At 67.8% G+C, this 56,279-nt stretch carries 52 protein-coding genes (2 of these 52 cut by a window edge); 35 read left to right on the forward strand and 17 right to left on the reverse strand.

What is annotated here, in order from left to right; translation table 11 throughout:
• On the reverse strand, positions 1-249 hold the beginning of the coding sequence (locus AC07OY_RS13245; protein WP_495043051.1) for a LysR family transcriptional regulator. The gene continues 630 nt to the left of window position 1, outside the view; 249 of the gene's 879 nt are visible here — the first part of the coding sequence; the start codon lies at positions 247-249; its stop codon lies off the left edge, out of view.
• Between the two features lie 81 nt (positions 250-330).
• On the opposite strand from AC07OY_RS13245, the gene AC07OY_RS13250 reads away from it, so the two are divergent.
• Positions 331-1,365, forward strand: a complete 1,035-nt coding sequence (locus AC07OY_RS13250) for an NADP-dependent oxidoreductase (protein WP_495043052.1) — start codon at positions 331-333, stop codon at positions 1,363-1,365.
• Positions 1,362-2,006: a hypothetical protein gene (locus tag AC07OY_RS13255; RefSeq protein ID WP_495043053.1), complete on the forward strand. Its 645-nt coding sequence runs from the start codon at positions 1,362-1,364 to the stop codon at positions 2,004-2,006. Before AC07OY_RS13250 ends, AC07OY_RS13255 begins: the two co-directional genes overlap by 4 nt.
• Before the next feature lie 17 nt (positions 2,007-2,023).
• Here AC07OY_RS13255 and AC07OY_RS13260 read toward each other — a convergent pair whose 3' ends face one another.
• Positions 2,024-2,347 (reverse strand): hypothetical protein, encoded by a 324-nt coding sequence (locus AC07OY_RS13260; protein ID WP_495043054.1) that lies wholly within the window; start codon positions 2,345-2,347, stop codon positions 2,024-2,026.
• Between the two features lie 184 nt (positions 2,348-2,531).
• Here AC07OY_RS13260 and AC07OY_RS13265 point away from each other — a divergent pair, with 184 nt between their 5' ends.
• Positions 2,532-2,975: an OsmC family protein gene (locus tag AC07OY_RS13265; RefSeq protein WP_495043055.1), complete on the forward strand. Its 444-nt coding sequence runs from the start codon at positions 2,532-2,534 to the stop codon at positions 2,973-2,975.
• Here the strand turns inward: AC07OY_RS13265 and AC07OY_RS13270 are convergent.
• The 6 genes from AC07OY_RS13270 to rtcR all read right to left on the reverse strand — a co-directional run bounded on the left by AC07OY_RS13270 (position 2,972) and on the right by rtcR (position 8,452).
• Complete coding sequence (locus AC07OY_RS13270) at positions 2,972-3,739, reverse strand: ABC transporter ATP-binding protein (RefSeq protein WP_495043056.1); 768 nt, start codon at positions 3,737-3,739, stop codon at positions 2,972-2,974. The two genes, AC07OY_RS13265 and AC07OY_RS13270, sit on opposite strands and share 4 nt — an antisense overlap.
• The gene (locus AC07OY_RS13275; RefSeq protein WP_495043057.1) at positions 3,729-4,490 is read right to left on the reverse strand and encodes an ABC transporter permease; all 762 of its coding nucleotides are present in this window, start codon (positions 4,488-4,490) and stop codon (positions 3,729-3,731) included. Before AC07OY_RS13275 ends, AC07OY_RS13270 begins: the two co-directional genes overlap by 11 nt.
• Complete coding sequence (locus AC07OY_RS13280) at positions 4,487-4,918, reverse strand: cupredoxin domain-containing protein (RefSeq protein WP_495043058.1); 432 nt, start codon at positions 4,916-4,918, stop codon at positions 4,487-4,489. Before AC07OY_RS13280 ends, AC07OY_RS13275 begins: the two co-directional genes overlap by 4 nt.
• A gap of 141 nt (positions 4,919-5,059) precedes the next feature.
• Positions 5,060-5,632, reverse strand: a complete 573-nt coding sequence (locus AC07OY_RS13285; RefSeq protein WP_495043059.1) for an SCO family protein — start codon at positions 5,630-5,632, stop codon at positions 5,060-5,062.
• 117 nt (positions 5,633-5,749) lie between these two features.
• On the reverse strand, positions 5,750-6,784 hold the full coding sequence (locus AC07OY_RS13290; RefSeq protein ID WP_495043060.1) for an ABC transporter substrate-binding protein: 1,035 nt from the start codon (positions 6,782-6,784) through the stop codon (positions 5,750-5,752).
• Between the two features lie 72 nt (positions 6,785-6,856).
• Complete coding sequence (gene rtcR, locus AC07OY_RS13295; RefSeq protein WP_495043061.1) at positions 6,857-8,452, reverse strand: RNA repair transcriptional activator RtcR; 1,596 nt, start codon at positions 8,450-8,452, stop codon at positions 6,857-6,859.
• A 197-nt stretch (positions 8,453-8,649) separates the two neighbouring features.
• Between rtcR and AC07OY_RS13300 the strand changes: the two genes are divergently transcribed.
• The 4 genes from AC07OY_RS13300 to rtcA all read left to right on the forward strand — a co-directional run bounded on the left by AC07OY_RS13300 (position 8,650) and on the right by rtcA (position 13,827).
• Positions 8,650-10,221 carry an RNA-binding protein gene (locus AC07OY_RS13300; protein WP_495043062.1) on the forward strand — a complete coding sequence of 524 codons (1,572 nt, stop codon included), beginning with the start codon at positions 8,650-8,652 and terminating at the stop codon, positions 10,219-10,221.
• Positions 10,222-10,722: 501 nt separating this feature from the next.
• Complete coding sequence (locus AC07OY_RS13305; RefSeq protein WP_495043063.1) at positions 10,723-11,946, forward strand: RtcB family protein; 1,224 nt, start codon at positions 10,723-10,725, stop codon at positions 11,944-11,946.
• Positions 11,947-12,002: 56 nt separating this feature from the next.
• A complete protein-coding gene (locus AC07OY_RS13310) occupies positions 12,003-12,653 on the forward strand; it encodes a zinc-ribbon domain containing protein (protein ID WP_495043064.1) in 651 nt (216 codons plus the stop codon).
• Positions 12,654-12,705: 52 nt separating this feature from the next.
• Positions 12,706-13,827, forward strand: coding sequence for an RNA 3'-terminal phosphate cyclase (rtcA, locus tag AC07OY_RS13315; RefSeq protein WP_495043065.1), 1,122 nt, complete (start codon positions 12,706-12,708; stop codon positions 13,825-13,827).
• Between the two features lie 51 nt (positions 13,828-13,878).
• Here the strand turns inward: rtcA and AC07OY_RS13320 are convergent, their stop codons facing one another.
• Entirely contained in the window at positions 13,879-15,150 is a 1,272-nt protein-coding gene (locus AC07OY_RS13320) for a Glu/Leu/Phe/Val family dehydrogenase (protein ID WP_495043066.1), read from the reverse strand.
• 184 nt (positions 15,151-15,334) lie between these two features.
• Between AC07OY_RS13320 and AC07OY_RS13325 the strand changes: the two genes are divergently transcribed.
• Positions 15,335-17,326, forward strand: a complete 1,992-nt coding sequence (locus tag AC07OY_RS13325) for a cation:proton antiporter domain-containing protein (RefSeq protein ID WP_495043067.1) — start codon at positions 15,335-15,337, stop codon at positions 17,324-17,326.
• Here AC07OY_RS13325 and AC07OY_RS13330 read toward each other — a convergent pair.
• Positions 17,323-19,302, reverse strand: coding sequence for an acyltransferase family protein (locus AC07OY_RS13330; RefSeq protein ID WP_495043068.1), 1,980 nt, complete (start codon positions 19,300-19,302; stop codon positions 17,323-17,325). The two genes, AC07OY_RS13325 and AC07OY_RS13330, sit on opposite strands and share 4 nt — an antisense overlap.
• A 95-nt stretch (positions 19,303-19,397) precedes the next feature.
• Between AC07OY_RS13330 and AC07OY_RS13335 the strand changes: the two genes are divergently transcribed.
• Positions 19,398-20,660 carry an acyl-CoA dehydrogenase family protein gene (locus tag AC07OY_RS13335; protein WP_495043069.1) on the forward strand — a complete coding sequence of 421 codons (1,263 nt, stop codon included), beginning with the start codon at positions 19,398-19,400 and terminating at the stop codon, positions 20,658-20,660.
• 101 nt (positions 20,661-20,761) lie between these two features.
• Here AC07OY_RS13335 and AC07OY_RS13340 read toward each other — a convergent pair whose 3' ends face one another.
• Positions 20,762-21,511: an esterase/lipase family protein gene (locus AC07OY_RS13340; RefSeq protein ID WP_495043070.1), complete on the reverse strand. Its 750-nt coding sequence runs from the start codon at positions 21,509-21,511 to the stop codon at positions 20,762-20,764.
• 170 nt (positions 21,512-21,681) lie between these two features.
• On the opposite strand from AC07OY_RS13340, the gene AC07OY_RS13345 reads away from it, so the two are divergent.
• From AC07OY_RS13345 to AC07OY_RS13355, 3 genes are read left to right on the forward strand one after another with little or no spacing between them, the layout of a single operon-like run.
• On the forward strand, positions 21,682-22,077 hold the full coding sequence (locus AC07OY_RS13345) for a DUF2177 family protein (RefSeq protein ID WP_495043071.1): 396 nt from the start codon (positions 21,682-21,684) through the stop codon (positions 22,075-22,077).
• Between the two features lie 12 nt (positions 22,078-22,089).
• A complete protein-coding gene (locus AC07OY_RS13350; protein ID WP_495043072.1) occupies positions 22,090-22,323 on the forward strand; it encodes a DUF2805 domain-containing protein in 234 nt (77 codons plus the stop codon).
• Positions 22,313-23,545: an AGE family epimerase/isomerase gene (locus AC07OY_RS13355; RefSeq protein WP_495043073.1), complete on the forward strand. Its 1,233-nt coding sequence runs from the start codon at positions 22,313-22,315 to the stop codon at positions 23,543-23,545. Before AC07OY_RS13350 ends, AC07OY_RS13355 begins: the two co-directional genes overlap by 11 nt.
• On the opposite strand, the gene AC07OY_RS13360 is transcribed toward AC07OY_RS13355, so the two are convergent.
• Positions 23,529-24,788 (reverse strand): peptide MFS transporter, encoded by a 1,260-nt coding sequence (locus AC07OY_RS13360; RefSeq protein ID WP_495043074.1) that lies wholly within the window; start codon positions 24,786-24,788, stop codon positions 23,529-23,531. The two genes, AC07OY_RS13355 and AC07OY_RS13360, sit on opposite strands and share 17 nt — an antisense overlap.
• A gap of 254 nt (positions 24,789-25,042) precedes the next feature.
• On the opposite strand from AC07OY_RS13360, the gene AC07OY_RS13365 reads away from it, so the two are divergent.
• The 15 genes from AC07OY_RS13365 to AC07OY_RS13435 all read left to right on the forward strand — a co-directional run bounded on the left by AC07OY_RS13365 (position 25,043) and on the right by AC07OY_RS13435 (position 45,226).
• Positions 25,043-27,682 (forward strand): TonB-dependent receptor, encoded by a 2,640-nt coding sequence (locus AC07OY_RS13365; protein WP_495043075.1) that lies wholly within the window; start codon positions 25,043-25,045, stop codon positions 27,680-27,682.
• Between the two features lie 73 nt (positions 27,683-27,755).
• Positions 27,756-28,709 carry a glycoside hydrolase family 43 protein gene (locus AC07OY_RS13370; RefSeq protein ID WP_495043076.1) on the forward strand — a complete coding sequence of 318 codons (954 nt, stop codon included), beginning with the start codon at positions 27,756-27,758 and terminating at the stop codon, positions 28,707-28,709.
• A 116-nt stretch (positions 28,710-28,825) separates the two neighbouring features.
• A complete protein-coding gene (locus AC07OY_RS13375) occupies positions 28,826-30,580 on the forward strand; it encodes an IlvD/Edd family dehydratase (RefSeq protein ID WP_495043077.1) in 1,755 nt (584 codons plus the stop codon).
• 11 nt (positions 30,581-30,591) lie between these two features.
• The gene (locus AC07OY_RS13380) at positions 30,592-32,178 is read left to right on the forward strand and encodes an aldehyde dehydrogenase (NADP(+)) (RefSeq protein ID WP_495043078.1); all 1,587 of its coding nucleotides are present in this window, start codon (positions 30,592-30,594) and stop codon (positions 32,176-32,178) included.
• A gap of 38 nt (positions 32,179-32,216) precedes the next feature.
• Positions 32,217-33,755 carry an alpha-N-arabinofuranosidase gene (locus AC07OY_RS13385; protein ID WP_495043079.1) on the forward strand — a complete coding sequence of 513 codons (1,539 nt, stop codon included), beginning with the start codon at positions 32,217-32,219 and terminating at the stop codon, positions 33,753-33,755.
• Between the two features lie 204 nt (positions 33,756-33,959).
• Entirely contained in the window at positions 33,960-35,519 is a 1,560-nt protein-coding gene (locus tag AC07OY_RS13390) for a glycoside hydrolase family 43 protein (protein ID WP_495043080.1), read from the forward strand.
• A 1-nt stretch (position 35,520) separates the two neighbouring features.
• On the forward strand, positions 35,521-37,869 hold the full coding sequence (locus tag AC07OY_RS13395; RefSeq protein ID WP_495043081.1) for a beta-L-arabinofuranosidase domain-containing protein: 2,349 nt from the start codon (positions 35,521-35,523) through the stop codon (positions 37,867-37,869).
• 36 nt (positions 37,870-37,905) lie between these two features.
• The gene (locus AC07OY_RS13400; RefSeq protein ID WP_495043083.1) at positions 37,906-38,646 is read left to right on the forward strand and encodes a substrate-binding periplasmic protein; all 741 of its coding nucleotides are present in this window, start codon (positions 37,906-37,908) and stop codon (positions 38,644-38,646) included.
• 102 nt (positions 38,647-38,748) lie between these two features.
• Positions 38,749-39,699, forward strand: coding sequence for an ABC transporter substrate-binding protein (locus tag AC07OY_RS13405; protein WP_495043084.1), 951 nt, complete (start codon positions 38,749-38,751; stop codon positions 39,697-39,699).
• Positions 39,700-39,786: 87 nt separating this feature from the next.
• Positions 39,787-41,316: a sugar ABC transporter ATP-binding protein gene (locus AC07OY_RS13410; protein WP_495043085.1), complete on the forward strand. Its 1,530-nt coding sequence runs from the start codon at positions 39,787-39,789 to the stop codon at positions 41,314-41,316.
• Between the two features lie 17 nt (positions 41,317-41,333).
• Positions 41,334-42,320 (forward strand): ABC transporter permease, encoded by a 987-nt coding sequence (locus AC07OY_RS13415; protein WP_495043086.1) that lies wholly within the window; start codon positions 41,334-41,336, stop codon positions 42,318-42,320.
• Entirely contained in the window at positions 42,317-43,285 is a 969-nt protein-coding gene (yjfF, locus tag AC07OY_RS13420) for a galactofuranose ABC transporter, permease protein YjfF (protein WP_495043087.1), read from the forward strand. Before AC07OY_RS13415 ends, yjfF begins: the two co-directional genes overlap by 4 nt.
• Complete coding sequence (locus tag AC07OY_RS13425; protein ID WP_495043088.1) at positions 43,285-44,241, forward strand: glycoside hydrolase family 43 protein; 957 nt, start codon at positions 43,285-43,287, stop codon at positions 44,239-44,241. Before yjfF ends, AC07OY_RS13425 begins: the two co-directional genes overlap by 1 nt.
• A complete protein-coding gene (locus AC07OY_RS13430; protein ID WP_495043089.1) occupies positions 44,241-44,915 on the forward strand; it encodes a DUF6250 domain-containing protein in 675 nt (224 codons plus the stop codon). The genes AC07OY_RS13425 and AC07OY_RS13430 overlap by 1 nt, the downstream gene beginning before the upstream one ends.
• Before the next feature lie 11 nt (positions 44,916-44,926).
• Entirely contained in the window at positions 44,927-45,226 is a 300-nt protein-coding gene (locus tag AC07OY_RS13435) for a hypothetical protein (protein WP_495043090.1), read from the forward strand.
• A 5-nt stretch (positions 45,227-45,231) separates the two neighbouring features.
• On the opposite strand, the gene dnaA is transcribed toward AC07OY_RS13435, so the two are convergent.
• A complete protein-coding gene (gene dnaA / locus AC07OY_RS13440) occupies positions 45,232-46,674 on the reverse strand; it encodes a chromosomal replication initiator protein DnaA (RefSeq protein ID WP_495043091.1) in 1,443 nt (480 codons plus the stop codon).
• Positions 46,675-47,019: 345 nt separating this feature from the next.
• Between dnaA and rpmH the strand changes: the two genes are divergently transcribed.
• The 6 genes from rpmH to AC07OY_RS13470 all read left to right on the forward strand — a co-directional run bounded on the left by rpmH (position 47,020) and on the right by AC07OY_RS13470 (position 51,587).
• Complete coding sequence (rpmH, locus tag AC07OY_RS13445) at positions 47,020-47,154, forward strand: 50S ribosomal protein L34 (protein WP_054021782.1); 135 nt, start codon at positions 47,020-47,022, stop codon at positions 47,152-47,154.
• A 44-nt stretch (positions 47,155-47,198) separates the two neighbouring features.
• Entirely contained in the window at positions 47,199-47,693 is a 495-nt protein-coding gene (locus AC07OY_RS13450; protein ID WP_495043092.1) for a ribonuclease P protein component, read from the forward strand.
• A complete protein-coding gene (yidD, locus tag AC07OY_RS13455; RefSeq protein WP_495043093.1) occupies positions 47,690-48,010 on the forward strand; it encodes a membrane protein insertion efficiency factor YidD in 321 nt (106 codons plus the stop codon). Before AC07OY_RS13450 ends, yidD begins: the two co-directional genes overlap by 4 nt.
• Positions 48,003-49,718 carry a membrane protein insertase YidC gene (gene yidC / locus AC07OY_RS13460; RefSeq protein WP_495043094.1) on the forward strand — a complete coding sequence of 572 codons (1,716 nt, stop codon included), beginning with the start codon at positions 48,003-48,005 and terminating at the stop codon, positions 49,716-49,718. Before yidD ends, yidC begins: the two co-directional genes overlap by 8 nt.
• Positions 49,719-49,998: 280 nt before the next feature.
• Positions 49,999-51,363: a tRNA uridine-5-carboxymethylaminomethyl(34) synthesis GTPase MnmE gene (gene mnmE, locus AC07OY_RS13465; protein WP_495043095.1), complete on the forward strand. Its 1,365-nt coding sequence runs from the start codon at positions 49,999-50,001 to the stop codon at positions 51,361-51,363.
• A 53-nt stretch (positions 51,364-51,416) separates the two neighbouring features.
• The gene (locus tag AC07OY_RS13470) at positions 51,417-51,587 is read left to right on the forward strand and encodes a hypothetical protein (RefSeq protein ID WP_495043096.1); all 171 of its coding nucleotides are present in this window, start codon (positions 51,417-51,419) and stop codon (positions 51,585-51,587) included.
• Here the strand turns inward: AC07OY_RS13470 and AC07OY_RS13475 are convergent.
• The 4 genes from AC07OY_RS13475 to AC07OY_RS13490 are packed head-to-tail and all read right to left on the reverse strand — an operon-like array spanning position 51,574 to position 54,799.
• On the reverse strand, positions 51,574-52,497 hold the full coding sequence (locus tag AC07OY_RS13475; RefSeq protein ID WP_495043097.1) for an SMP-30/gluconolactonase/LRE family protein: 924 nt from the start codon (positions 52,495-52,497) through the stop codon (positions 51,574-51,576). The two genes, AC07OY_RS13470 and AC07OY_RS13475, sit on opposite strands and share 14 nt — an antisense overlap.
• Positions 52,484-52,957 (reverse strand): acyl-CoA thioesterase, encoded by a 474-nt coding sequence (locus tag AC07OY_RS13480; protein ID WP_495043098.1) that lies wholly within the window; start codon positions 52,955-52,957, stop codon positions 52,484-52,486. Before AC07OY_RS13480 ends, AC07OY_RS13475 begins: the two co-directional genes overlap by 14 nt.
• 13 nt (positions 52,958-52,970) lie before the next feature.
• Positions 52,971-54,032, reverse strand: coding sequence for an aldose epimerase family protein (locus AC07OY_RS13485; protein ID WP_495043099.1), 1,062 nt, complete (start codon positions 54,030-54,032; stop codon positions 52,971-52,973).
• Positions 54,033-54,034: 2 nt separating this feature from the next.
• Entirely contained in the window at positions 54,035-54,799 is a 765-nt protein-coding gene (locus tag AC07OY_RS13490) for an SDR family NAD(P)-dependent oxidoreductase (protein WP_495043100.1), read from the reverse strand.
• A 224-nt stretch (positions 54,800-55,023) separates the two neighbouring features.
• On the opposite strand from AC07OY_RS13490, the gene AC07OY_RS13495 reads away from it, so the two are divergent.
• Both AC07OY_RS13495 and AC07OY_RS13500 read left to right on the forward strand, forming a co-directional pair.
• Positions 55,024-55,953, forward strand: coding sequence for a dihydrodipicolinate synthase family protein (locus AC07OY_RS13495; protein WP_495043101.1), 930 nt, complete (start codon positions 55,024-55,026; stop codon positions 55,951-55,953).
• Positions 55,953-56,279, forward strand: the 5' end (the start) of a protein-coding gene (locus tag AC07OY_RS13500; RefSeq protein ID WP_495043102.1) for an arabinan endo-1,5-alpha-L-arabinosidase. It continues 594 nt past the right edge of the window; the window shows 327 of its 921 coding nt (coding positions 1-327); its start codon is at positions 55,953-55,955; the stop codon falls past the right edge of the window. The genes AC07OY_RS13495 and AC07OY_RS13500 overlap by 1 nt, the downstream gene beginning before the upstream one ends.

Below are 56,279 nucleotides of genomic sequence, written 5' to 3' on the forward strand. Positions count from 1 at the left end.
ACGGAACTCGGCCTCGGTCTGCTCGGCCAGCGTGACCAGGGCCAGGGCCCGTTCGCGCAGGCGTTCACCCGCCGCATTGAGGCGGATGGCCTTGCCGATGCGGTCGAAGACGGGGGTGGCCAGCGAGGCCTCCAGCCGCTTGACCGCCTTGGACAGGGCCGAGGGCGTCTGGTGCAGATCGTCCGCCGCGGCGCGCAGATTGGCGTGGCGGGCGATGACGAGAAAGCTGCGCAGGTCGGCGATGTCCATGGCTGTTCGTGTCCTTACAGGCATCGATTGTCGACTTTGTTTTGCTTCACAGGCATTAGCTGCGGCGGGAAGATCGCCGCCATGGACGAATTCATCGACAACCAGCAGTGGCTTTACCGCCGCCATCCCGAGGGCCTGGTCGGCCCCGAGCACTACGAACTCGTCACCACGCCGCTGGCCACCGCGCTGTCGGCCGGCGAGGTGCTGGTGGAGGCGCGCTGGTGGTCGGTGGATCCGTATATGCGCATCAACCAGTCGCTCAAGCCGACCTACAACGAGCTGCCGCATGCCCTGGACACGGTGCAGACGGCCGGCGTCGTCGGCCGCGTGCTGGCCTCTTCGGTGCCGGCGCTGGCGGCGGGCGACTGGGTGGAGGGCCTGCTGGGCTGGCAGACGCATGCGCGCGTCCACCATTCGGTGCTGCGCAAGCTGGACCCGACCCTGGCGCCGCCGTCCACGGCCATCGGCGTGCTGGGCATGCCGGGGCGCACGGCCTGGTTCGGGCTGATGGAATCGGGCCATCCCAAGGCGGGCGAGGTCGTCGTCGTCTCCGGCGCGGCCGGCGCCGTGGGCTCGCTGGTGGCCCAGTTCGCGCTGAAGAACGGCTGCCGGGTTCTCGGCATTGCCGGCGGCGCGGCCAAGTGCGAATGGCTGCGCGACAAGCTCGGCCTGACCTGGGCGGTGGACTACAAGGCTCACGCCGACACGGCATCGCTCGCGAAGCAGATCAAGGCGCTGACGGGAGGCGTGGACGTCTATTTCGACAATGTCGGCGGCTGGATCACCGACGCCGTCATTCCGCTGATCAACCGCCGCGCCCGCATCGTCATCTGCGGCGCCATCAGCCAATACTCGGGCGGCCTGGATGCGCCCGAACTGGGCCCGCGCTTCCTGCATCACATGCTCTACCAGCGCGCCACCATCCAGGGCATGCTGGCGCGCGACTATCTGCACCGCATGGACGAGATGCTGCGCGTCGTCGGGCCCATGGTGCAGCGCGGTGAGATCGTGTTCGAGGAGACGGTGGTGAAAGGGTTTGAGCAACTGCCGGCAACGCTGCAGAGCCTGTTCACGTCGGATCACCGCGGCAAGCTCATCGTGGAGGCTCAGGCATGAAGCGCCGTGCGTTTGCATTCGCCGCGCTGTTGCCGGCCCTGGCTCGCGCCGAGACCGCCATGGGTGGCCACGGCATGGCCGTTTTCGGTGGCCGCGAAGGTCTGTATGCCTCGCACCTGCCGATGTTCCACACGCCGCACGACAGCCAGTTGCTGTTCCGCTTCCATCTCGCCGATGCGGCTGCCGACAAGGCCTTGCGTGAGACGCTGGCGCGTGAGCCCAAGCTGTGGACCTTCGACCCCGAGACCTTCGACCTGCTGCGCTTCTCGCCCGGCCATGCCCAGCCGCTGCGCGAGTTCAAGGCGCGCTTCTTCGAGGGCCATTTCGAGCGCGGCGGCAAGCCGCAGGCCGCGCAGCAGCGCGTGCTTGTCGACGAGGTGCTGCTGTTCCGACGCCTCAGCGCCGCGCCGCGAGAGGCAGCGACGGGACGCTATCGCCTGATCGGCCGCGGCAGTGAATGGTTCGCCTTCAAGACCATCGACCGCCGGCCGGATTTCGATCACATCGTGCGCCTGCAAGCGCCCGAGACGAAGGGTGAGATCGACGTGGCATTGCGCGGCCTCAACCGGCCTGACGTGCAGCGCGCCTTCAAGGCCAGGGCCGTCACCGAGATCTACTTCGAGACCGGGGACCTGCGCTGAGGGCAAGCGTCCCGCCCTCAGAGCCGCGTCCACAGGATCACCGCGATGATGGCCAGGCACATGGCCGAATTGCCGGCGTTGACGGCAATGGCGCGGTTGCAGCGCCGGCCGTTCTGTTCCCACAGCCACAGCGCCATCGTCGTGTTGCCGCCGAGGAAGCACAGCCAGGTCCACAGGGAGTGCTGGCTGGAGTCCCCACTTTCCAGCAGGGCGCCTATGGTCGGCATGTAGGCGAGCACGCGGATGGAGTTGAAGAGGGCGAAAGCGCCGCCGAGGACGGCGAGATAGGCGTCGTGGGCGTGGCGGGCTCGGGCGCTGCGCAGAATGGCGCGGTTGGGCATGTGGATCTCCCCTGGGTTGACCCTGGCTCGGCACGGGATGGTGCCAACCCAACCAGACGCATTTCAGGGGCCGAAGCTGTCATGTCCGCGCCGAAATTCCCCGCCAATGGCAGGATTCACGTCGGCCTATACATTGCGTGCCAGCGTCCGGCCTGTGCAACGCCGGCCTTTTCACGGAGCCCCCATGGACCAACCCAGCGTCACCCTGATCCAGCGCCAGGGCTACCAGTTCGAACACCACTACGCACCCGGCATCGCGGTACTGCTGTCCGACGAGCCCGCGCCCATGGGGACCGGCCTCGGGCCCGACCCCGTCGAGCTGCTGGCTTCAGCCGTCGGCAACTGCCTCAGCGCTTCTCTGTGGTTCGCCTGCCAGAAGTACAAGGACGACCCCTCGCCGCTGCGCACCGAGGTCAAGGCGGCCGTCGGCCGCAATGAGCGCAACCGCAACCGCGTGCAGGGGCTGATCGTCGACCTGCACCTGGGCAAGCCAGCCGCCGAGCTGGCTCACATCCAGCGTGTGCTGGATACCTTCGAGGACTTCTGCACCGTCACGCAGAGCGTGGCGCCGGCCGTGCCGGTGACGCTGCGGGTGCTGGACAGCACGGGCGCCGTGCTGAAGGGCTAGGCGGGCATCTCCAGGCCCAGCTCCTTCAGGATGGCCTCGCGCAGCTGATCCATCTCCGGGCTGATCAGCCGCCGCGGATGCGGCATGTCCAGCTCGAAGCGGGCCTGGATGCGGGTGGGCCGCGCCGACAGCACGAGGATGCGGTCGGCCATGTAGAGGGCCTCGTCGACGTCGTGGGTGATGAGCAGCACGGTGTGCTTCTCCTCGGCCAGGATGCGCAGCAGCTCGTTGCGCATGCGCAGATTCATCAGCGCGTCCAGGGCCGAGAAGGGCTCGTCCAGGTAGAGGATCTCGGGCTTGACGATGAAGGCCCGCGCCAGCTCCACGCGCTTGAGCATGCCGCCCGACAGCTCGTGCGGGTAGGCGTTCTCGAAGCCCTTCAGCCCCACCATGGCGGCGTAGTGGTCGGCCAGCGCGGCCTTGTCGGCGCCATGCTTGTCGCTGAGGCCGAACATCAGGTTCTGCTGCACGGTCAGCCAGGGGAAGACCGAGCCGTATTGCGAAATGACGATGCCTTGCGGGCTGGGCCCCGGATGGGGTTGGCCGTCGATGAGCAGCGCACCGCCGTCGGGCTTCTCGAAGCCGGCCAGGATGTTCATCAGCGTGGACTTGCCGCAGCCCGAGGGGCCGACGATGGCGACGAACTCGCCCTCGGCCACCTCGAAGTCCACGCCGTCGATGACGGGCAGCTTGCCGCCCTTGGCGGCCTTGAAGCTCTTGGTCAGGCCTTTGACAGCGATCTTTGGAGTCTTGTTATCGGACATAGCGCCACCGCACCGTTTTCAGTTTCTCGAGCAGGCGCGTGATGCCGTCGAGCATCAGGCCGATGAAGCCGATGAGGATCATGGCGGCGATGACGAGGTCGTAGCGGTTGCCGGCGTTGCGCGAGTCCATGATGAGATAGCCCAGGCCCGAACGCAGCGCGATCATCTCGGCCGCCACGACGACCAGCCAGGCCACGCCGATGCCGATGCGCATGCCGACGATGATCTCCGGCAGCACGGCCGGGATGACGACGCGGCGGAACATGACGCCGCGCGACACGCCGAAATTGGCCGCCGCGCGCAGATAGCGCCGGTCGATGGTGTTCACGCCCGCGGTCGTCTGCACGATGAGCGGGAACACCGAGGCCATGAAGATCAGGAAGATGGGTGAGGCCTCGCCGACGCCGAACCACAGGATGGCCAGCGGGATCCAGGCGATGGGCGAGATCGGCCTCAGCATCTGGAAGATGGGGTTGAAGGTGCGGTAGGCGCCCGCCACCCAGCCCATCCACAGGCCCAGCGGGATGCCGATCAGCATCGCGAAGCCGAAGCCCACGCCGACGCGGTAGAGCGAGGCCGTGATGTGCTCCCACAGCGTGCCGTCCTCGGCCAGCTCCAGCGTGCCGGTGACGACCTGCCAGGGGGTCGGGAAGATGGGGCTTTCGGTGTGATCGACGATCCACCACCACGCCACGATGACGAGGGCGATGACGGCCAGCGGCGGCAGGATCTTGGCCAGGCGCGAGTTCAAGCGGAGGTCTCCGGTGCGTTGTTCTTGTTGCGGTGCTGCCAGCGCCACTTCAGCCGCTGCCAGCCCGCCTCGGGCGTGGGCGCGACGATGACGGCCATCTGGCCGCTGGCGTGGGCGCTGCAGGCAAAGCTGTAGGTCGAGGCGACCTCGAAGGGCAGGCGAAAACTCTGGCCCGGCATGATGAGAACGGGGCCGAACTGCTGCGGCACTTCGTCCTTGTTGCGCAGCAGCAGCTGGTCGTTGAGCCCGAGCGTCAGGTGGATGGTGTCGGGCAGGATCTCGACCTTGTCGCCGGCCATGCGGCGCGCATAGGTGCCGGCCGGGATCTCGAACAGCTCGTCTCTTGAGGACAGCTCCAAGGGAGCGAAGGCAGCCCAGGCCAATGGCGCCAGCGCCACCACCGGCAGGAGCCAGAGTAGACGTTTCACGTCAGTTGTCCGTCCCGTTTTCGGGCCGAGCGACGGGCCGCTCCCTAGCCGGCCCGCGCTGGCGATGTGCTTGCCGGTCGATCCGGCAAGCATCGCCGTCCCCTCGGGGGACCGGCCAAGGTACTCCTTGGACGAGGGGCTTCATCTCACCAGCAGCAATTGGATGTCGTGCACGAAGTCCTTGGCCTCGTGGCCATAGGGCATCATGGCCCGCAGCTTGCCCGTGCGGTCGATCAGCCAGACCGAGGTCGAGTGGTTCATGCCATAGGCATTGGGCTGCTTGGCGGCGATCTTCTCGGCGACGACGCCATAGCGCTTGCGCATGGCGGCCAGCTTGTCGGGCGTCTCGGTGCCGCCGACAAAGCTCTTGTCGAAGGCTTCAAGGTATTGGCGGATGCGGTTCACGTCGTCGCGCTCGGGGTCGACGGTCACATAGACGACCTGCACATCGGCGGCGGACGCGCCCAGCTGCTTGCGCGCCTGGGCCAGGGTGGCCAAGGTCGTGGGGCAGACCTCGGGGCAGTGGGTGAAGCCGAACACCAGCAGCACCAGCTTGCCCTTGAAGCGAGCCAGGCTGAGCGGCGCGCCGTCGCTGCCCTTGAGCGCGAACTCGGGCGCAGCTTGGGCGGGCTCGAAGACACCGGCCTTCAGACGCGGCGAGTTGGCGAGGACTGGCGCCGGCAGAGCGGCCAGCAGCAGCAAACGGCGCTTCATATCAGTCGCCCGTTTCGCACGTGACACCCAGGCATTGCGGGCCGAGCGCTGGGCCGCTCCCGAGCCGGCCCGTATGGGCGATGTGCAGCGCTGCAGGGCTGGGCGAGGGGCTCACCTTCATATCGTGATGGGCGCCGCCTTGGTCGCCTTGACGAAACTCTCGTCCACGTATTTCTCGTAGGCGATGGGCTGCTTGATGGTGCCGGCCTCGATGGACAGCTGCATCAGCTCGTCGAACTCGGCGCGGATCATGCGCAGGTCGCCATAGGTGACGCGGTCCGTCGGGTTCTCCATCACGAAGCGCAGGATGTTGGGGTCCTGGTTGAAGAACTTGCGGCCGGCGGCGATCTGGATGGCCTTCTCGCGGTTGGCCGGTCCCAGGTCCAGCCAGTTGCCGGCGCCCTGCACGTGGTCGACCAGGTTCTGCACCAGCGGGCGGTTGTCCTTGATGAGTTCCTCGCGCACCGTCAGCACGCAGCAGATGTAGTTGCGCCATTCGTCGCGCGTCATGCGCAAGGGCTTGGCATAGCCGGCGCGCTGGGCGGCCGCGCCGAAGGGCTCGCCGGTGCAGTAGGCATCGACGGCCTTGGCGTAGAGGGCGGCCGGCATGTCGGGCGGCGGCATCTCGACGATCTGGATGTCCTTCGGACTCATGCCCTCCTGGGCCAGCATCTTGCGCAGGAACAAAAAGTCCACCGCGAAGCGGCTGGGGATGGCGATGCGCTTGCCCGTCAGGTCCTTGAACTTCTTGTAGGGCGAGTCGGTGCGCACCATGATGACGGCGCCCGAGCGGTGGCCCAGGGACACGACCTTGACCGGGATCTTCTTGTCCGCCAGGTCCATGACCAGGGGCGCCAGCATGTAGGCGGCCTGGATGTTCCCCGTCATCAGCGATTCCTTGATCTCGGGCCAGCCGTTGTACTTGCTGTACTCGAACTTGAAGGCCTCGTTGCCGGCCGCCTTGTTGTTGGCGGCGCGCGCCGAGCAGGCGATGGGTAAGGTCAGATTGCAGGTCACCGGCAGGCCGCCGACGATCAGCGGACCAGGCGCGGCGGCGGCCGAAAGCGGCAATGCCGCGGCCATGGCGCCTTGCAGCAGGTGGCGGCGGTTCGGTCCGGCCGGCGGCGGGGAAGAGGGCAGTTCGGAATTCATGACAGCGGTTTCGGCAATGTGCCCGCTCGGCGCTCACTGTCCATCCGGGTTGACCGAATTGTGCCTATGTACCTACCTGAGCTGCTCCCAGCCCAGGCCGTGCTTGAGCAGGTATTTGCGCAGCCGGTCGGCGTCGTTGACGACCTGGCGCTTGTCCCGTGAGTGCTGGAAGAGCCGTCTCCCGGCGTCGGACAGGCTGCGGCTCTGGCGGCAGACCTCGGCCACGGCCTGGAGCTGGAGCTGGTCGAACAGGTCCAGGGCCTGCCAGGCCTCCTCGCCCAGGACGCCGGCCAGGTCGACCTTGGCGCCGGTGTCGACGGCGTCGCGCTGCCACATCCAGCGCAGGCGCTGGATTTCGGCGTCCACGAGGGCCGTGTCGATGCGGCCGCCCTCGGCCAGCGTGGCCAGGCGGGTGATGCTGGCGGACAGGTCACGGAAGTTGCCGCTCCAGTGGGCGTCGGCGGACTGGGCAAAGGCCAGATAGCGCGCCCGCGCCTCGGTGTTGAAGCGCACCGCCTGCTTGAGCTCGGCGCCGGCGCGCTGCAGCAGGTGGTCGATATTGGGCGCCAGGTCCTCGGGCCGCTCGGCCAGGCCGGGCAGGGTGTAGGACCACAGGTTGATGCGGGCGAACAGGTCTTCGCGGAAGCGCCCGGCCGCCACCTCCAGGCGCAGATCGCGGTTGGTGCCGGCCACGAGCTGGAAGTCGCTGGCCACTTCGCGGTCGGCGCCGACAGGGAAGAACTTCTTCTCCTCCACCGCCTTCAGCAGCATGGCCTGTTCGTCGGCGCCGAGCTCGCCGATCTCGTCCAGGAAGAGCACGCCGCCGTGCGCCGCGCGCAGCAGCCCGGCACGGTCGGCCGCGGCGCCGGTGAACGAACCCTTCTTGTGGCCGAACAGCGTGGAAGCGGCGCCATCTCCGCGCAGCGTCGCGCAATTCACCTCGACGAAGTCGCCGGCCACCTGGTGGCGGGCCTTCTTCAGCTCGTACATGCGTCGCGCCAGATGCGACTTGCCGGCGCCGGTCGGCCCCGTCAGCAGCACCGGCGCACGCGAGCGCACGGCCACGCGCTCGATCTCCTCGATCAGCGCGTTGAAGGCGGCATTGCGCGTGGCGATGCCGCTCTTCAGGAAGTCCAGCGCATCGGCCTGGGCCTGCTCGAAGCGGCGCGCCAGGTCGTCGTAGCGGGACAGGTCCAGATCGATCAGCGTCCAGGTGCCGGCGTTGCCGCGAGTCTGGCGCTTGGGCGGCGAGGTCTGCAGCAGCACGCCGGGGATGAAGCGCGACTCGACGAGCAGGAAGAGGCAGATCTGGCCGACGTGGGTGCCGGTGGTGATGTGCACCCAGTACTCCTCGGCATCGAGGTCGAAGTCATAGGTGCTCACCCAGTCGTAGAGGGCGCCATAGACCTCGCCGAAGTCCCAGGGGTCGCGCACGCCCATGGGCGCGCGACGCACCTCGGTCTGCGGCGAGACCGAGGCGATGTCGCGGCTGACCTGCTCGGCCAGGCCGATGTGGCCCGGGGCGTGCAGCAGCTCGATGCGGTCCACCAGCAAGTCCTCATGCTGGGCGATGGACACGGTTGGCCGCCACTTCTCCCAACGGCCGGCGCCTTGGCCGCTGTCCAGCTGGCTGCCCAGGAAGCCGATCATGACCTTGCGCTTGGGCATAGACGATGGACTAGTTGGCTAGCTCAAATTCTAGGTCGCGAGGCCGCGCTGAGCACCGCCGCGCCACCAGTCCTGTCTGAACTAGCAGCAATTTCCTTCCAAATCAACGACTTATAAATTTCTTCATCAGCGCTCTCGAAAGCTGGCACAGCCGTTGCAAAAGCTAGCGGCACAAGTTGAATGCAATCGAGACGAACATGGTCAACACCCAACTCTTCCACACCGCCAAGGGCGCCCTGCTGCCCGCCGCGACGGCGCGGAACCAAGCCGGCGCTGCGGCCTATGCGCTGAGCCCGCGCCACCAGCTGGCCCAGCTCGCCGCCACCGGCTGCCTGAACTCCACCTTCTATGCCGACGCCGAAGCCCAGCTCGATCAGATGCTGGCCCTGGCCCAATCCGTCGAGCCCGAATTCGTCGCCAAGACCGCGATCTATGCCCGCCAGGCCCATATGAAGGACATGCCCGTGCTGCTGGCCGCCCAGCTGGCCGTGCGCGACGTGGCCCTGCTGGCCAAGGTGTTCGGCCGCGTGGTCGACAACGGCAAGACGCTGCGCGGCTTCGTGCAGATGCTGCGCAGCGGCCAACTCGGCCGCAAGTCGCTGGGAACGCGGCCCAAGAGGCTGGTGCAGCAATGGCTGCTGTCGGCGACCGAGCAGCAACTGCTGAACGCCGCCGTCGGCACCACGCCGTCGCTGGCGGACGTGGTGAAGATGGTCCACCCCAAGCCTCTGGAGGCCTGGCGCGCTGCCTGGTTCGCCTGGCTGATCGGCCGCCCGTTTGATGCCGCCGCACTGCCTCCGCTGACCGCCGCCTTCGAGCGCTTCAAGCGCGAGCTGGCCGAGGGGAAGACGCCGGCCGAAGTGCCTGCCGTGCCCTTCCAGCTGCTGACTGCATTGCCGCTCAAGACTGAGCACTGGGCCCAGATCGCCCGCGACGGCTCCTGGCAGATGCTGCGCCAGAGCCTGAACACCTTTGCCCGCCAAGGCGTGTTCGGTGTGAAGGGCCTGGAGGCCGTCGTGGCCGACAAGCTGCGCGATCCGGAAGCGGTTCGTCGTGCCCGTGTGCTGCCCTTCCAGCTGCTGTCGGCCTACAAGGCTGCGGCGGATGTCCCGGGGCAAGTGCGCGAAGCGCTGCAGGACGCCCTCGACGTGGCGCTGGCCAATGTGCCGGCTTTCGAGGGCCGCGTGGTCGTCTGCCCGGACGTGTCCGGGTCGATGAGCTCGCCGGTGACGGGCAACCGTGGTTCCGCGACGTCCAGCGTGCGTTGCATCGACGTGGCGGCCCTGGTGGCCGCGGCGATCCGCGCCAAGAACCGGCAGGCCCGCGTGCTGCCCTTCGAGCAGGACGTCGTGAAGCTGCAGCTGAACCCGCGTGACTCGGTGCTGACGCAGGCCCAGGCCCTCGCCGCCATCGGCGGTGGCGGCACGAACTGCAGTGCGCCGCTGGCCTTGCTGAATCGCGAGAAGGCCGAGGTGGATGTGGTGATCCTGGTTTCGGACAACGAATCCTGGGTCGATGCGAACCGCCGCGGCGCGACGCAGACGATGCGCGAGTGGGAAGTGCTGAAGCAGCGCAACCCGCAAGCGCGCCTGATCTGCCTGGACCTGCAGCCCTATGCGACCACGCAGGCCGCGGAGCGCATCGACATCATGAATGTCGGCGGCTTCTCGGACGCCGTGTTCACGATGATGGCGCGCTTTGCCGCAGGGCAGACGGGCGCCGAGCACTGGGTGGGCGAGATCGAAAAGATCCAGCTCGACCCGCAGTAGCAGAAGAAGTTTGAAGGGGTGGCTCGGGCGAATGCCCGCAGGACTACAGCACCATCAGGTCGCGCAGGCCCGCTAGCCTGCAACGGAGAACCCGTAGACCGCGTCTTGCGATCCTGGTCGCTCGAGTCGCCCCTCTTTTGATATTTGCGTCGTCGCGTGGCGAATGCCGATGGGATTACATCGATAAGGATCTCATCACCCGTTGGTCGCCACGCGGGGGCCTTTGTTTTCCGGTGCGAATGCCGGCAGGACTACATCTTGGTACGCCGGGGGTTCGACTCCCCAGCCTCGGGCAACCGGGGCGGCTAACGTCTTGTCCATCTAGTCGCACCTTTTTGATTGTTTTCGGCGTCGCCAGGCGAATGCCGGTGGAACTACAGCCTTCAACGCTCGTGGTCACGGGTTCGCTCAAGGCCGCTTGCGGCCTTGGACCTGCGAAGCAGGGGCCGAAGGCCGAGGGCGACAGCCCGAGCAATCCCGGCGGTCATTTTTGAGAAGAACATGGACAAGAACTACAACCTCTCCCAGCCCGAAGGCGGCGTGCCCATCAAGGCCTGGACCCGTGGCGTGCCCGTGGAGCCCAAGGCGCTGGAACAGCTGGCCAACGCGGCCAAGCTGCCGGTCGTCTTCAAGCATGTGGCCGCCATGCCCGACGTGCACGTCGGCATCGGCGCGACCGTGGGCTCGGTGATCCCGACGCTGAAGGCCATCATCCCGGCGGCCGTCGGCGTGGACATCGGCTGCGGCATGATGGCCTGCAAGACGACGCTGACCGCCGAGGACCTGCCCGACAACCTGGGTCCGCTGCGCAGCGCCATCGAGCGCGCCGTGCCCCACGGCTCCGCGCCCAAGCACCGCGGCCGCGACCCCGGCGCCTGGGAGAACCCGCCCGACCTGGTGGACCAGGCCTGGGCCGGCCTCGTCGATGAGTTCGACGCGCTGTGCGAGCTGCACCCGCGCATCAAGAACACCAACAACCGCAAGCACCTGGGGACGCTGGGAACCGGCAACCACTTCATCGAGGTCTGCCTGGACGAGGCCGGCTCGGTCTGGTTCATGCTGCACTCGGGATCGCGCGGCGTGGGCAATGCCATCGGCACCCATTTCATCGAGCTGGCCAAGAAGGATGCCGAGCAGCACCAGCGCAACCTGCCCGACAAGGACCTGGCCTATTTCGAGGAAGGGGCTCAGTACTTCGGCGACTATGTGCGCGGCGTGGGCTGGGCTCAGCGCTTCGCGGCCAAGAACCGTGAGGTCATGATGGCCAACCTGGTCGCCACCGTGCGCACCGTCATCACCAAGCCTTTCGAGGCCCATGTGGAAGCGGTCAACTGCCACCACAACTATGTGCAGCAGGAGCACCACTTCGGCCATGACGTGTTCGTGACCCGCAAGGGCGCCGTGAGCGCCAAGCGCGGCCAGCTGGGCATCATTCCGGGCAGCATGGGTGCGCGCAGCTTCATCGTGCGCGGCCTGGGCAACCCGGAGAGCTTCGACAGCTGCAGCCACGGCGCCGGCCGCGTGATGAGCCGTACGCAGGCCAAGAAGATGTTCACGCTGGCCGACCAGGTCAAGGCGACCGAAGGCGTCGAGTGCCGCAAGGACGCGGACGTCATCGACGAGATCCCGATGGCCTACAAGGACATCGACGCCGTGATGGCCGCGCAGCGCGACCTGGTGGAAGTGGTCTACACGCTGAAGCAGGTGGTCTGCGTGAAGGGTTGAGTGCCGCGTTCAGGCGATGCGGTGCTGCGGGCAGGCGGCCCCATGGAGGAAGTCCCGTGAAGAGCAACAAACAACGTCGAGCCGAGATCAAGCAGCTTCGCCTGGAGCGTGCGGCGCGCGCTGAGGCGCGCGTTCACGGCGGCGGTGCCATGGACGTGCGCGCCTTGCGGGCGCTGGGCGCAGAGCCTGCCGACCAGGAGCTGCTTGATCGCCACAACGCCCGACGCTGCGTCGCCCCGCCTGCGTTTTACGTGGATAGGCCCTTCCGTTGCCGAGACTGCGGTTCGCAGGAGGTGTGGACGGCCAAGCAGCAAAAGTGGTGGTACGAGACCATCGGTGCCAACCTCGACAGCGGCGCGGCCCGATGCCTGAGCTGTCGGCGCCTGCGTCGCGCAGCCATCGGCAAAGCTCAGGCCGTTCCCGGTGCGGATCTGTTGCGTCAGGAGGTCGCCTGGTTGCGCAGCGTGGGCGCATCGCGTCCCGATGCCGAGACCGAACGCCGTGTGGAGGCGGCGCTGGCCAGCAAGTGGGACGGCGTGCGCAAGGTTGCGATCGAGGTCCTGGGCCGTTGGGGCCGACAGCGGGATATCGAGCGCCTTCGCGCCTGGGCCACGGATGAGCAGCTGCCCTGGTACAGCGGGCCGCGTCGGGCGGCTGCGCAAGCGCTCGAGGTCGCCGAAAAGGGCTGCCTCAGCAACTCGCCCTGACGCGCCGACGGCCCAGCCGCAGCGGCGCGGTCGCAAATGACTTCATACCTTCATGAACAACGAAGAAACGACGACGAATATCACTGAGCGTCAGGAACGCCCAGGCCGTTGCGCGCCTGTCTTCACGACCGGGCGCGCGATTGAACTCGATGGCGCCTCCGGCGAAGGCGGCGGCCAGATTCTGCGCACCGGCCTGGCCCTGGCCATGTGCACCCGCCAGGCGGTGCGCTTCAACCGCATCCGCGCCGGCCGTGCCAAGCCGGGCCTGATGCGCCAGCACCTGGCCTGCGTGCAGGCGGCGGCTGCGGTCAGCCATGGCGCTCGTGTGGAAGGCGCCGAGCTGGGTTCGCAGACCCTGGTCTTCGAGCCCGGCGAGGTGCGTGCTGGCGAGCATCACTTCCATATCGGCTCGGCCGGCAGCTGCACCCTGGTGCTGCAGACCGTGTTGCCGGCCCTGATGACGGCAGCGGGCGAGAGCCAGCTGACGTTGTCGGGCGGTACGCACAACCCGATGGCGCCGCCCTTCCATTTCCTGGAGCGCAGCTTCGCGCCGCTGTTGCAGAAGCTGGGCGTGGGCCTGGAGCTGAAGCTGATGCGGCATGGCTTCTATCCGGCCGGCGGTGGGCGCTTCACGGCGCGCATCACGCCGGCCGCGCAGCTGACGCCGGTGGACGTACTGACCCGTGGCGAGCGTCTGGACGCTTTCGCGGAATGCCTGTCGCCCGGCATCCCTTGTCGCATCGCCTGGCAAGAACTGTCGCTGCTGGGTGAGCGCATGAACTGGCCGCGTGACAAGCTGCTGCAAGGCGGCGCCCGACAGGACGAAGGTCCGGGCAATGCGCTGATGGCGACGCTGGTGTACGGCGAAGTCACCGAGCTGTTCACGAGCTTCGGCGAGAAGGGCCGCCCGGCCGAGCAGGTGGCGCTGGAGGCGGTGCACGCCGTGCAGGACTATCTGCGCAGCGAAGGGGCGCTGGGTGAGCATCTGACCGACCAGTGGATGCTGCCGCTGGCCCTGGCCGTGCAGTCCACCGGCCGATCTGCTGCCTTCACCTGCAGCCAACTCAGCGGACATGCGCGCACCCAGATCGAGTCCATCACGGCCTTCCTGCCCGTGCGCTTCTCGACCGAGAAGCTGGAGCGGGCCTGGCAGGTGACGATCAGCCCCGCCTGAAAGAAAAACGCCGGCGTGAGCCGGCGTTTCCATTGGGGCTGGCCCAAAGCTTTACGGGTACAGGCCGCGCTCTTCACGCGCCTGCAGCACCCGCGTGCAGGCCACCGTGAAGGCGGCGGTGCGCAGCGGGATCTTGTGCTGCTCGCCCGTTTCCCAGATGTGCTTGAAGGCGCCGATCAGGATCTTGTCCAGGCGGACATTGATCTCGTCCTCGGTCCAGAAGAAGGACGAGAAGTCCTGCACCCACTCGAAATAGGACACGGTCACGCCGCCGGCGTTGGCGATGACGTCGGGCACGACGACGATGCCGCGGTCGGCCAGCACGGCCTCGCCGTCAGGCGTGGTCGGGCCGTTGGCGCCTTCCAGCACCAGGCGGGTCTGGATGCGCTGGGCGCGCTCGGCCGTGATCTGGCCTTCCAGGGCGGCCGGGATCAGGATGTCGGTCTTGATGTCCCAGAAGTCTTCGTTGGCGATCATGTCGCCGCCCTTGAAGCCGGCCACGCCACGGGCCAGGGCCACGTGGTCGAGCAGGCTCTGCATGTCGAAGCCGTTGTGGTTGACGATGGTGCCGGTGTGGTCCTGCACGCAGACGATCTTGGCGCCGTTGGCGGCGAACAGCTTGGCGGCGATGGAGCCGACGTTGCCGAAGCCCTGCACGGCGACGCGGGCGCCTTCCATGTCGATGCTCAGGCGGCGCATGGCTTCACGGCCGACGACGAAGACACCGCGGCCGGTGGCGGCCACGCGGCCCAGCGAGCCGCCCAGGGGGATGGGCTTGCCGGTGACGACGCCGGTCGCCGTGGCGCCGACGTTCATCGAATAGGTGTCCATCATCCAGGCCATGATCTGGCCGTTGGTGTTGACGTCGGGCGCCGGGATGTCCTGGTTGGGCCCGATGATGATGCCGATCTCGCTGGTGTACCGGCGCGTAACCTTTTCCAGTTCCTTCATCGACAGCAGCGACGGATCCAGGCGGATGCCGCCCTTGGCGCCGCCATAGGGCAGGTTGACGGCGGCGTTCTTGATCGTCATCCAGCCCGACAGGGCCATCACTTCTTCCAGCGTCACGTCGGGGTGGTAGCGCACGCCGCCCTTGCCGGGGCCGCGTGTCAGGCTGTGCTGGACGCGGTAGCCCTCATAGTGGGCGATGGTGCCGTTGTCCAGCTCGATGGGGATGTCGACGATGAGGGCGCGCTTGGGGCGGCGCAGGGTCTCGACCCAGCGGCTGAGGCCGCCCAGATAGGGTTCGACGGCATCGATCTGCGACAGATAGGTCCCCCACGGGCTGTTCCGCGTGGGCGAGACAAACGACAGGTTGGGCATGAAATGCTCCGTAACTTTTGAGTGGGGCGAACGGTATCCCGAAGCTCGCCCGTCCCGCCACGACTTGTCTAGCCAAGTGCGTATGCGCTCATGCAAGGCGTGCATGGCATCGGTTTCCAGTGCCGGATTTCACGTCCGAGACGGCCTGCCGGCCGCCTTGCTGCCGCCCGCATACCATGCGGCGGTGACTTCCCTTGACCTCGCCCTGCTCTATCTCGTGGCTGCCGTCCTCGGGGTGGTCATCTGCCGCTCCCTGAAGCTGCCGCCCATGCTGGGCTATCTGGCGGTCGGCGTGCTGATCGGGCCCAATGCCCTGGCCTTTGCCCATGATTCGGCCAGCATCCAGTACCTGGCGGAGTTCGGCGTCGTCTTCCTGATGTTCGCCATCGGGCTGGAGTTCAACCTGCCCAAGCTCAGGGCCCTGAAGACGGCCGTCTTCGGCATCGGCATGGCCCAGGTGGCGCTGACGATTGCCGGCGCCATGGCCGGCAATGCGCTGCTGATCGTCGGCTTCGCCATGCTGGGCGTCGCCTGGGAGATGGGCTGGCAGGGCTCGCTGGTGCTGGGCTCGGCCATGGCCATGAGCTCGACGGCCATCATCGTCAAGCTGATGGCGGAAAGGCTGGAGCTGGAGAGCCCCCACGGCAAGCTCGTCATGGGCGTGCTGCTGTTCCAGGATCTGGCCGTGGTGCCGCTGCTGGTGCTGATCCCGGCCCTGAACAGCAGTGGCAGCGAGATGATGAGCGCCCTGGCCTGGGCCGGGTTGAAGGCCGCCGCCCTGTTGACCCTGCTGCTCTATGGCGGCCAGAAGGCCATGCGCTGGTGGCTGACCCTGGTGGCCCGGCGCAAGAGCGACGAGCTCTTCATGCTCAACCTGCTGCTCGTGACCCTGGGCCTGGCCTGGCTGACCGAGCACTTCGGGCTCAGCCTGGCCCTGGGCGCGTTTGTCGCCGGCATGCTGATCTCGGAGACGGAATACCGCCACCAGGTGGAGACCGACATCCGGCCCTTCCACGATGTGCTGCTGGGCCTGTTCTTCATCACCATCGGCATGAAGCTGGACTGGCGGCCGTTGGTGGACAGCTGGTGGCTGGTCATCCTGCTGACGCTGGCCCCGGTGGTGGCCAAGTTCGCGCTGATCGCCGCGCTGGCCCGTCTCTTCAAGTCGCCGCCCGGCGTGGCCCTGCGCACCGGCCTCTACCTCGCCCAGGCCGGCGAGTTCGGCTTCGTGCTGCTGACCCTGGGCGCGCAGCACAACCTGGTGGCACCGCAGTGGGTCAGCCCGGTGCTGGCCAGCATGGTGCTGTCCATGCTGATGACACCCATCCTGGTCATGTACAGCAACCGCATCGTCATGAAGCTGTCCAGCAGCGACTGGCTGATGCAGTCGGTGCAGCTGACCACCATCGCCAAGAAGAGCATCCAGTCCGAGGCCCACGTCATCATCTGCGGCTACGGCCGCTCGGGCCAGAACCTGGCCCGCCTGCTGGAAGGCGAGCACATCCCCTACATGGCCCTGGACCTGGACCCCGACCGCGTGCGCCAGGCCGCGGCGGCCGGCCAGAGCGTCGTCTTTGGCGATGCCGCCAAGGTGCAGAGCCTGATGGCTGCGGGCCTGGCGCGGGCCAGCGCCGTGGTGGTCAGCTATCACGACACACCTTCGGCGCTGAAGATCCTCGACCTCGTGCGCGCCCATGCCGCCCACGTGCCCGTCGTCGTGCGCACCATCGACGACACCGACCTCGAGAGGCTCAAGACCGCCGGCGCCACCGAGGTCGTGCCCGAGGCCATCGAGGGCTCGCTGATGCTGGCCTCGCATGCGCTGGCCCTGGTCGGCGTGCCGATGCGCCGCGTGATCCGCATCACCCGCGATGCGCGGGACAAGCGCTACGGCCTGCTGCGCGGCTACTTCCATGGTGCCGACGATGACACCGTCGACGAGCTCGACCAGGCCCGGTTGTCCTCCGTCACCCTGCCCACCGCCAGCCCGCATGCCGGCAAGCTGCTGGACGACCTGGCCCTGCACGCCCTCGGTGTGGCCGTCGTGTCGCTGCGGCGCGCCACCGGCAAGGGCCTGCTGGTCGACGGCGCGACACTGGCCGGCGGCGATACCCTGGTCATCAGCGGCAGCCCGCAGGCCCTGGCCCTGGCCGAGGAAAAGCTGCTGGCGGGCTAGCGCGCCAAGGCTTCGACGCGGCGCTTGTCGGTCAGCTGCGGCAGCAGGCGGCGCGAGCCCTCGACGCTCAGGTGGCCGGAGTCGCGGTAGTAGGCCAGGCCATCGCTGTCGGCGGTGCGGCAGCGGCCGGCCTGGCACAGCGAGGCGTCCAGCCACAGCACCGGCACGCCAGCCTCGCTCTCGAAGCGCTTCAACAAGGCCACCGCCCGTTGCAGCTGCAGCGGCGCTTCGGCGGGTGTGATGCTGCAGTCGGCCGGCGCGCCCAGCGTGAGCTGCTGCTGCTGCCGGCGCGCCACGCAGGCCCCGGCATCGAGGCCGCCCTTGGGCGGGGGTGAGACCCACAGCAGCCGCTTGCCCCGGGCGCGCAGGGACTCGGCCAGCTGCGTGGCGGCTGCCACCAGCGCGTCCTCCGCCTTCCCTTGCGGCACCTCGCTTTCCTGCCCCGCCTCGAACTTCAGCAGATGCCCGCCTGGCGGCCCCAGATATTGCGTCAGCTGGCTGGACAGCAGCACCAGCCGAGGCGACTCGGGAGCCGACAGCGCGTCCAGCGCGGAGCGGTTGAAGCGTTCGCACTGGCGGGCCCAGTCGCGGGTGAAGCTGGCGCCGGCCGACGCCTCGGGCCGCCAGGGGGCGATGCCGGGCAGGGGGCCGCAGGAAGACTCGGTGACCTGCAGCAGCCCGGGGGCCATGACGGCAAGACCCGGTACGAGATGCATGGCATAGGAGTCGCCCCAGACCGCCCAGCCGGGCAGCCTGGCGCTGCGGCATTCGGGCCTGTCCACCCAGCGCTCCCATTGATCGCAGCGGGCCGCAAAGCCGTAGTTGGGCCGGCGCGCATCGGGCTGGCCTGGGTCCGGCGCCGCGGGCAACAGCAGGGGCAGCAGCGCGAGGGCAGCGGTCGCCAGCAGCACGACCCCCCAGGCCTTGGGCGTGCGCGGCAGTGGCCAGCGCCGCGTCGTCTGCTCCACATAGCGCCACAGCAGCCAGGCCAGCGGCAGCGCGATCGCGGCAGCCGCCCACCGGCCCCACGCCAGGCCGGGTGCGTCGCGGCTGCCGACCCAGGCGTTGTTGACGAGGGCGATCAGCGGCCAGTGCACGAGATAGAGGGAATAGGACAGGTCGCCCAGCCGCACGACGGGAGCGAGGACGCGAGGCGCCTCTGACCGGCCCGCACTGAGCAGCAGGGCAGCGGTCGCGACGCAGATCAGCAGGGCATTGGCGCCCGGATGCCCGATGCCCTGCCAGTCCGGCAAGGGCTGCAGCGGCAGGCTCGCGAGCAGCAGGGCGGCCGGCCACCGCGCGACGGCAGGCGCGCGCCAGCCGATCGCATGGACCCAGGCGGCCAGCGAGCCTATGCCCAGTTCCCAGGCGCGGCCGGGCAGCAGGTAGAAGGCCGCACTCGCGTCGTACTTCTGCAAGCCCAAGCCCAGAAGCAGGCTGGCGCCGGTCAATGCGAGCAGCAGGCCCAGGCCGCGCCGCCCGGTGCCGACGAACAGCAGCAAAGGCGGCAGCAGCAGGTAGTACTGCTCTTCCAGCGACAGCGACCAGAAATGCAGCAGCGGCTTCAGCTCGGCCGCGACGTCGAAATAGCCGCTCTGTGACCACAGCACCCAATTGCTGGCGAAGCCCAGGGCCCCCCAATGCTGTCGGGCCAGATCGGCGGCTTCCAGCGGTGTCAGCCACCAGGGGCTGCTCAGCATCGTGCAGGCCAGCACGACATAGGCGGCCGGCAGCAGGCGGCGCGCACGGCGGGCGTAGAAGCCGGCCAGGCTGAAGCGCCCGGCGCGCAGCCCGCTCAGCACCTGGCCCGTGATCAGGAAGCCCGAGATGACGAAGAACAGGTCCACGCCGAGATAGCCTCCCGGCAGCAGGCCGGGGGCGGCATGCTGCAGCAGCACGCCGGCCACGGCCCAGCCGCGCAGGGCCTGGATGTCCCAGCGGTGACAGGTTTCGAGGTCGGCGGCGGGCGTCGGCATCGCCCGCATTGTTGCGGCCCTCGGCATGCCGCCTGGGCGACAAGCCGCGGCGCCCGGCTGGGCCACACTGGCGCCATTGCATCAGGAGCCGCGCCATGAACTTCGACTACTCCCCCAAGGTTGCGCAGATGCGCGAGCGCCTGCTTGCCTTCTTCGACGAGCACATCTATCCCAACGAGCGGCGCTATCTCGAAGAGGTCGAAGCCAACCGCCGTGCCGGCAACGCCTGGGTGCCGACGAAGGTCATCGAGGAGCTCAAGCCCAAGGCCCGCGCGGCCGGGCTGTGGAACCTCTTCCTGCCCAAGTCCAACCGGGCGCCGGAAGGCCTGTCCAACCTCGAGTACGCACCGCTGTGCGAGATCATGGGCCGCGTGTTCTGGGCCCCCGAGGTCTTCAACTGCTCGGCGCCCGACACCGGCAACATGGAGACGCTGGAGCGCTATGCCAGCGAGTCGCTGAAGGACCAATGGCTGGAGCCGCTGCTGCGCGGCGAGATCCGCTCGGCCTTCCTGATGACCGAGCCGGCCGTGGCCTCCTCGGACGCGACCAATATCGAATGCCGCATCGAGCGCGATGGCGACGACTACGTCATCAACGGCCGCAAGTGGTGGAGCTCCGGCGCCGGCGACCCGCGCTGCGCCGTCTACATCGTCATGGGCAAGACCAACGCCGAGGCTGGCCGCCACGAGCAGCAGTCCATGATCGTCGTGCCGGCCAACACGCCGGGCATCCGCGTCATCCGCCCGCTGTCCGTGTTCGGCTACGACGACGCGCCGCATGGCCACATGGAAGTCGAGCTGAAGAATGTGCGCGTGCCGGCCGGCAACATCCTGCTCGGCGAGGGCCGCGGCTTCGAGATCGCCCAGGGCCGCCTCGGCCCCGGCCGCATCCACCATTGCATGCGCAGCATCGGCGCCGCCGAGCGCGCGCTGCAGCTGCTGTGCGAACGCGCCATCGCCCGCACGGCCTTCGGCAAGACCATCGCCCAGCAGACCGTCACCCAGGAGCGCATCGCCGAGTCGCGCTGCATGATCGAGCAGGCCCGCCTGTTGACGCTGAAGGCCGCCTACATGATGGACACGGTGGGCAACAAGGTCGCCAAGGCCGAGATCGCGATGATCAAGATCGTCGCGCCCAACATGGCGCTGCAGGTCATCGACTGGGCCATCCAGGTCTTCGGCGGCATGGGTGTTTCCGATGACACGCCGCTGGCCATGATGTGGGCCCACCAGCGCACGCTGCGCCTGGCCGACGGCCCGGACGAAGTGCACCGCAATTCGCTGGCCAAGCTGGAACTGGCCAGCCACATGAAGCTGCCGGCCGACCGGGTGGCTATGCCGGTCACGCGCGGCGGCTGAGGGTGTCGTCTAGGCGAGCTTGACGGGGACGACAGGCTCGCGCGGCGGCAGCTTTTCCGGCACGGGCGGCGGTGCGGGCAGGGGTTCGTTCTCGCCCGCGTTCATGGGGCTGCCTTCCTGCGGCAGCCGAGCACGCCGGTCACATGGTGGAGCACCTCGGGTGCCCAGCCCATGCCCATATGGCTGGCCTGCACCTCGATGTCGCGGGCCAGCGGCCAGCGGCGCTCATGCGTGCAGGCTTCCCAGGCGACGACGCCGTCGCGGCGGCTGTACAGGGAGATGGTCGGCACCGGCGGCGGCTCGGCCAGGCGTTCGCGCAGCGCGGCCTCCCTGGGCGCGTGCTTGCCGTTCAGCAGGCGGAACAGCCAGCCGACATTGGTGTCGTCCACACTGCCGTTGAAGGGCGTGCCGATGGTGACGACATGGTGGACGCGGTCATGCCAGCGCTTGGCCAGCTCGCGGGCGTAGAAGCCACCCAGGCTCCAGCCGACGAAACTGACCTCGCGTGCCGGGGCGACGCGCTCGTGCAGCTTTTCGGCCAGCTTTTCCAGCCAGATGTCGACGTCGCCGCGCGGGCCGATGTTCGTGCCCTGGCCCCAGTCCAGGGCCCGAAAGCCTGAGCGTTCCAGGTGGCGGCGCAGCGGCCACAGCGAAAGCCCTTCGGTGCCGAGGCCCGGGAACAGCACCACGGTGTGGCCGGCGCCGACCTGGGCGGCTGGCTTGCGCCAGTGCATCAGCGCTTGCCAGGCTTCAAGCGTGGCGCGCGCAGGCTCGGAGGCGAGCAGCGACAGCGCCGGTCGCCGGCGGGGCATGGCGGCCGGCTGGGTCACGAGGGGAGTGGTGGTGCTCATGGCTGGGGTGGCGCGAGCCAATGAATCAGTCGATGGCCCGATGCTGGGGCTGCACCCCAGCCCGTGGTGCCAGCGTGGCCCCACAGCCGCTGTAGGACGGCACTGGCCGGCGCAAGACGCGGCCCTCTCCGACGCGAAGGCCGGCGCGCCTGCAGGCACACTGCGACGCCATGCAAGCCTTTCTGAAGCCTTATCTCGCCGCCCTGCTCGTCATGGGCGTGCTGGACGCGCTGTGGCTGGGTTGGCTGGCCAAGGACTTCTACCGCCAGGAGATGGGCGCCCAGATGGCCGACCCCATCCGCTGGGCGCCGGCCCTGATCTTCTATTTCGCCTTCCCGGCCGCCCTGGTGGCCCTGGCCCTGTTCCCGGCCGGCCAGCCACTGGGCATGCAGATCGCTCGGGCCGCCCTGGTCGGCCTGGTGGCCTATGGCGTCTATGACCTGACCAACCTGGCCACGCTGCGCCACTGGCCACTGAAGCTGGCCATCGTCGATACCGCATGGGGGACGTTTGCCAGCACCGCAGCTGGTGGGGTTGCCGCCTGGGTGATGCAGCGTTTCGGCTGACAGAATGGGGGCATGGCAAAGCCCGCCCCCAAACTCAGCCCGGAAGAAGTCAAGCGCGTCATCGCCACCGCCTTCGAGGATGTGCCGCCCTACAGCAAGGTGTTGCTGACGCATGGCATCGGCCATGGCGAACTGGTGGCCCTGCTCAAGCGCGAGCTGACGCCGGCGGCCTACAAGCTGTGGACGGCCAAGGGCAAATCGAGCAAAGGCCCGACCAAGAAGGCGACCTGGCCCCATGGTCGCTGACGTGAAGCTCGACCGCCGCGCCGTCCTCGGGCTGCTGGCAGCCCTGGCCGCCTGCAGCGATCCGGATGCGCGCTTTCGCAACCGCATCGACACCGGCTGGCATCGCGACGACCTCGAGGCCCTGCTGCTGCACTGGCACAAGCATGGGGTGAGGCCGGACGGCAGCTTCCATCTGGCCTTCGACCGCGCCTGGAAGCCCCTGCCCCAGGCAGCCCTGGAACTCACCAGCCAGGCCCGCCTCGTCTATGCCTTCGCGGCCGGCCATGAGTTCATTCCCGACGCGGGTTATCTCAAGCTGGCCCGGCGCGGCGCCGACTATCTGCTGCAGCGCTTCCGCGATTCCGTCCATGGCGGCTTCATCCACAGCGTGGGGCCTGAGGGGCAGCCGATCGGCAACGTCAAGCGGGCCTACGGCCATGCCTTCGCGCTGCTGGCCCTGTCCGAGGTCTACCGCATCGGCGGCGATGTGCGCTACCGCGAAGCGGCGCTGCAGGCCTGGCGCGAGATCGAGCTCCACTTCTTCGATGAGGCCGGCGGCCTCTACAACGAGTGCGAGCGCGACTTCAAGCCCATCCCCGGCGGACGCACCCAGAACCCGGTCATGCACATGTTCGAGGCCCTGCTCGCCCTGCGCGACGCCACCGGCGACAGGATGGCCGAGGCCGGCGCGCGCCGCCTGGGCGATTTCGTCGCCAACAAGCTGCTGCAGGGCCAGGCCGACGGCGGCGCCTTCATTCCCGAGTGGTACGACGAGAACTGGAAGCCCCTGGCCACCAAGGAGGCCGGCGGCTATATCGACATCGGCCACCAGTTCGAATGGAGCCATCTGCTGACCACCGGGGCCCTGGTCTCGCCCATCTATGCCCAGGTGGCCGAGCGCGTGCTGGCCTATGCCCTGGCTGCCGGCTATGACGACATTGACGGCGGCTGCGCGCTGAGGGCCTTCCCGGACGGCAAGACCGAGACGCGCAAGGGCTGGTGGCAGCAGGCCGAATGCCTGCACGCCCTGCTCGTCGCGGGCCAGTCGACCAGCCGCAACGACCTGTGGCGGCGCTACGAGCAGACGCAGGGCCTGATCAAGAAGCAGCTGGTCGATGCCGAGCATGGCGGCTGGTACATGGCCGACTCCCTGCCCTGCAAGGCGGGTGGCTGCCATGACCTGCAGCCCGACCCGTATCACATGGTGCGCCTGCACCAGGCGGCGCTCAAGGTCGCGAGCTGAGCCCGTCCATGTCGGCGTGGCGCCGCAGCGCGCCGGAAGCCGCCATCAGCAGCAGTCCGCCGCCGACGCAGACGGCGGTCAGCAGCGCATACAGCGACAGGCCCGTCGGCAGCAGCCAGCCGTAGAGCTGGCCGGCCAGCAGCCCGGCCGTGGCCTTGGCCAGCATCCAGGCCCCCATCAGCGTGGACGCCCAGCCCAGCGGCGCATAGCGCGACACGACGGCCAGGCCGATGGGGATGACGAGCAGCTCGGCGACGGTCTGCACGCCGATGACGCCCACCATCATCCAGGCCGGCACCTTGGCGCCGCCGTCGGCCAGCCCCTGCAGGGCCTGGAGCAGCAGGAAACTGCCCGCCAGCACCAGCATGCCGATGCCCTGGACGCGGAACTCCGGCCAGCCCAGCCGCGACAGCAGCCGCGCCGACAGCGGCGCCAGCAGGATGACGAGCAGGGGGTTGATGGCCAGGAATTGCGGCGCTGTCAGCTCGAAGCCGAGCAGCTGCGGCGACACATGGTCGCGCACGAAGAGGGTCATGACGCCGGCCGCCTGCTCATAGCCCAGGTAGAAGCAGATGGCCACCAGCGACATCAGCAGGATGACCTGGATGCGGCGTCGCGCCCGCACGTCAGCCCAGGCCGCGCGGGCCGGTTCGGGGGCCGGCGCCGTGACGGGCGGCAACCAGCGCCAGCCGGCCAAGAACACGACCACGCCGATGGCCATGCCGACGGCGGCCGCCAGAAATCCGTAACTCCAGCCGTATTGCTGGGCCAGGTATCCGCCAATCAGCGCCGACAGGGCCGCGCCGATATTGATGCCCATATAGAAAACCGTATACCCGCCCTGACGGCGCGCATCGTCAGGCTGATACAGCGCGCCGACCATGGCCGTCGTCGTGGGTTTGAACAGGCCGGTGCCGACGGCCAGCAAACCCAGGGCCAGCGGGATCGGCAGGTCCAGGCCCAAGGCGATGTGGCCGCCCATCATCAGCAGCATGCCCAGCACGACAGCACGGCGCTGGCCCAGCCAGCGGTCGGCCAGCCAGCCGCCGAAGATGGCGCAGAAAAAGGCCGAGCCGGTATACAGGCCATATACCGACAGGGCATCGGCGCGGGAATATTGAAGCGCCTCGACCAGATACAGCACCAGCAGCGAGCGCACCCCGTAGAAACTGAAGCGCTCCCACATCTCGGAGCCCGCCAGCACAAACAAGCCGGCGGGTTGGCGGGGGTTTGGAGGCGTCATGGATACAAGGCTTGGGAAACTGGTTTTTGATAATACGGATGCGCCCCGACAGGCCGTTAGAGCGTTTCTGCCCATCTCCGGGGATACCCGCGGTAACGATGCGAAAAACGACATCGAGAAGACCAAAATAGTCATTAGTCGCGAATCGGTCGGCCCCCTAGCATGAATTCAGACCCGAGCCACACCAGCCCCCGAGAGGCTGACGACGCTGACTGGGTTGGACCAGCCTACCCATAACGATTCCCGGAGACACGATGAAGAACCAAGGCCTGGCGCCGCAGCGTGAGCGCGCCCAATTTGCAAGCTCGCCGAGCTTTGCCCTCCGCCTGACCGCCGCCGCCGCGCTGGCCGCCCTGAGCAGCAGCGCGCTGGCCCAGCAGGCCGCCGCCGCGGAAAACCAGCTGGAGACCGTCGTCGTCACCGGCGCCCGCGCCTCGGCCGAGACGGCGCAGGCCATCAAGAAGAACTCCGACCAGGTCGTCGATTCCATCGTCGCCGAGGACATCGGCAAGTTCCCCGACAAGAACGTGGCCGAGATCCTGGGCCGCGTCACCGGTGTGCAGCTGCTGCGTGGCAACGGCGAGGCCGGCACCGTCATCGTGCGCGGCCTGGGCGGTGTCGCGACGCTGCTGAACGGCCGCGAGTTCTTCTCCGACGCCGGCCGCAACCTCTTCCTGGCCGACGTGCCGGCCACCATGCTCAAGCGCATCGACGTCTACAAGACGCAGGAGGCCACGCTGCCCGAAGGCGGCACGGCCGGCGTCATCGACGTGCGCACCAACCGCCCCTTCGACTTCAAGGGCGCCCAGCTCTTCGTCAACGGCCGCGTGGAGCACCGCGACAAGGCCGACGTCAACAACCCCGACCTGTCGGGCATGGCCTCCAACCGCTGGAAGACCGACCTCGGCGAGATCGGCGCGCTGGTTGGCCTGTCCTACCAGCGCGGCAAGTACCACGACGAGCGCGCCTGGGTCGGTGACCCGCTGACCTTCACCAACGCCGGCCGCAGCATCGTCGGTGCCGACGCCGTCGGCCGCGTGTTGGACCTGGGCGACCGCAAGCGCCTGGCCGGCAACTTCGCGCTGCAGTGGAAGCCCAGCGCCGACAAGGAGGTCTACCTGGAAGGCTTCGGCACCAGCATCGACCACCGCTACCAGCAGTCCTTCCTCGTCGCCGGTGCGCCGGTCTTCGAGCCGGGCTCGACGGTGACCGTCAAGCCCGGCACCAACTACATGGACACGGTGACCAACACCAACTATGTGGGCTGGGGCTTCACGTCCACCCAGGCCAAGCGCGACCAGGTCAGCAACGCCCAGGTGGCCCTGGGCGGCCATTGGGACGTGACGGACCGCCTGCGCCTGTCCACCGAGCTGGCCCGCACCAACAGCCAGATCGACTGGGTCAACCGCATCCTGGACACCGGCTACACGCCCACCAGCACGGTGGCCAAGGTGCAGGACGGCGGTGGCTACATCAACTACCCCGGCTTCGACCTGGCCAGCAAGGCCAACTTCCGCATCAACGGCGGCGTGGACGTGCGCGGCGAGCGCGAGGGCAAGAACACCGACTGGCGTGGCGACGCGACCTATGACCTGGGCGAGGGCTTCTTCCGCGAGGTGACCGGCGGCGTGCGCCTGGCCAAGCGCAAGGCCATGTCCATCGCCACCACCATGCCCTGGACGACGAGCTTCTCGGCCGTCGGCAAGTCCACCGCCGATGCGGCCCTGGCCGACATCTTCTCGGTGTCGCCGGCCACCTGGGGTGACTACGGCGTCAAGCAATATGTCTATGCCGACCGCGACTGGCTGCTGAACAACGGCGAGGCCTTCCGCAAGCTGCTGACCAATGGCAACGGCGCGCTGACGGCCTATGACCCGATGACGCTGTTCGACGACACCGAGACGACCAAGGCCGTCTACGGCCGGCTGAAGTTCGGCTTCAGCGCCGGCAGCGTGCCCGTCACCGGCGTGCTGGGCGTGCGCGTCGTGCAGACCGACCAGGAGCTGATGGGCAACTCGCGCAACGCGCAGACGGGCGTCATCACGCCGGTCAACATCGACACCTCGCGCACCGACGTGCTGCCCATGCTGTCGCTGAAGGCCGAGCTGACGTCCAAGATCAACGCCCGCCTGATCGCCGGCAAGACCATCGAGCGCCCGGCCTTCAACGATTACAACCCCGGCGTGACCTTCACGCCGCCGGGCGGCGGCGTCACCTACGGCACGGCCAATGGCGGCAACCCGCAGCTCAAGCCGACGGAGTCCACCAACGTCGACGCGGCCCTGGAGTACTACTTCGCCCGCACCGGCTCGCTGACGGCCACGGTCTTCGAGCACCAGTTCAAGAACCGCGTCTTCATCCAGACCGTCGAGGCGCCCATCAACGGCGTGCCCTACCGCATCTCGCAGCCGATCAACGTCGCCAAGGCCAATCTGAAGGGCTATGAGCTGAGCTACCGCCAGTTCTTCGACTTCCTGCCCGGCTGGATGAGCGGTTTCGGCCTGGAGGCCAACTACACCTACATGACGGGCAAGCAGACCGACCCCAGCACCGGCGCGCAAGGTCCCTTCCTCGGTCAGTCCAAGTCTGCCTACAACGTCGTCGGCCTGTACGAGCAGGGCCCGATCTACGCCCGCCTGGCCTACAACTGGCGCGCCAAGTTCCTGGCCGAGAAGCCCTACCGCACGACCGGCCGTGAGCTGTGGGTGGCGCCGCTGCGCACGCTGGACGCGTCCTTCGGCTACAGCTTCAACAAGCAGCTCACGATGTCGGTGGACGTGACCAACCTGCTCAACCAGGCCTATCACGACTACTTCGACCAGACCCCGTCGCTGGTGCGTGACGTGCGCTACTACGACCGCACCGTGGGCGTCTCCGTCCGCTGGAAGCTTTAAGCCGAGCCTGTGCTCGCAGGGCGTTGCAGGGGCCTCCCCGGCAACGCCCTTTTTCTATCTGGCTGTACCTCTCATGTCCGACCTGATTGAGCCGCTGATCCGCCAGCGCGCCGACCCCCACATCTCCCGCCACGCCGACGGCTTCTATTACTTCACCGCCTCGGTGCCGCAGTACGACCGCATCGAGGTGCGCCGCGCCACCAGCATCGAAGGTTTGGTGAATGCGCCGGTCTTCGACGTCTGGCACAAGCCCGACACGGGGCCTTGGTCGGAGCTGATCTGGGCCCCCGAGCTGCACTTCAACGACGGCGCCTGGTATGTCTATTTCGCCGCCGCGCACACGCGGGCGCTGGATCACCTCGGCATGTTCCAGCACCGCATGTACGCCATTCGCAATGCGGCCAAGGACCCGCTGGGCGGCGAATGGGAGTTCCTCGGCCAGGTCGATACCGGCATGGACAGCTTCTGCCTGGACGCCACCACCTTCACGCACCGCGGCCAGCTCTATTACCTGTGGGCGCAGAAGGATCCGGCCATCCCGGGCAATTCCAACCTCTACATAGCGCCGATGCAGACGCCCTGGCAGCTGGCGGCCAAGCCGGTGCTGCTGAGCCGCCCCGAGTACGACTGGGAATGCCGCGGCTTCCTGGTGAACGAAGGGCCGTCGGTGCTGATCCGCCAGGGCCGCGTCTTCATCAGCTATTCGGCCAGCGCGACGGACGAGAACTACGCCATGGGCCTGCTGTGGGCGGATGAGGCGGCCGACCTGCTGGATCCGACGAGCTGGCGCAAGTCAGTCCAGCCGGTCATGCGCAGTGCCGCCGAGGACAGCGTATTCGGCCCCGGCCACAACAGCTTCACGGTGACGGACAACCCCGACGAGGTGCTGCTGGTTTATCACGCCCGCACCTACACCGAGATCGAAGGCGACCCGCTGTGGAACCCGGACCGGCATACGTTTGTGAAGCCGCTGCGCTGGTCGGCCGACGGCATGCCGGTCTTTGGCAGGCCTTCTCGGCGCGATTGATGCCGGTTTCGGTATCGGTACGCCGAGTTATTTGATTGGATCGCGTATCCCTCCGCTCCTAGCATCGTTTCCATGCGGCAAACCTGCGTGCCGCCAGAACGACTCCGAGACAAGACATGACGACTGACGACAAGAAGAGCAAGGTCAAGCTGCGCTCCGCCGAGTGGTTCGGCACCCAGGACAAGAACGGCTTCATGTACCGCTCCTGGATGAAGAACCAGGGCATCCCCGACCATGAGTTCCAGGGCAAGCCCATCATCGGCATCTGCAACACCTGGAGCGAGCTGACCCCCTGCAACGCCCACTTCCGCAAGCTCGCCGAGCATGTGAAGAAGGGCATCCTGGAAGCCGGCGGCTGGCCGGTCGAGTTCCCGGTGTTCTCCAGCGGCGAGAGCAATCTGCGCCCCACCGCCATGCTGACGCGCAACCTCGCCAGCATGGACGTGGAGGAGAGCATCCGCGGCAACCCGGTCGATGCTGTCGTGCTGCTGGTGGGCTGCGACAAGACCACGCCCGCCCTGCTGATGGGCGCGGCCAGCGTCGACGTGCCGGCCATCGTCGTCACCGGCGGCCCCATGCTGAACGGCAAGCTCAACGGCAAGAACATCGGCTCGGGCACGGCCGTGTGGCAGCTGCACGAGCAGGTCAAGGCCGGCGAGATCAAGATGCACGACTTCCTGGCCGCCGAGGCCGGCCACTCGCGCTCCGCCGGCACCTGCAACACCATGGGTACGGCGTCGACGATGGCCTGCATGGCCGAGTCGCTGGGCACCTCGCTGCCGCACAACGCCGCCATCCCCGCCGTCGATGCACGCCGCTATGTGCTGGCCCACCTGTCCGGCATGCGCATCGTCGACATGGTTTGGGAAGACCTGCGCCTGTCCAAGGTGCTGACCAAGGAAGCCTTCGAGAACGCCATCCGCGTCAACGCGGCCATCGGCGGCTCCACCAACGCCGTCATCCACCTGAAGGCCATCGCCGGCCGCATGGGCGTGGAGCTGGAGCTGGAAGACTGGACCCGCATCGGCCGCGGCACGCCCACCGTCGTGGACCTGCTGCCCTCGGGCCGCTTCCTGATGGAGGAGTTCTATTACGCCGGCGGCCTGCCGGGCGTGATCCGCCGCCTGGGCGAAGCCGGCCGGCTGCCCAACCCCGGCGCGCTGACCGTCAACGGCAAGAGCCTGTGGGACAACTGCGTTGACGCGCCCATCTACGACGACGAAGTCATCCGCCCGCTGGACAAGCCGCTGATCGAAGACGGTGGCATCTGCATCCTGCGCGGCAACCTCGCGCCGCGCGGCGCCGTGCTCAAGCCCTCCGCCGCCACGCCCGAGCTGATGAAGCACCGCGGCCGCGCCGTCGTGTTCGAGAACTTCGACGACTACAAGGCCCGCATCGCCGACCCCGACCTGGACGTCGACGCCAGCTGCATCCTCGTCATGAAGAACTGCGGCCCCAAGGGCTACCCCGGCATGGCCGAGGTCGGCAACATGGGCCTGCCGCCCAAGATCCTGGCCACCGGCGTGAAGGACATGGTGCGCATCTCCGACGCGCGCATGAGCGGCACCGCCTACGGCACCGTCGTGCTGCATGTCGCGCCTGAAGCGCGCGCCGGCGGCCCGCTGGCCGTCGTGCAGGAAGGCGACTTCATCGAGCTGGACTGTGCCGCCGGCCGCCTGCACCTGGACGTGCCCGAGGAGGAGCTGAAGGCACGCCTCGAAGCCTGGGCCGCGGCGCAGACCGTGGACCCGCTTGATGCCACCGGCTACCGGCACCTCTACATCCAGCATGTGCTGCAGGCCGACGAGGGCTGCGACTTCGACTTCCTGCGTGGCTGCCGAGGCTCGGCGGTCCCGCGTCACTCGCATTGAGGTTTGAATCCATGAGCAACACCATTCAAGGCCTGGCCCTGATTGGCGGCGAGGCCGTGCGCGGCGCGGGTGCCGCCTTCCAGGCCTTCGACCCCAGCAAGGGCGAAGCCCTGGGCCCTGACTTCAACGCCGTCGACGCCGCCCAGGCCAGCGAGGCCTGTGCCCTTGCCGGCGCCGCCTTCGATGCCTTCCGCGCGACGACCGACCACGAGCGCGCCGACTTCCTGGACCAGATCGCCGCCCAGATCCTCGCCATCGGCGACGAGCTCATCGTCCGCGCCATGAGCGAGACCGGCCTGCCCCGCCTGCGCCTGGAAGGTGAGCGTGGCCGCACGATGAACCAGCTCAAGCTCTTCGCCGAGCTGCTGCGGGAAGGCAGCTGGCAGGACGCCCGCATCGACACCGCCCTGCCGCAGCGCCAGCCACCGCGGCCCGATCTGCGCCTGCGCTTCGTCGGCGTCGGCCCGGTGGCCGTCTTCGGCGCCAGCAACTTTCCGTTGGCCTTCTCGGTCGCCGGGGGCGACACCGCCGCGGCGCTGGCCGCCGGCTGCCCCGTCGTCGTCAAGGCCCACTCGGCCCACCCGGGCACGTCCGAGCTTGTCGGCCGCGCGGTGGTGGAAGCCGTGCGCAAGAGCAATCTGCCTGCCGGCGTGTTCGCGCTGCTGACCGGCAGCGGCCATGGCATCGGCGACACCCTGGTGCGCCATCCCGCCATCCAGGCCGTCGGCTTCACGGGCTCGCGCAGCGGCGGCCTCGCGCTGATGGCCGCGGCCGCGGCCCGCCCGCAGCCTATTCCCGTCTATGCCGAGATGAGCAGCATCAACCCCGTCGTCCTGCTGCCCGGTGCCCTGGCCGCGCGCGGCGCCGACATCGCGACCGGCTTCGCCGCTTCGTTGACGATGGGCGTGGGCCAGTTCTGCACCAACCCCGGCCTGGTGCTGGGCTTGGCCGGTGCCGATTTCGACCGTTTCGCCCAAGCGGCGGCCGAGGCGCTGAAACCGGTCACCGCCGGCACCATGCTGACCCCCGGCATCGCCAGTGCCTACCAGCGCGGCGAAGACCAGCTCGCTGGCCAGGCCCAGGTCGACACCCTGCTGCGCGGCGAATCCGCCGGCTGCCAGGGCGCGCCAAGTCTCTTCAAGACGACGGGCGCGGCCTTCCTGGCCAACCACGCGATGTCGGCCGAGATCTTCGGCCCCGCTTCGCTGCTGGTCGCCTGCAAGGACCTGGTCGAACTGCTCGCCGTCCTCGAGGGCCTGGAGGGCCAGCTGACCGCCACGCTGCAATTGCAGGACGACGACGAGACCGACCTCGCCGCCGCCCGTGCCCTGCTGCCGGTGCTGGAGCGCAAGGTCGGCCGCATCCTGGCCAATGGCTATCCCACGGGCGTCGAGGTGTCGACGGCCATGGTCCACGGCGGCCCCTTCCCGGCCACCAGCGATGGCCGCAGCAGCTCGGTCGGCACCGCCGCCATCCAGCGCTTCCTGCGCCCGGTCAGCTACCAGAACCTGCCGCGCGCCCTGCTGCCGGCGGTGCTGCGTGAACCGAACGAGCGCGGCGTCTGGCGGCGCCGTGATGGAGCACTGACGCGCAATTGACGCGCCAGGCCCAAAGAACAACGAAGGAGACAAGAGACATGAAGAAACAACTGCTGGCCCTCGTGGCCACGCTGGCCCTGGCCGCACAGGCCGCCGACGTCAAGGTCGTCGTCAGCGCCGACCAGCCCGGCCCGGTCATCCACCGCAACATCTACGGCCAGTTCGCCGAGCACCTGGGCACCGGCATCTACGAGGGCATGTGGGTCGGCCCCGAGAGCAAGATTCCCAATGTGCGCGGCTGGCGCAAGGACGTCATCGGCGCGCTCAAGGACCTGAAGGTGCCGCTGGTGCGCTGGCCCGGCGGCTGCTTCGCCGATGAATACCACTGGCGCGAGGGCATCGGCCCTAGAGCCAAGCGCCCGGTCAAGATCAACACCCACTGGGGTGGCGTGCAGGAGAACAACGCCGTCGGCACGCATGAGTTCTTCGACCTCGTCGAGCAGCTCGGCGCCGAAGCCTATGTGAACGGCAACCTCGGCACCGGCAGCGCGCAGGAGATGGCCGAGTGGCTGGAATACATGACCGGCGAGGGCAAGTCGACGCTGACCGACCTGCGCCGCAAGAACGGCCGCGACAAGCCCTTCCGCGTGCACTACTTCGCCGTCGGCAACGAGACCTGGGGCTGCGGCGGCAATATGCGCCCCGAGTTCTATGCGGACCAGTACCGCCAGGTCGCGACCTTCCTGAAGACGCCCGAGAACAACCGGCCCAAGTTCATCGCCAGCGGCGGCAACGACACCGACACGACGTGGACGGAGGTGCTGAGCAAGGGCATCCGCCACAACTTCGACGCCATCGCCCACCACGCCTACACCTTCCCCAGCGGCAAGTGGGAAGGCAAGGGTGCGGCGGCTGGCTTCCCTGAGAGCGAATGGATCTCGCTGCTGTCCCAGGTCAGCAAGATCGACGACACGCTGGCGCGCAGCAAGGTCATCCTCGACAAAAACGATCCGCAGAAGAAGCTGGCCATCTACTTCGACGAGTGGGGCAGCTGGTATGACCCCGAGCCCGGCAGCAACCCCGGCTTCCTGGTCCAGCGCAACACCCTGCGTGACGCGCTGCTGGCGGCCCTGCACTTCAACATGTTCCACGGCCACGCCGAGCGCGTGAAGATGACCAACATCGCCCAGATGGTCAACGTGCTGCAGGCCATGATCCTCACCAGCAAGGACAAGCTGGTGCTGACGCCGACCTATCACGCCTTCAAGCTCTATGTGCCTTTCCAGGACGCGACCTCGCTGCCCGTCAAGGTCGAGAACAACCCGGTCTACAAGGTCGACAAGTTCGCCATGCCGGCCATCAGCGTGACGGCCGGCCGTGGCAAGGACGGCAAGCTCTGGGTGGGCCTCGTGAACTCGAACGCGACGCAAGCCACCGAGCTGGACCTGCAGGTCGGCTCGGGAGCACCCAAGGCCGTCAAGGGCCAGGTCTTGACCGCCGGCGCCATGGACGCGCAGAACGAGCTGGGCAAGGCCGCGCAGGTCCTGCCGCAGGCCTTCGAGGCGCAGTCGGCCAACGGCAAGCTGACCCTCAAGCTGCCGGCCAAGTCCATCGTCGTCGTCGCCGTCGAGGGCTGAGCGCCCTTTCGGCCGAACGACCTCCGCCGACCTGAGAACGCCTGGGCCCGCCGTGTTGTTGGCCCAGGCCTTGCGCTGCCTCCGCGGTTCTCACGCGGCATATCAAAACCAGGATCGCCCGCGTCTGCAATGTCATTGGTGCGCCGCCGCCGAGCCTCCTAGGCTGCGGCGCACACCAACACCAGACCCGGAGACAAGCTCATCATGGCCTTTCAGAACCGACGCGATTTCCTCGCAGGCTCGGCCGCAGTCGCGCTGACCGGCTGCGGTGGCGGAGGCGGTGCGGCCTCGCCTGCACCCAGCCCCACGCCCGCGCCGACGCCCGCTCCCACGCCAGCCCCTGCACCGGCGCCCGCGCCCGCGCCCGCACCGACACCCGCGCCATCGCAGTCGCCGTTGAGCTTTGCCAACGCCGGCGTGCATGACCCTTCGGTCATCCGCGCCGACGGCCAGTTCTACGTCTTCGGCTCCCACCTGGCCGCCGCCAGGACGCCCGACCTGATGAACTGGACCAAGCTGGCGGATGGCGTCAACAACAACAACCCCATCTTCGGCAACAAGGTCACCACCGAGCTGGCCGAGACCCTGGCCTGGGCCCAGACCGACACGCTGTGGGCGCCCGATGTCGCCAAGCTCCCCGACGGCAAGTTCGCCATGTACTACTGCGCCTGCAAGGGCGATTCACCGCGCTCGGCCCTGGGCATCGCGCTGGCCGACAAGGTCGACGGGCCGTATGTGAACAAGCAGCTGCTGCTGAAGTCTGGCCAATGGGGCCTGGCCAGTGAAGACGGCACGATCTACGACGCCACCAAGCATCCCAACGTCGTCGACCCCGCGGTCTTCGCCGACGCGACGGGCAAGCTCTGGATGGTCTACGGCTCCTACTCAGGCGGCATCTTCATCCTGCAGCTCAACGCCACGACGGGATTGCCGCTGGCGGGCCAGGGCTATGGCAAGCATCTGATGGGCGGCAACCATGCGCGCATCGAGGGCGCCTATGTGCTCTACAGCCCGCAGAGCCAGTACTACTACCTCTTCACCTCCTTCGGTGGCCTGGACGCCACGGGCGGCTACAACGTGCGCGTGGCACGTTCCCTGCAGCCGGATGGCCCCTATGTGGATGGCGCCGGCAAGGACATGTCCACGGTGAAGGGTGCGGCCGGCACGATCTTCGACGACGCCAGCATCACGCCCCACGGCATGAAGCTGATGGGCGGCCACCAGTTCGCGCTGGCCAGCGGCGAGACCGGCACGGCCCTGGGCTATGTCTCGCCCGGCCACAACTCGGCCTATTACGACGCGGCGGCCCAGCAGTACTTCATCGTCTTCCACAGCCGCTTCCCCGGCACCGGCGAGGCGCATGAGATCCGCGTGCACGAGATGCATCTGAATGAAGACGGCTGGCTGGTCATCGCGCCGTTGCGCCATGCGCCTTTGAGCCTGGCCACGCCGGCACAGACGGCCGACATCAGCGCGGCTCAGGCGGCGGGCAGCTACAAGCTCGTCAACCACGGCAAGGACATCACGGCGACGAGCAAGGCCTCGATCAATGTGGCGCTGAATGCCGATGGCTCGGTCAGCGGCGGCATGACGGGCAGCTGGACCCACAAGGGCGGCAACAAGCTCAGCATCGTGAGCGGCGGCACGACCTACGCGGGCGTGCTGTCGAGGCAATGGAACACCAACGCCTCCGCCTTTGTCGTCAGCTTCAGCGCGCTGTCCCTGGGTGGCGTTTCGCTGTGGGCTGTTCGCACCGGAGCCTGACGTGAAGAAGCTGCTCGCCGCGCTGGCCCTCGCCCTGGTGGCCCTTGGCGCCGGTGCGGCGACGCAGCTGTTCCCGCTGGACCGCGTGCGCCTGCTGGACGGCCCTTTCAAGGCCGCGCAGGACACCGACTTGAACTACCTGATGGTGCTGGACGCCGACAGGCTGCTCGCGCCCTTCCTGCGCGAGGCGAGCCTGCCGGCCAAGTCAACGAGCTACGGCAACTGGGAGTCCACGGGCCTGGACGGCCACATGGGCGGGCACTACCTGTCGGCGCTGGCGCTGATGGTGGCCTCCACCGGCGATGCGCAAGCCAAGCAGAAGCTGGACTACGCCATCGCCGAACTGAAGCGCTGCCAGGACGCCCTGGGCACGGGCTACATCGGCGGCATCCCCGACGGCGGCAAGGCCTGGGCCGACATGAGCGCCGGCAAGCTCAAGGTCGACAGTTTCTCGGTCAACGGCCGCTGGGTGCCCTGGTACAACCTGCACAAGGTGTTCGCGGGGCTGCGCGATGCCTGGGTCTACACCGGCAACGCCACCGCCAAGGGCATGCTGGTGAAGCTGTCCGATTGGGCGCTGCGGCTGACGACGCCGCTGACCGATGCGCAGATGCAGGACATGCTGCGCGCCGAGCATGGCGGCATGAACGAGGTGCTGGCCGACGTGGCCGAGATGACCGGCGACCTGCGCTACCTGGCGCTGGCACGACGCTTCTCGCACCAGACCGTCCTGCAGCCGCTGGCCCAGGGCCAGGACAAGCTCACCGGCCTGCACGCCAACACGCAGATTCCCAAGGTCATCGGCTTCGCACGCATCGCGCAGATCACCGGAGAAGACGAGGGCCGGCAGGCAGCAGCGTTCTTCTGGCGCACCGTGGTGGACAAGCGCACCGTCGCCATCGGCGGCAACAGCGTCAAGGAGCACTTCCACCCGGCCGACGACTTCAAGCCCATGCTGAACGAGGTTGAGGGCCCGGAGACCTGCAACAGCTACAACATGCTGAAGCTGACGGCGCTGCTGGCCCAGGCCACGCCGGCAAAGGCCAGCTACGCCGACTACTACGAGCGCACGCTCTACAACCACATCCTCGCGTCGCAGCATCCGCAGGGCGGCTTCGTCTACTTCACGCCCATGCGGCCGCAGCACTACCGCGTCTACTCGCAGGTCCACGAGGGCATGTGGTGCTGCGTGGGCTCCGGCATCGAGAGCCATGCGCGCCACGGCGAGTTCATCTACGCCCACGACGGCGACTCGCTCTACGTCAACCTCTTCATCGCCTCCAAACTGGACTGGCGCGAGCGCGGCATCCATGTCACGCAGTCGACCCGTTTTCCCGACGAGTCGCGCACGCGGCTGACCGTTCATGACGCGGGCAGCTTCGCGCTGAAGATCCGCTATCCCGGCTGGGTGGCGGCCGGTGCGCTCAAGGTCAAGCTCAACGGCAAGCCCGTCGCCGTGAGGGCCAGACCGGGTGCCCATGTCGAGTTGCGCCGCAATTGGGCTGCAGGAGACCAAGTCGACGTCGAGTTGCCGATGCGCACGACGCTGGAACCCATGCCCGGCCTGAAGAATTACGTCGCCGTGCTGCATGGCCCCATCGTGCTGGCCGCCAAGACGCCGCAGCCCGGCGAGACGCTCAGCTTCAGGGCTGACGGCTCGCGCATGGGCCACATCGCCCAAGGCGCCGTCTGCCCGCAGGAGGCGGCTCCCGTCTTTGTCAGCGACCGTGCCGACTTCGTGCGTCGCTTCAAACCCGTGCCCGGGCAGCCGCTGACCTTCACGGCACCCGGCCTCATCCAGGGCGGCAAGAGCGCCGAGCAGCTGCAGCTGATTCCTTTCTTCCGCCTGCACGACTCGCGCTACATGCTGTACTGGGCGCGCAGCACGACAGCCCAGCAGAGCCTGATGCGCGCCGAGCTGGCCCAGGCCGAAGAAGCGCGCCTGGCGCTGGACGCCCAGACCATCGACCAGGTCGCGCCCGGTGAACAGCAGCCCGAGTCCGACCACGGTTTCAAGGGTGAGGGTGCCGAAAGCGGCATTGCGCCGGCCGGCCGCTGGCGACATGCGCGGCAGTGGTTCAGCTACGAACTGAACGACCGACAGGCCGAAGCCCGTGCGCTGCGCCTGACCTTGGCCAGCGGTGATGCTGGCCGGCGCTTCGATGTGCTCGTCAACGGCCAGCTCATCGCCGAGCTGGAATTGGCGACCGAAGCCCAGCCGCTCTACAGCCGCGATATCCCGCTGCCCGCCGAACTGGTGCGCGCAGCAGGCGGCAAGCTCAGCGTGCGCTTCGTGGCAAAGCCCGGCTCCGTCGCCGGTGGCCTCTATGGCTTGAGGCTGCTTCGTTAGCTTGACGGGGACGGGCGACGGCCTTCAACTGCCGCCATGCCGCTCACCCGCCGCACCTGCCTCGCCCTCGCCGCCACGCCCCTTTCCGCGCGTGCTGCGCCTGAGGTCGTCATCGCCCTGGACGCCCAGAACCCGCCCTTCATGTATGCCGGCCGCGACGGCCAGCCGCATGGCGTCTACCCGCTGCTGCTGCGCACCCTGTTCGCCCAGCTCGACGAGCCGGCGCGCATCGTCTGCCTGCCCTGGCCGCGCGCACTGGCGGGCCTGGAGCGCGGCGAGCACGGCGTCGGCGGCATCTACTCGACGGCCGAGCGCCAGGCCCGCCACGACTTCAGCCAGGCCCTGCATGTCGAGACCATCAAGGTCTACACCCGCCGCGGCGGGCTGCGCCTGTTCGACCGCATCGAGGACCTGCGCGGCCTGCGTGTCGGTGTGCTGCGCGGTTGGAGTTATGGCGACAGCTTCGACGCCGCTAACCGTGCCGGCGTCTTCCTGGCCGAGCCGGTGGCCTCGGACGTGCAGAACTTCGGCAAGCTGGAGCGTGGCTTCCTTGACGTGGCGGTGGCCATCGAGCAGTCCGGCGATGCCCTGCTGGCCGGTGGTGACTACCCCTCGGTGCGCGCCCTGCCCAACCCGCTGACCGAGAACCCGACCTATCTGGCCTTCAACAAGACGGCCCGGCAGCGCGTCCTGATCGCTCGTTTCGATGAGAGTTTGGACAAGCTGCGCCGCAGCGGCGAACACGCCCGTATCGTCAGCCTGGGACTGCGTGACTGAGCCATACCGAAATCGGCATGGCTTGGCCGAGAAATGTCATTGGCCGCGCATCGCCCGCCTTCCTACGATGCCCGTGACAAGACCACGATACGGAGACAGACCATGAAGATCCTGCGCCGCAGCCTGCTGGCCGCCGCTTTGCTGACCCCGGCCTTCGCGGCCTTCGCTGCCCCCCTCGTCATGGGCTTCTCCCAGGTGGGTGCCGAGAGCGAATGGCGCACCGCCAATACCGCCTCGGTCAAGGCCGCTGCCAAGGAGGCGGGCATCACGCTGAAGTTCGCCGACGCGCAGCAGAAGCAGGAGAACCAGGTCAAGGCCATCCGCAGCTATATCGCGCAGAAGGTCGACGTCATCGCCTTCTCGCCGGTCGTGGAAAGCGGCTGGGACACGGTGCTCAAGGAGGCCAAGGCCGCCGGCATCCCGGTCATCCTGACCGACCGCGCCGTCAAGGTCGCCGACCCGTCGCTCTATGTGACCTTCATCGGCTCCGACTTTGTCGAGGAAGGCCGCAAGGCTGGCAAATGGGTGCTGGAACGCGCCGCCAAGGCACCTGGGGGCGCGCTCAACATCGTCGAACTGCAGGGCACCGTGGGCTCGGCCCCGGCCATCGACCGCAAGAAGGGCTTCGAGGAAGTCATCAAGCCCAACGCCAAGCTGCAGATCATCCGTTCCCAGTCCGGCGAGTTCACGCGCGCCAAGGGCAAGGAGGTCATGGAGTCCTTCCTGAAGCAGCGCGACAAGAAGATCGACGTGCTCTTCGCCCACAACGACGACATGGCCATCGGCGCCATCCAGGCCATCGAGGAAGCCGGCCTCAAGCCGGGCCAGGACATCGCCATCGTCTCCATCGACGGCGTGCGCGGGGCTTTCGAGGCCATGAAGGCCGGCAAGCTCAATGTGACCGTCGAATGCAACCCGCTGCTCGGCCCGCAGCTGATGCAGCTGGCCAAGGACATCGTCGCCAAGAAGCCGGTGGAGAAGCGCATCACGGTGACCGAGAGCGTCTACACGGCGGACATGGCGGCCAAGGAATTGCCGAACCGGAAATACTGAGGCCGGACCGAGGACAGGACCTGCGTCCTGTCCGACGCCTGCCGAAGGACTCGTCGCTTGCAAGCGACGAGGCATGAGAGTGCAGACATGAATCTCCCAATCACCAGTACCCCGGTGCTGGAGCTCTCCGGCATCCACAAGGGCTTCCCGGGCGTCAAGGCGCTGAGCGATGTGAGCCTGCGACTCTTCCCCGGCGAGGTGCATGCGCTGATGGGCCAGAACGGCGCCGGCAAGTCCACGCTGATCAAGGTGTTGACGGGTCTGTACCAGCCCGACGCCGGCAGCATCGCGCTGGACGGCAAGCCCATCGCGCCGCGCCGCACGGAAGACGCCCAGGCCCTGGGCATTCGCACCGTCTACCAGGAGGTCAACCTCTGCCCCAACCTCAGCGTGGCGGAGAACATCTGCGCCGGCCGTTTCCCGCGCCGCTGGGGTCGCATTGACTGGGCCGCCGTCAACGCCGAAGCGAAACGCGTGCTGTCGCAAATGGACCTGGACATCGACGTGACGGTGCCGCTGTCGCGCTACTCCTTGTCGGTCCAGCAGATGGTGGCCATCGCCCGCGCGCTGCGCATCTCGGCGCGAGTGCTCATCCTCGACGAGCCCACCTCCAGCCTGGATGACGCGGCCGTGCAGCGCCTCTTCACCGTGCTGCGCCGCCTGCGCGACCAGGGCCTGGCCATCCTCTTCGTCACCCACTTCCTCGACCAGACCTATGCCCTGGCCGACCGCATCACGGTGATGCGCAATGGCGAGACCGAAGGCGAGTACCTGGCCACCGACCTGAGCCGCCTGGCCCTGGTCAACAAGATGGTGGGCGCGCCGCCCGACCAGCAGCCCAGCCGGCTGGACAGCCGCGCCTCGCAGACCGGTGCCCCTGTGCTGAAGGCCGAGGGCCTGGGGCGGCGCGGCGCCCTGCACCCGCTGGACTTGCAGCTCAAGCGCGGCGAGGTGCTGGGCCTGGCCGGCCTGCTCGGCTCGGGCCGCACCGAGGCGGCGCGCCTGCTGTTCGGCGCCGACGCCGCCGATGCCGGCCATGTCGACATGCAGGGTCGCACGCGCCGCTGGCACTCGCCGCGCGAGGCCATCGCCGCCGGCATCGCCTTCTGCTCGGAGGACCGCAAGCACGAAGGCGCCATCCTCGAGCTCTCGGTGCGCGACAACATCCTGCTGGCCCTCCAAGCCCGCCATGGCCTGCGCCTGGTCATGAGCCTTGATGAGCAGCAGGCCCTGGCCGACGACTACATCCAGCGCCTGGGCATCAAGACGGCGAGTGCGGATACGCCCATCGGCCAGCTCAGCGGCGGCAACCAGCAGAAGGCCCTGCTGGCGCGCTGGCTGGCCACGCAGCCGGCCGTCCTCATCCTCGACGAACCCACGCGAGGCATCGACGTGCGCGCCAAGGAAGACCTGATGGACCAGGTCCGCGCCCTGGCCCATGGTGATGGCAGCGAGGCCGGCATGGCCGTCCTCTTCATCTCCTCCGAGCTGCCGGAAGTCCTGCACTGCAGCGACCGCGTCCTCGTGATGCGCGACCGCCGCGCCGCTGGCGAGTACCGCCGTGGCGAGCTGGACGAGCGCAGCGTGCTCGAGGTCATCGCCGCCGAATCCGCATGAAAGAAGCCGCCCTCCCCATGCCCACGCTCCGCGCTCCGGCCACGCCGCTCTGGCGCCATCCGCTCGCGCGGCCCGTCGCGGCCCTGGCCCTGCTGCTCGCCGTCGCGGCCGTCTTCGTGCCGGGCTTCCTGCACCTCGAGATCAAGGACGGCCACCTCTATGGCAGCCTGGTCGATATCCTGCATCGCGCCGCACCGCTGATGCTGGCGGCCCTGGGCATGACCCTGGTCATCGCCACGCGAGGCATCGACGTGTCGGTGGGCGCCGTCGTCGCCATTGCCGGCACCGTGGCCTGCGTGCTCGTCGGCTCCCACGGTCTGGTCGTCGCCTTTGCCGCGGCCCTCGGCGCCGCGCTGCTCTGCGGCCTGTGGAACGGCCTGCTGGTGTCGGCCCTGGGCCTGCAGCCCATCATCGCGACGCTGATCCTGATGGTGGCCGGCCGCGGTCTGGCGCAGCTGTTCACCGATGGCCAGATCATCACGGTCTACGAGCCGCAGAGCTTCTTCTGGCTCGGCGGCGGTTATCTGCTCGGCCTGCCTGTGTCCCTCTTCGTGGTTGCGACGGTGGCCGGCCTGACGGCCCTGCTGATGAAGCGGACGGCCCTGGGCCTCTTCATCCAGACGGTCGGCATCAACCCCGTCGCGGCTCGCCTGGCCGGCGTGCGCACCGCGGCCATCGTCTTCTTCGTCTACGTCTACTGCAGCCTCGGCGCCGGCCTGGCCGGGCTGATGATCTCGTCCAACATCAAGAGCGCCGACGCCAACAACGCCGGCCTGCTGCTGGAGCTGGACGCCATCCTGGCCGTGACCCTCGGCGGTGGCCAATTGAACGGCGGCAAATTCAGCCTCGCCGGCAGTCTGATCGGCGCGCTGATCATCCAGACGCTGACCTCCACCATCTACGCCCTGGGCGTGCCGCCCCAGGTGACCATGGTCGTCAAGGCCGTCGTCGTCTTCGCGGTCTGCATCTCGCAGTCGTCGTTCTGGTCGCGGAGGTCCGCATGAAGCGCCTGTTCTCCGCCCCGTCGTTCACGGCCTGGGTCAGCGTCGCGCTGATGGCGCTGCTGTTTGCCGTCGGCGCAGGCAGCTACACCGGCTTCGGCTCCACGCAGGTCGTGCTCAACCTGCTCATCGACAACGCCTTCCTGCTCGTCATCGCCGTCGGCATGAGCTTCGTCATCCTGTCCGGCGGCATCGACCTGTCCGTGGGTTCGGTGCTGGCGCTGACGACCATGGTGGCGGCCTGGCTGCTGCAGGTGGCTCGGTGGCCGGCCGAGCTGGTCATCGTGACAGTCCTGATCGGGGGCGCGGTATTTGGCGCGCTGCAGGGCGTCGTGATCCATGTGTTCAAACTGCAAGCATTCATCGTCACGCTGGCCGGCATGTTCCTGGCGCGCGGTCTGTGCTTCCTGATCAGCGTGGACAGCATCACCATCGATGCCCCCCTCTTCGTCACGCTGTCGCAGACGCAGATTCCGCTGTTCGCCGGCGCCTTCCTGTCGCCCGGCGCGCTGATCGCCTTGGTCGTCCTTGGCGCCGGCCTGTGGATCGCCCACTGCACCGCATTCGGCCGCACGGTCTATGCGATCGGCGGCGGCGAGGCCTCGGCGCTGATGATGGGCCTGGCCGTCGGCCGCACCAAGATCGCCGTCTACGGCCTGAGCGGCTTCTGCGCCTCGCTGGCCGGCCTGCTGTTCGCCTTCTACATGCTCAGCGGCTACGGCCAGCATGCCCAGGGCGTGGAACTGGATGCCATCGCCGCCGTCGTCATCGGTGGCACCGTGTTGACGGGCGGCTATGGCTATGTGGCCGGCGCGCTGTCGGGCGTCCTCGTCCTCGGCCTCATCCAGACCCTGATCGCCTTCGACGGCAGCCTGAGCTCCTGGTGGACCAAGATCGTCATCGGCGCGCTGCTTTTCGTGTTCTGCGCCGTCCAGCGCCTGCTCTCCCTCAAGAAGGCTGTTGCCTGATGCTGCACAAGATCCTCTCGACCGCCCTGCTTGCCGTCGCCGGTGTCGCTCAGGCCGCCAACCCGCTCTTCCCCGAGTTCTACACGGCCGACCCCGCGGTCCTCGTCGATGGCGGACGCGTCTACCTCTACGCCGGCCGCGACGAAGCGCCGGTGGGCGGCAAGGACTTCGTCATGAACGAGTGGCGTGTCTTCTCGAGTTGCGACATGGTGCAATGGAAAGACCATGGCGCGCCGCTGAACGTCAAGACCTTCGCCTGGGCCAAGGCTCGCGCCTGGGCGTCCGACATCGTGAAGCGCGACGGCAAGTACTGGTTCTACTCGACGGTGGAGCATGCCAGCGTGCCCGGCTTTGCCATCGGCGTCGCGGTCTCCGATTCGCCGACCGGCCCCTTCAAGGATGCGCGCGGCTCGGCTCTCGTCACCAACGACATGACGAAGCAGACCGACATCGCCTGGGACGACATCGACCCGACGGTCTTCGTCGACGATGACGGCCAGGCCTGGCTGTACTGGGGCAACACGGTGCTGAAGTACGCCAGGCTCAAGGCCAACATGACCGAGCTGGACGGGCCCATCCAGGTGCTGGCGGTGAAGGACTTCGTCGAGGCGCCCTATCTGCACAAGCGCGGCGGTATCTACTACCTGAGCTACTCGGAGTTCTTCCCCGAGCAAACGGCCTATCTGACCGGGCCTTCACCCACCGGGCCCTGGACGCCGCGCGGCGTCATCATGGCCAAGAACCGGAAGACGCCGACCATCCACCAGGCCATCTTCGACTTCAACGGCAAGAGCTATATCGCGTATCACAACGCGGAGCTGCCCGGCGGTGGCGAGTACCGGCGCTCGGTCGCCATCGAGGAGTTGCGCTACAAGCCCGACGGCACGATCGTGGCGCCCATCGTGCAGACGACGGCCGGCCCTGCGGCCAATCCCTCTCCGGGCTGCAAGCCCTGATGAAGTGGCTGCTGCTTGCGTTGGCGTTCTGCGGTGCAGCGCTCGCTGATCCGGGTTCTGTCGGCGAGCGCGGCCGGCTGATCTTCAGCGACGATTTCAAGGATGCTCAGGCCTGGGTCGCCGAGATCGAGGCCAAGCCGGGCTCGACGGTCAGCGCGCAAGACGGCCGCCTGGTGCTGGACACGGCCGGCGGCGTCACTGTCTGGCTGAACCGGCGCCTCAGCGGCAACCTCCTTATCGAATACCGACGCCGCGTCCTCGTGCAAGGCGGCGCCAACGACAGGCTCAGCGACCTCAACCAGTTCTGGATGGCGACCGGCCCGGACGGCGGCTCGCCGCTGGGCCGTAATGGCGTCTTCGAGGCCTATGACGCCTTGAGCCTCTACTACTTCGGCATCGGCGGCAACAGCAACACCAGCACGCGGCTGCGCAAGTACGGCGATGGCCAGCGCGTGTTGCTGCAGGAGAGGCTGGGCGCCGATCACCTGCTCAAGCCCAACCACGACTACCTCGTCCAGACCGTGGTCAAGGATGGCCGTTCGGCGGTGTACATCGACGGCCAGCTTTTCTTCGACCACCGTGACGCCAGACCGCTGCGCGAGGGCTGGTTCGGCCTGCGCAGCACCTGGTCGCGGCAAGAGGTCAGCGCACTGCGGATCTACGCGCTGGAGTAGTCTTGCGCGCCATGCGCTATCTGATCTTTGACTTCAGCGACGGCGACGACGGCATCGCCAGCTTCGAGGCCATGGCCTCAACGCGCGCCGATGAACATCCGGCCGTGCTGGCCGAGGCCCAGCAGGTGCTGGACTGGGCGCATCAACACTTCCCGAATCGCCACGGTCCCGTCGAGGACGGCCAGGCCTGGGACCACGAACTGCTCACGCAGCAGGAAGAGGGCGGCTGGCTGACCGTGACGCTGACGCTGAGCGCGTCGGCGGAGTTCGCCGACGCCTTTTTTGCCGTCTACGGCGACGTCGAGGACTGAAGCAATCAGCCCTTGAGCGTCTGCTCCAGCACGTGCAGCTGCTGGTTCAGCTCGGTGTTCTTCTGGCGCTCGCCGCCGATCTTTCGCACGGCGTGCAGCACCGTCGTGTGGTCGCGGCCGCCGAAGAGTTCACCGATCTCGGGCAGGCTCTTCTGCGTCAGCTCTTTGGCCAGGTACATCGCGATCTGGCGCGGCCGGGCGATGCTGGCCGGGCGCTTCTTGGAGTACATGTCGGCGACCTTGATCTTGTAGAAGTCGGCCACCGTCTTCTGGATGTTCTCCACGCCGATCTGACGGTTCTGGATGGACAGCAGGTCCTTCAGCGCCTCGCGGGCCAGCGTGATGCTGATCTCCTTGTGCGAGAACTTGGCATAGGCCAGCACCTTGCGCAGGGCGCCTTCCAGCTCGCGCACATTGGCGCGCACGTTCTTGGCGACGAAGAAGGCCACGTCCTCGGGCATGGGCTGGCCCTCGGCCTCGGCCTTCTTGATCAGGATGGCGACGCGCATCTCCAGCTCGGGCGGCTCGATGGCCACCGTCAGGCCGGCGTCGAAGCGGGAGGTCAGCCGCTCGTCGATGTCCACCAGCCCCTTGGGGTAGGTGTCCGACGTCATGATGATGTGGGCCTTCTTGGCCAGCAGGGCCTCGAAGGCGTTGAAGAACTCTTCCTGGGTGCGGTCCTTGCCGGCGAAGAACTGCACATCGTCGATGAGCAGCAGGTCCAGGGAGTGGTACTTGGCCTTCAGCTCGTCGAAGGTCTTGCGCTGGTAGTTCTTGACGACGTCCGAGATGAATTGCTCGGCGTGCAGATAGAGCACGCGGGCGTCCGGCCGGTCATTCAGCAGCGCGTTGCCGACGGCGTGGATCAGATGGGTCTTGCCCAGGCCGACGCCGCCGTAGATGAACAGCGGGTTGTAGGTGATGCCGGGCGCGCCGGCGACATGCAGGGCGGCTGTGCGGGCCATCTGGTTGGCGCGGCCGGGCACCAGCGTGTCGAAGGTCAGCTGGGGGTTGATGCGGTGCTTGCTGGCCGCCGGGGCTTGCGAGGGCAGCATGACAGCGGGGGCCAGCGCCGCAACGGCGGGCTTCAGGGACGCGCCGGGCTCGGCGGCCTGGTGCGCCTGCGACGGGGTCGAGGAGGGACCGGCAGGCAGGCTGATGGCGGCGGCCGAGGGCTCGCGGGCGACCAGGGCCAGCTCCAGCCGCGTCGGGCGGCCGGCCAGTTCGGTCAGGATGGCTTCGATACGGGACGCGTACTGGCGGCGGATCCAGTCGCGCTTGAAATGGTTGGGAACCTTGAGCGTGGCCACCAGGGCCGCGTCTTCGCCAGCCATCGTCGCCGGCGGCAGCGGTCGGATCCAGGTGTTGAACTGCTGCTCGGGAAGCTCCGTGGCCAGGCGCTCACAGCCGCGCCGCCACAGGTCCGATGCCCATTCCGCCGAATTCATGCCCGCTGTCACCTGCACCCCATCCGCCCCGTTCTGTTCTTGTAGGCTCATTGTGGAAAACTTGTTCTCGAGCGGTCGGATTGTACGGATCCGGGGCCACCCAAACCGTGGGTTATCCACAGAATTTCGAAGGGGGTCAATCCCTGGCAAACCCGGCTTGAGACTCCCGACTTATTGACCGCGTCGGCCGGTTCTGCTGTAATGCCGGGTTTTCGCGCATTGCGACTGGCGTTCTCGCCAAAATAAGCATGCGCTTTTCAGCCGGCGTCTCTTTGGAGCGCGGGCCTTTTTGCCGGGTGCCAACCGCTGCGCCCAGCTTGAACAAACCCTCAAAAGAGGTCTCCCATGAAGCGTACCTACCAAGCCTCCAAGACCCGCCGCGCCCGTACCCACGGCTTTCTCGTGCGCATGAAGACGCGTGGCGGCCGTGCCGTCATCGCCGCTCGCCGCGCCAAGGGCCGCAAGCGCCTGGCTGTCTAAGCCGCGCGACGACGCTTCTCGCGTCGTCAGCCTCCGGGCAACCGATGATCATCGGCAAGCTGCAACGCCCGGTGGACTTTGAGCGTGTGCTCGGCCGTCAGAGCCGGGCACGCAGCGCGCATTTCGCGTTGCACCACCTTTCGGCCAATCCAGCGCCCAGCGCCTGGCACGCCGCCAGGTTACGCACAGCCTCAGCCGAGTTATCAACAGGCGAATCACAGCCTGTTCACAACCCTGTGGAACATGACCCGCCCGCTGCGCCCTCAGTTCAAGTTGAGGGCTGCTGGGTGGGCATCGTCGTTCCCAAGCGGCATGCCAAGCGTTCGGTGACGCGCCAGCTCTTGAAGCGCCAGATCCGCGCCGCATTTGCGGAACGTCCCGGCATGCCGCCGGGTTTGTGGGTCGTCCGCTTGCGCTCACCGTTTGACCGCCAGAAGTTCCCCAGCGCTGCCTCCGATGCGCTGCGCGCCGCAGCCCGTGCCGAACTGGCCCAGCTGCTGGACAAGGCCATGGCCGCCAAGCCGGTGGCGAAGACATGAAGCCCAGCTGGCCCGCCCGTGTGTTGATGGTCGTCGTGCGCGGCTATCGCCTGATGCTCAGCCCCTGGCTGGGCAATGCCTGCCGCTTCGAGCCGACCTGCTCGCGCTACTCGCTGGCGGCACTGGAAAAGCATGGCGCTCTGGCGGGCAGCTATCTGACGGTGCACCGCATCCTGCGCTGCCAGCCCTGGTGCGAGGGTGGCCACGATCCGGTGCCTGACAATCCGCCGCGGCTGTTTTCTCGCCTCATCTCATCCCCCTCCATGACGCGCGCCTGCGTGTCATCGTCTTCCTCGTCCGAGTCTCCCCATGACTGATATTCGCCGCACCGTGCTGTGGGTGGTGTTCACCATGTCCCTCGTCCTGCTCTGGGACGGCTGGCAGAAGCACAACGGGCATCCCTCGATGTTCAGCCCGACGCCCAAGGCCGTGTCGACGGCGCCGGCAGCCCCCGCCTCGAGCGGCGTGCCCGCCGCCGCGGGCGTCGCGGGCCAGGCTGCGGCGACGCCGGCAGCCACCACCGCGGCCGCGCCGTCCGAGAAGATCACCATCCGCACGGATGTGCTGACGGTCACGGTCGATACCCTGGGCGGCGACATCGTCCGCGCCGAGCTGCCCAAGTACCTGACCTCGCCGGACCCGACGGTGACGGACCAGCTGCTGCAGATGGTGCGCCTGAAGAAGCCGGATCCGTTCACGCCCGAGCCGGTCGTGCTGTTCAACGCCGGCCAGCACTACCGTGCCCAGACCGGCCTGGTCGGCGGCTCGGGCGCACTGCCGACGCACAACACGCCGATGACGGCCGTGGCCGGCGAGCGTGAGCTGAAGCAAGGCCAGGACGAGGTCAAGCTGCGCCTGGAGTCGGCCGAGGTCGGCGGCGTCAAGCTCGTCAAGACCTACACCTTCAAGCGCGGCGTCTACACGGTGGGCGTCACGCATGAAGTGATGAACGTCGGCACGGCGCCCGTCACACCCCAGGTCTATCTGCAGCTGGTGCGCGACGGCAGCACCGTCACCGGCGGCGCGGCCTTCACGCCCAGCTTCACCGGCCCGGCGATCTACAACGACAAGGCCAAGTTCAAGACCCTCAAGTTCGAGGACATCGACAAGGGCAAGGTCGACTTCGAGAAGCAGGCCAATGACGGCTGGGTCTCGATGATCCAGCACTATTTCGCCAGCGCCTGGCTGGTCAACGAAGCGGGCAACCGCGAGTTCTTCGTGCGCAAGCTGCCGGGCCAGGCCGGCGTGCGCGCCGACACCTATGCCACCGGCATGGTGTTCACGCTGCCCACGGTGGCGCCCGACGCCAGCGTGACCCAGCAGGCCACCCTCTTCGCCGGTCCCCAGGAAGAGAACAACCTGGCCAAGCTGGCCACGGGCCTGGAGCGCGTCAAGGACTATGGCGTGCTGACCATCCTGGCCGAGCCGCTGTTCTGGCTGCTGGACAAGCTGCATGGCTTCATCGGCAACTGGGGCTGGACCATCGTCGCCCTGGTGCTGCTGCTGAAGATCGCGCTGTATGGCCTGAACGCCAGCGCCTACAAGTCCATGGCCCGCATGAAGGCCGTGGCGCCCCGCATCAACGAGATGAAGGAGCGCCTGAAGGACAAGCCGCAGGAAATGCAGCAGGAGATGATGAAGATCTACCGCGAGGAGAAGATCAATCCCATCGGCGGCTGCCTGCCCATCTTCCTGCAGATGCCCATCTTCATGGCCCTGTACTGGGTGCTGCTGTCCACCGTCGAGATGCGCCAGGCGCCCTGGATCTGGTGGATCACCGACCTGTCGGTGCGCGACCCCTACTTCATCCTGCCGCTGCTGATGATGCTGTCCAGCCTGTTCCAGGTCTGGCTCAACCCGCCGGCCGCCGATCCCATGCAGCAGAAGATGATGTGGATCATGCCGGTCGCCTTCGGCATCATGTTCTTCGTCTTCCCGGCCGGCCTGGTGCTTTACTGGCTGACGAACAACATCCTGTCGATCGCCCAGCAGTGGATGATCAACAAGCAGCTCGGCGTGAACTGAATCACGTGAATCTGCACAGCCCCCGCACCCGGGGGCTTTTTTGTGTCCCGGCTTAGCAGTTCAATAGCTCCGCGGGGCAGAGAACACCGGTCCGGACGAGTCTCACGAGAGCACTCGAACCTGACCTCCCCCGCGCCATACATGGTGCCCCACGCAGCGGAATACCGCCGCTGCCCGCCAAGGGTGCGCGAACCGGCGAGGGACGGCCCGTCGCCGGTTCTACCTGATGCAGCCGCCCCTCCGGGCGGCTGTTTCTTTTTGGGGCCGCGACAATCGCGCCATGCTCGCCCGTCACGCCGATCCCATCGCCGCCATCGCCACCGCTCCGGGGCGTGGCGCCGTCGGCATCGTGCGCGTGTCGTCGCCGCAAGACCTGACGCCCCTCATCGAAGCGGTCTGCGGTCGTGTGCTCAAAGCGCGCGAGGCGACTTACCTTCCATTCCGCGACGCGAACGGCGTGGCCATCGATCAGGGTCTGGCGCTGCATTTCCCGGCGCCACACTCTTACACCGGCGAGCATGTGCTGGAGCTGCAGGCCCATGGCGGCGCCGTCGTCATGCAGTTGCTGCTGGCACGCGTGATCGAAGCAAGCACCAGCGTGCGACTTGCCGAGCCCGGCGAGTTCACGCAACGCGCCTTCCTGAACGGCAAGCTCGACCTGGCCCAGGCCGAAGCCGTGGCCGACCTCATCGACGCCAGCACCGAGGCCGCCGCGCGCAGCGCCAGCCGGGCGCTGGGTGGTGCGCTCTCCAACGAGGTGGGCGTGCTGCGCGACCAGCTCATCCAGCTGCGCATGCTGGTCGAGGCGACGCTGGACTTCCCCGAGGAGGAGATCGACTTCCTCGAGAAGGCCGATGCCTTCGGCCGCCTGGACCGCCTGACTGCGCAACTGAGCGCCGTGCAGGCCCGCACCCGCCAGGGCGCGCTGCTGCGCGACGGGTTGAAGGTCGTGCTCGCCGGCCAGCCCAACGTGGGAAAAAGCTCGCTGCTGAACGCGCTGGCCGGCGCCGAGCTGGCCATCGTCACGCCCATCCCGGGCACGACCCGTGACAAGGTCAGCCAGACCATCCAGATCGAGGGCGTGCCCCTGCACATCACCGACACGGCCGGCCTGCGCGATGAGACGGCGGATGAGGTCGAGCGCATCGGCGTGTCGCGTTCCTGGGATGCGATTGCCGACGCCGACGTCGTGCTCTTCCTGCACGACCTGGGCCGCGTCGGCCAGGCCGACTACGAAGCCGAGGACGAGCGCATCCGTGCGCGCTTGGGCGGCGTGGACGCGAGCCGCATCGTGCAGGTCTTCAACAAGGCCGACCTGGCGGCCGCGCCGACGGGCGAGATCGCGCTGAGCTTGAAGACGGGCGAGGGTCTGGAAGCCCTGCGACAACGCCTGTTGAAGACGGCCGGCTGGCAGGCCGTGCCCGAAGGCCTCTTCATCGCCCGTGAACGCCATGTGCAGGCCCTGGCCCGCACGGCGGAGCATCTGGAGCAGGCCCGCGCCATCGCCGAGCAGCGCGACGCCGCCCTTGACCTGCTCGCCGAAGAGCTGCGCCTGGCCCACGACGCCCTCGGCGAGATCACCGGGGCCTTCTCCGCGGACGAGTTGCTGGGCGTCATCTTCAGCAGCTTTTGCATCGGCAAGTAGTCCGATCGCGGCCTTGCTGCGTTGTGGGCATACGCAACGCTCGAGGAGGTCGCATGCGACGCCTTCAAACCTTCAGCTTCACGGCACCCCGCCAGCCGGCGTCAACGCCCAAGCCCGCCTTGCCCGCGAATGCCCAGCCCAGCGACGAGATGTGGCGCTCCCGCCGTGTGCTGTCGGGCTCGGACTGGATGGGCGCCTGGGTGCTGAAGCCTAGTCGTCGTTGAAGAGCGCATCGGGCAGGTAGAGCCCGGGCTCGATGGCCATGCCGAACAGGCTGCCCGACAGCGGGCGCGCCATCAGGTCGGCGGTGCTGAGGCCCTCGCGGGCGGTCGTGACGAAGATCCGGTCGCCGTGAGCACCGCCCATGGCCGGGCAGGTCACATGGGGGACCGGCACCCCGAAGCGGCCGAGCAGCCGGCCATCCGGCGCATAGCGAGCCACGGCGGCGTTGCCCCACTCGGCATTCCACAAGCAACCCTTGGCATCGACGATGGAGCCGTCGGGCCAGCAGTCGTTGTCGAACTCCTTGGTCACGAAGACGCGCGGCTCGCTGACGCGGGCGCTGTCGGCGTCGTAGTCGCAGACCATGATGCGGGTGGTGGTTGTGTCGGCGTAGTACATGCGCCGGCCATCGGGGCTGAAGCAGATGCTGTTGGAAATGCCCACGCCATCCAGCGCCAGCCGGCGCAGGCCATGGGCCAGCGAGTACTGGTAGAAGCTGCCGATGCGTTGGCGTGGGTTGGCCTCGTCCAGCGTGCCGAAGACGAAGTTGCCGCTGCGGTCGCAACGGCCGTCGTTGGCCCGCGTGGTGGGCAGGTTGGCCTCCAGCGGTGTGATCGTCTCGGGCTCGGCCGTGATGCTGCCGGTGGCCTGCAGATCTTGCAGGGTCAGCCGTGCGAGGCGCTTGGCCATGGCCAGGATGAGGGCGCCGGAGCGGCCATGGACGAAGCAGCCGACGCGCGCGGGCAGGCGCACCTGCAGTGCGTCACTGGCGCCGGGCGTCCAGGCGTGGATGCTGCTCGCCTCGATGTCGGTCCACCACCAGCGGCCGCTGGGGGCATGCCACTGGATGCCTTCGCCGAGCTTGTTGGCCTGGGCGAGGGCGAGGGCGAAGGGATGTTCAGCTGGGCTCATTCGGTCGGGCTTCAAGAGCGGCACGCGCCTGCTTGCGTGCGATGGCGGAAGCGTGGCGCTGGCGCTCTTCAGGGGTGAAGGGCCGCAGTGGCGGCACGGGCACGGGCTTGTTGTCGTCGCCCACGGCCACCATCGTGAAGTAGCAGCTGTTGACGTGGCGCTTCTGCTGGGTGCGGATGTTTTCGGCGACGACCTTGATGCCGACTTCCATCGACGAGCTGCCCGTCATGTTGACGCTGGCCAGGAAGGTGACCAGCTCGCCGACGTGGATGGGCTGGCGGAAGATGACGCGGTCCACCGACAGCGTGACGACATAGCGCCCGGCATAGCGGCTGGCGCAGGCATAGGCCACTTGGTCGAGCAGCTTGAGGATGTTGCCGCCGTGGACGTTGCCGGAAAAGTTGGCCGTGTCCGGCGTCATCAACACCGTCATCGTCAGCTGGTGGGCGGGCAGGTCCATGGCGCGGTCCTTGTCAGGAGAAGCGATGGATTGTGGTGCTGCGCCACACCTCGCCGGGCCTCAGCAGCGTCGATGGCCAGTCCTCGCTGGCTTCGTGGTGCGGCGAGTCGGGGTTGTGCTGGGTCTCCAGGCACAGGCCGTCGCCCTGGCGGTAGATGCGGCCGTTTGGCCCGGCCAGGCTGCCGTCGAGGAAGTTGCCTGAATAGAACTGCACCGCCGGCTCACTGGTCAGCACGTCCATGCGGCGGCCGGAGTGCGGGTCTTCCAGCGTCGCCGCGGGCCGCAGGCCGTCGGCATCCAGCTCGCCGTCGAGCAGAAAGTTGTGGTCATAGCCCTTGGCGACCAGCAACTGCGGATGGGCCTTGCGGATGCGGGCGACGATGGGGGTCGACTGGCGGAAATCGAAGGGCGTGCCTTCCACGCTCGCATGCCGCTGCGGGATCAGGTGCTCGTCGACCTCGCTGTAGCGCGAGGCGGGAATGGTCAGGCGGTGGCGCAGCACGCTGCCGTCGCCGGCGAGATTGAAGTAGTCGTGATGGGTCAGGTTGACGACGGTGGCGCGGTCGGTCGTTGCCTCGTAGTCGAGGCGCCAGGCGTTCTCGGTCGCGCTGACGGCATAGCGCACGCTGACCTTCAGTTCGCCCGGAAAGCCCTGCTCGCCATGCGGGCTGGTGTAGCTGAACAGCAGCGCCTCGGCTTCCCCATCGCGCGGCTCGACGGGCGCGGCGTTCCACAGCCGGTGCCCAAAGCCCTCGGTGCCGCCATGCAGGCAGTTCAGGCCGTCGTTGCAGCCCAGCAGATGCAGCTCGCCGTCCAGCTCGAAGCGGGCGCCGGCGATGCGGTTGCCATAGCGGCCGACGATGATGCCGAACGACGGGTTGCGGTGGACGTAGTCGTCGAGGTTGTCAAAGCCCAGCACGACATTGCCGCTCTGGCCCTGGGCATCCGGCACCCACAGGCCCGTGACGATGCCGCCCAGCGTGATGGCGGTCAGCTTCAGGCCCAGGCCGTTGCTCAGCGTGTACTCATGCACCGGCCGGCCATCGGGCAGGCGGCCGTAGTCGCGGCGCTCCATCTTCAGACCCAGCCGCCGTCGACGATGAAATCCTGGGCCGTGCACATGGCCGAATCGTCAGCGGCCAGGAACAGGGCCATGCGGGCGATGTGATCCGGCATCAGCGGCTCGTTGATGCATTGGCCCTTGGCGATCTCCTTCTTGGTCTCTTCGGTGACCCAGAGCTTGAGCTGCTTCTCGGTCATCACCCAGCCCGGCACCAGCGTGTTGACGCGGATCCTGTGCGGCCCGAAGTCGCGCGCCAGGCAGCGCGTCAGCCCCTGGGCCGCGGCCTTGCTGGCGGTGTAGGCCGGCATGCCGCCCTGCTTGAGCATCCAGCTGATGGAGCCGAAGTTGATGATGGAGCCACCGCCGGCTGCCTTCATGTCGGCCAGCACGGCCTGGGCAGTGAAAAACTGGTGCTTGATGTTGACGGCCACGCTGGCGTCCCAGAACTCGGGCGTCGTGTCCTCGACGGCGTGGCGCTTGTCGTTGGCGGCGTTGTTCAGCAACACGGTGAAGGGCCCGGTGCGTTCGCGCAGGGTGGCAATCGCCGAGCGCAGGGATTCGACCTGGGACAGGTCGGCCACAGCGAACTGGGGCGCGTGGCGCGAGCCGGCCAGGCGGGTCGCCAGTGCCTGGCCTTCATCCGCGGCCAGGTCGATGAAAGCCACCTTGGCGCCCTGGGCGGCAAAGGCCTCCACCAGGGTCTCGCCGATGCCGGTGGCCCCGCCGGTGATCAGGACACCCCGGTCCTGCAGGCTGGGGTAGAGGGCGTAGGAACTCATCGAACTGTCTCCGGAGAAAAGCGCTCGCCCGGCTGCATTGGCTGGGCCATGGCTGAATTATTAGTCATACTTTTTCGTTTGCAAAGCCGGTGATTTTCGGGTTAACCCCAATCAACTCGCACAAATAGTCATACTTTAATGTCGACCAACGCCGGCGACGACAGCTGGCCATGTGCCGCTCGCCGGCGCTGCATTCCAACTTCCCCAGAGACAAGGGCCCCCTCATGAGCGCCTCCACCAGCCGCCCTTATCGCGGCGTCTTCCCCGTCGTCCCGACCATCTTCCACGCCGACGGCACGCTGGACATCCCCGGCCAGCTGCGCTGCGTCGACTTCATGATCGATGCCGGCTCCACCGGCCTGTGCATCCTCGCCAATTTCTCCGAGCAGTTCGTGCTGTCGGATGCCGAGCGCGAGACGCTGACCCGCGCCATCCTCGAGCATGTGGCCGGCCGCGTGCCCGTCATCGTCACGACGACGCATTACTCCACGCAGATCTGCATCGAGCGCAGCCAGCTGGCGCAGTCACTCGGCGCGGCCATGGTCATGGTCATGCCGCCTTACCACGGCGCCACCTTCCGCGTGTCCGAGGGCCAGATCGAGAGCTTCTACCAGCGCCTGTCTGACGCTATTGGCATTCCCATCATGATCCAGGACGCCCCGGTGGCCGGCACGCCGTTGTCGGTGCCGCTGCTGGCGCGCATGGCGAGCAACATCGCCAACGTGAAGTATTTCAAGCTGGAGATGCCCCAGGCCGCCAGCAAGATGCGCGAGCTCATCCGCGTCGGCGGCGCGGCCATCGAAGGCCCCTGGGACGGCGAGGAAGCCATCACGCTGCTGGCCGACCTGGACGCTGGCGCCACCGGTGCGATGACGGGCGGCGGCTTCCCCGATGGCATCCGCAAGATCTTCGACGCCTTCCATGCCGGCGACCGCGAGACCGCCGTGCTGGAGTACGGCCGCTGGCTGCCGCTGATCAACTACGAGAACCGCCAGGGCGGCATCCTGACCGCCAAGGCGCTGATGAAGGCAGGCGGCGTCATCCAAAGCGATGCGCCGCGCCATCCCTTCCCCGAGATGTCGCCCGAGACGCGCGCCGGCCTGCTCGATGCGGCCAGGCGACTCGATCCCCTCGTGCTCCGCTGGGGCAAGTGATGCGTTGGCTGGCCGCGCTGCTGGCGCTGTGCCTGAGCGCATCGGCGTTCGCGCTGGAGCCGCAGGGCGACACGGGTGCCCATGATCCGACGCTGCTGATCCAGGGTGAGCGCTGGTTCGTCTTCACGACGGGCAAGGGCCTGCAGCGACTGGAATCGACGGACGCTGGCAAGACCTGGCGTCGTCTCGCCCCCATCTTCAGCGAAGCGCCCGCCTGGTGGGCTCAGGCCGTGCCCGAGCACAAGGGCCTGGATGTCTGGGCGCCCAAGCTGTTCGCCCATCGTGGCCGCTTCTGGGCGCTCTACTCCATCTCCACCTTCGGCAAG

It is taken from the genome of Roseateles sp. GW821-FHT09H10 (assembly GCF_059415865.1).

Bases quoted from the DNA above. Each gene is read 5' to 3' on its own strand.
- rpmH (WP_054021782.1), top strand. From the start codon at position 47,020: ATGAAGCGTACCTACCAAGCCTCCAAGACCCGCCGCGCCCGTACCCAC.
- AC07OY_RS13470 (WP_495043096.1), top strand. From the start codon at position 51,417: ATGCGACGCCTTCAAACCTTCAGCTTCACGGCACCCCGCCAGCCGGCG.
- mnmE (WP_495043095.1), top strand. From the start codon at position 49,999: ATGCTCGCCCGTCACGCCGATCCCATCGCCGCCATCGCCACCGCTCCG.
- yidC (WP_495043094.1), top strand. From the start codon at position 48,003: ATGACTGATATTCGCCGCACCGTGCTGTGGGTGGTGTTCACCATGTCC.
- AC07OY_RS13345 (WP_495043071.1), top strand. From the start codon at position 21,682: ATGCAAGCCTTTCTGAAGCCTTATCTCGCCGCCCTGCTCGTCATGGGC.
- AC07OY_RS13335 (WP_495043069.1), top strand. From the start codon at position 19,398: ATGAACTTCGACTACTCCCCCAAGGTTGCGCAGATGCGCGAGCGCCTG.
- AC07OY_RS13330 (WP_495043068.1), bottom strand. From the start codon at position 19,302: ATGCCGACGCCCGCCGCCGACCTCGAAACCTGTCACCGCTGGGACATC.
- AC07OY_RS13360 (WP_495043074.1), bottom strand. From the start codon at position 24,788: ATGACGCCTCCAAACCCCCGCCAACCCGCCGGCTTGTTTGTGCTGGCG.
- AC07OY_RS13380 (WP_495043078.1), top strand. From the start codon at position 30,592: ATGAGCAACACCATTCAAGGCCTGGCCCTGATTGGCGGCGAGGCCGTG.
- AC07OY_RS13320 (WP_495043066.1), bottom strand. From the start codon at position 15,150: ATGCCCAACCTGTCGTTTGTCTCGCCCACGCGGAACAGCCCGTGGGGG.
- AC07OY_RS13270 (WP_495043056.1), bottom strand. From the start codon at position 3,739: ATGTCCGATAACAAGACTCCAAAGATCGCTGTCAAAGGCCTGACCAAG.
- AC07OY_RS13405 (WP_495043084.1), top strand. From the start codon at position 38,749: ATGAAGATCCTGCGCCGCAGCCTGCTGGCCGCCGCTTTGCTGACCCCG.
- AC07OY_RS13490 (WP_495043100.1), bottom strand. From the start codon at position 54,799: ATGAGTTCCTACGCCCTCTACCCCAGCCTGCAGGACCGGGGTGTCCTG.
- AC07OY_RS13410 (WP_495043085.1), top strand. From the start codon at position 39,787: ATGAATCTCCCAATCACCAGTACCCCGGTGCTGGAGCTCTCCGGCATC.
- rtcA (WP_495043065.1), top strand. From the start codon at position 12,706: ATGAACAACGAAGAAACGACGACGAATATCACTGAGCGTCAGGAACGC.
- AC07OY_RS13425 (WP_495043088.1), top strand. From the start codon at position 43,285: ATGCTGCACAAGATCCTCTCGACCGCCCTGCTTGCCGTCGCCGGTGTC.
- AC07OY_RS13390 (WP_495043080.1), top strand. From the start codon at position 33,960: ATGGCCTTTCAGAACCGACGCGATTTCCTCGCAGGCTCGGCCGCAGTC.
- dnaA (WP_495043091.1), bottom strand. From the start codon at position 46,674: ATGAATTCGGCGGAATGGGCATCGGACCTGTGGCGGCGCGGCTGTGAG.
- AC07OY_RS13250 (WP_495043052.1), top strand. From the start codon at position 331: ATGGACGAATTCATCGACAACCAGCAGTGGCTTTACCGCCGCCATCCC.
- AC07OY_RS13285 (WP_495043059.1), bottom strand. From the start codon at position 5,632: ATGAAGCGCCGTTTGCTGCTGCTGGCCGCTCTGCCGGCGCCAGTCCTC.
- AC07OY_RS13450 (WP_495043092.1), top strand. From the start codon at position 47,199: ATGATCATCGGCAAGCTGCAACGCCCGGTGGACTTTGAGCGTGTGCTC.
- AC07OY_RS13385 (WP_495043079.1), top strand. From the start codon at position 32,217: ATGAAGAAACAACTGCTGGCCCTCGTGGCCACGCTGGCCCTGGCCGCA.
- AC07OY_RS13480 (WP_495043098.1), bottom strand. From the start codon at position 52,957: ATGGACCTGCCCGCCCACCAGCTGACGATGACGGTGTTGATGACGCCG.
- AC07OY_RS13350 (WP_495043072.1), top strand. From the start codon at position 22,090: ATGGCAAAGCCCGCCCCCAAACTCAGCCCGGAAGAAGTCAAGCGCGTC.
- AC07OY_RS13475 (WP_495043097.1), bottom strand. From the start codon at position 52,497: ATGAGCCCAGCTGAACATCCCTTCGCCCTCGCCCTCGCCCAGGCCAAC.
- AC07OY_RS13265 (WP_495043055.1), top strand. From the start codon at position 2,532: ATGGACCAACCCAGCGTCACCCTGATCCAGCGCCAGGGCTACCAGTTC.
- AC07OY_RS13300 (WP_495043062.1), top strand. From the start codon at position 8,650: ATGGTCAACACCCAACTCTTCCACACCGCCAAGGGCGCCCTGCTGCCC.
- AC07OY_RS13260 (WP_495043054.1), bottom strand. From the start codon at position 2,347: ATGCCCAACCGCGCCATTCTGCGCAGCGCCCGAGCCCGCCACGCCCAC.
- AC07OY_RS13430 (WP_495043089.1), top strand. From the start codon at position 44,241: ATGAAGTGGCTGCTGCTTGCGTTGGCGTTCTGCGGTGCAGCGCTCGCT.
- AC07OY_RS13290 (WP_495043060.1), bottom strand. From the start codon at position 6,784: ATGAATTCCGAACTGCCCTCTTCCCCGCCGCCGGCCGGACCGAACCGC.
- yjfF (WP_495043087.1), top strand. From the start codon at position 42,317: ATGAAGCGCCTGTTCTCCGCCCCGTCGTTCACGGCCTGGGTCAGCGTC.
- AC07OY_RS13370 (WP_495043076.1), top strand. From the start codon at position 27,756: ATGTCCGACCTGATTGAGCCGCTGATCCGCCAGCGCGCCGACCCCCAC.
- AC07OY_RS13375 (WP_495043077.1), top strand. From the start codon at position 28,826: ATGACGACTGACGACAAGAAGAGCAAGGTCAAGCTGCGCTCCGCCGAG.
- rtcR (WP_495043061.1), bottom strand. From the start codon at position 8,452: ATGCCCAAGCGCAAGGTCATGATCGGCTTCCTGGGCAGCCAGCTGGAC.
- AC07OY_RS13365 (WP_495043075.1), top strand. From the start codon at position 25,043: ATGAAGAACCAAGGCCTGGCGCCGCAGCGTGAGCGCGCCCAATTTGCA.
- AC07OY_RS13400 (WP_495043083.1), top strand. From the start codon at position 37,906: ATGCCGCTCACCCGCCGCACCTGCCTCGCCCTCGCCGCCACGCCCCTT.
- AC07OY_RS13340 (WP_495043070.1), bottom strand. From the start codon at position 21,511: ATGAGCACCACCACTCCCCTCGTGACCCAGCCGGCCGCCATGCCCCGC.
- AC07OY_RS13485 (WP_495043099.1), bottom strand. From the start codon at position 54,032: ATGGAGCGCCGCGACTACGGCCGCCTGCCCGATGGCCGGCCGGTGCAT.
- AC07OY_RS13355 (WP_495043073.1), top strand. From the start codon at position 22,313: ATGGTCGCTGACGTGAAGCTCGACCGCCGCGCCGTCCTCGGGCTGCTG.
- yidD (WP_495043093.1), top strand. From the start codon at position 47,690: ATGAAGCCCAGCTGGCCCGCCCGTGTGTTGATGGTCGTCGTGCGCGGC.
- AC07OY_RS13305 (WP_495043063.1), top strand. From the start codon at position 10,723: ATGGACAAGAACTACAACCTCTCCCAGCCCGAAGGCGGCGTGCCCATC.
- AC07OY_RS13495 (WP_495043101.1), top strand. From the start codon at position 55,024: ATGAGCGCCTCCACCAGCCGCCCTTATCGCGGCGTCTTCCCCGTCGTC.
- AC07OY_RS13435 (WP_495043090.1), top strand. From the start codon at position 44,927: ATGCGCTATCTGATCTTTGACTTCAGCGACGGCGACGACGGCATCGCC.
- AC07OY_RS13415 (WP_495043086.1), top strand. From the start codon at position 41,334: ATGCCCACGCTCCGCGCTCCGGCCACGCCGCTCTGGCGCCATCCGCTC.
- AC07OY_RS13255 (WP_495043053.1), top strand. From the start codon at position 1,362: ATGAAGCGCCGTGCGTTTGCATTCGCCGCGCTGTTGCCGGCCCTGGCT.